Below are 55,575 nucleotides of genomic sequence, written 5' to 3'. Positions count from 1 at the left end.
CCATGGGTGGATCACCCCCACCATCAGCTACGTCCTGTCGGTTCTGGGCTCGATGCTGGGACTCACGTGTGCCATCCGGTTCCGGAGTGCCGCCGGGCGCGGTGAACGCGTCTGGTGGCTGGTGCTGGCGTCGGTCTCGATCGGCGGCACCGCGATCTGGAGCATGCACTTCGTCGCGATGATGGGCTTCAGCGTGACCGGCACGCCCATCCGCTACGACATCGGCCTCACCTTCGCCAGCGCGATCATCGCGGTCGCCGCGGTCGGGGTCGGCCTGGCCATCGCGCTGCTCGGCCAGGGCGGGCAGAACCTCCGCATCGTGGCCGGTGGAGTCATCGCCGGGCTGGGCGTCGCGGCGATGCACTACACCGGCATGGCGGCCATGGAGTTGCACGGCGACGTGTCGTACTCGATGACCCGGGTCGGCCTCTCGGTCGGCATCGCCGTGGTCGCGGCGGCGGTCGCGCTCTGGCTCGCCGTCACGGTTCGTCGCCCGCTGATCGTCTTCGCTGCGGCTCTCGTGATGGGTGTCGCCGTCAACGGCATGCACTTCACCGGCATGACCGCCATGTCGGTCGACGCCGACCCGTCGACGGCTCAGCTTCCGGGCGCGACCGCCGCCGGCATGATCGTGCCGATCGGAGTGGCCGTCGTCTTCGGCATCATCGGTCTCGCGTACGCCCTGATGTCGGCCCCGACCGAGGAGGACCGCGCGGCCACGGCCTACCTGGCCCAGCGCCGCGAGGAGGCCGCCGCCCGGGTCCCCCGGCAGGCCGCCCCGCCCACGCCGGGCAGCCTCGCCTCGGGCGCCTGGACCTACCGCGACCGGGACCGTTCGCCTCGTTGAGACGCATTTAACAAAGAGGGGTCGGCCACTACGGCCGGCCCCTCTTCGTTGTTGCGCGCCCTCGAAACGATTTCACTATCTGAAGAAGCCGAAACCGCGTTCCCGGGCCGGAAATACCCCACTACTGGTGACGCTGCGTATCTGTGTCTTCAACGCAGCGAACGACCGAGGTGTATTTGGTCTCCACTTGTTACCGACCCGTTTCCGGCGGCTTCACGGGTGGGCCGATCGGCCTATCGGCGAGGACCGCCCGGTCGTCCGATCTTGTCTGCCTGTCATAGCCTAAACCCGATAGCCTCTTTCCTCAGGGAGTGGGCGAGTTCGATCAAAAGTGGGGGCGAAATGAGCGTGGGCATCCTGGGTACCGGCTCGTACCTGCCGGCCGAGGTGGTCACCAACGACGACCTGGTGCGTCTCGTGCCGGATGCTGATCCCGAGTGGGTCAGCCGCAAGACGATGATCCAGGCCCGTCGTTTCGCGGCCCCCCACGAGGCCGCGTCCGACCTCGCCGCCGAGGCCGCCCGCGAGGCTCTGGCCAACGCCGGGCTCGAGGCCGTCGACATCGACTACCTCATCGTCTCGACCTCCACCGGTGACTCTCCGCAACCGCCGACCTCCACGCTGGTGCAGCACAAGATCGGCGCCAACGGGGCCGCCTGCTTCGACATCAACGTCGTCTGCGCCGGCTTCGTCTTCGGGGTCGCGCTGGCCAACAGCCTGGTGTCGATGAATCCGACGGCCAAGGTGCTGGTGATCGCGTCCGACATCTACTCGCGCATCCTCGACTTCGGCGACCGCCGCACGGCCGTTCTGTTCGGCGACGGCGCGGGCGCGGCGGTCGTGGGCAAGGTGGCCGACGGCTACGGCTTCCTCGACATGGAGCTGGTGTCGCGCGGTGAGGCGAGCGAGCTCATCCACGTGCCCGGTGGCGGCAGCCGGCTGCCGGCCTCGGCCGAGACCGTGGCCAACGGCGACCACTACTTCAAGATGAACGGCCGCGGCGTCCGCGACTTCGTCAACATCGGTGTCCCGCCCGCGCTCGAGGCCCTGCTCAAGCGGGCCGACGTCGCCGTCGAGGACGTCACCCACTTCGTGCCGCACCAGGCCAACGGCATCATGCTGGCCGAGCTGGTCGACAAGGCGGGGCTGTCCGAGGCCACCACCCACCTGACGCTCGACCGCTACGGCAACGTGGGCAGCGCCTCGGTGCCGGTCACGCTGGACGAGGCGGCCCGCAAGGGCGCGCTCAAGGACGGCGACATCGTGCTCATGGCCGGCTTCGGCGGGGGCATGTCGGTCGGCGCGTCCCTGATGCGCTGGGGCGGCACCCCGCGTCGCTGACGCAAGTTCATCTGGCGGCGCGCTGCTCCCTGAGCGGCGCGCCGCTGTTCCGTTCCGGGTCCGGCTTCTACCGCGGCCGGATCCTGGTCCGGCTTCCGTCGCGGCTGGATCCTGGTCCGGCTTCTATCGCGGCTGGATCCTGGTCCGGCTTCTATCGCGGCTGGATCAGCCAGTTCCAGGCCCGCTTGAGCTTGTCCTGCAGGCCGGCGTCGTCGGCGGCCTGGGCCGCCGGGTCCTCACTCGGCTCGGGCAGGGCGGCGCCCGGCACGGTCAGGATCACGCCGTGCTCGAACAGGCCGCTGACCTTGTCGGCCGGGGCGAACCGGTGTCCCTGCGGGGTCTTCACGATCAGCCCGTGGAAGACGTCCGACTGCTCGTCGTCCAGCACGTGCTCGACCTCGCCGGCCCGCGCGCCCGACTCGTCGTACACGGGTGTGCCGTCCTTCAGCACGAGATAGGCGACCGGCGCGCCGAGATCCTCGGGAGCTTCGTTCTGGGTCATGGCTCCCGCAGTACCCCCAGGTGGGGCCGCTTATGCTTCGCGGTCGGCGGGCAGCGTGGCGATCTCGCGGTAGAAGCGGTTGATCTGGCGTACGGTCGTCTCGAACTCGTCGAGGCCGAACGGCTTCGTCACGTACGCGTTGGCCCGGTGCTGATAGCTGGCCACGATGTCCGGCGCCGCGCCCGAGGTCGTCAGGATCACGACGGGGATGGCCTTGAGCCGGTCGTCGGTCTTGATGGCGGCCAGCGTCTCGCGCCCGTCCATCCGCGGCATGTTGAGGTCGAGCAGAATCAGATCGGGCCGGTTCGCCTGGGCGTACGCACCCTCGCGACGCAGATAGTCCAGGGCCTCGCGCCCATCGGCGACCCGGTCGACGCTCGCGTGCGTGTCCGCGTTCTCCAACGCCTCCGAAATCATGAGGGCATCGGCGTCATCGTCGTCGACGACGAGGATCTGCAGGCTGCGCACAAGGGCCCCTTTGGTTGCTGTGCCGCAAGCATAGGGGCATGGACGAGCCTCAACCACGCCCGGGCAGTTCCAATTCGGCATCCTCGGCCGGCTCGTCGGCGAACCACTGCCTCACCTGCGCCGGAGTCAGGTCGTAGCCGGTGGCACGGGTACCCGACCAGTTGACCCCGATCAGCATCCCGTCCTTCTCGAGCCGCGGCAGCCACCCCAGCAGCCATTCGTCGACGTCGACCGCGAGAACTTCGAAGCCGCCGTACGCCGGGACCTGGTCAACCACCCGGCCGGCACGCGTCGGCTTCGACCAGAACGGAACCGCCCGCCGCCCGTCGTCCCCCGCCGGAGCCGGCATCCCCTGAGGATCACGGATCGAGAAGACCCGCCCCTCCCGCGCGGCCTCCCGCCGGAAAGCGGCCCGGTGCGCCCCGCTGAGCGACATCACTGACTCCCATCCTGATCGAGCGTCTCTCATCGTCCTGCATACGAACGCCGGGGGAGGTCGAGTCGGCCCGAAACACCACTCCCGCAAGGGCTGGATCCACCCCAGGAGTTATCCACAATCTCCTCCCGTCCACAGCCGCGCCTTCGGCCACCAACAAAGATCAGCAAATCCCGTCACACTGACCCCAGGGCCGCCCCCAAGGGTGGGCGGGCCATGTTTTGTGGCTGTCGAGCGGCGCGTGCGGATCTGCTTCGACCTCGACCGGGCCTGCACGCGCAATCCCCGCACCGCCCCTGTGCACGCCGCGGAACATGTGGTGCCGGGCGGTGCGATCGCGCGGTGTTCCTGTTCGAGATGCTCGACAACTCGATCCTCAAGTCGCGCTGCCCGCGCCGCTGCGCTTCCTGGCCGCGCTGCGGTCGGCGTGGCGACACTCCGGTCGCGGTGACCCGGGGCAGTCGACGGTCATGTCGGGTCGATCGAGGCGAGCGGCTCGGTGGCGGTCCGGCCGGCCCGCCCGGCCGAGCTACTCGCGTGACACCTTCGCCTCCACCGCCGCTCAATATTCTTGGAATTGTCTATACGTACTGGTAAGCGCAATTTCGATCTTGTTAATGCGAAGAACCAGTACGTTTATTCGGATTGACGAACGGGGGATCGGCATCGGCTTTTCGGTCGATCCGGGCTAAACATTTAGTACAAGAAAGAGGAATTCCTCCGGAAAGGCGCAGCTAAGTCGGGTCAGGATCAGTTGGTCGACATAGTGTCCGTTTTGTCGGTTGGCCACTCCGCCGGGCAACCATCAGTTACTGGAGGAATTTCGATGAAGAACAATCGGCGCGTCGGAGCGCTCGTGGCCATGGCTACCGCGGCGGTCGGCATGGCCGGCATGGCAGCGGCGCCTGCTTCGGCCGCTCCCGTCCGTGGACCCCAGCCGGTCTCCAACTGGCTCGGCGCGGTCCGGGCCAACGCGGACAGCTGGGTAAAGATCAATTGGCGTACGGACCGGACCATCTGCGACGTCGAGGTGCGGGTCAGCGGCGGTCGCGACGTGGACGTCGACTACCCGGGCCGCAAGCGCTTCACGTCCTTCACCCGCGGCGACACGCTGCGTCCGGGCCGCACGGACTTCACCGCGTTCGAGGTGAACCCCGACTACGACCGGGCCGGCGTCGCCCGCCTGCGCGCCACGATCTCGTACGACCTGTGCGGACGCCGCGACCGCACCCAGTACAAGTCGTTCGCGCTCTCCCTGCCGGTCCTGCGCAACAACGGCCACCACACCGGCCCGGGCCGCCCGGGCGACGGCCGCCCCGGTGACGGCCGTCCCGGCGACGGTCGCCCGAATGGCGGCCACAGCAACGGCGGCAACAACGGTGGCCACAGCAACGGTGGCCACAGCAACGGTGGCCACAGCAACGGTGGCCACAGCAATGGTGGCAACAACAACGGTGGCCACAGCAATGGTGGCAACAACAACGGCGGCCACAACAACGGCGGCAACTGGGGCGACCACCGCACGCAGCCCTCGACCGTGAACCCGTCGCCGTCGACCAGCCCGTCGACGCGGTAAGCAACCCACATCCCCGTGCCGCGGGTCCCGGGGCCATCGATTGAGTCGGTGAGCCGGGATTCGTGCACGCGCGCCTCGACCCCGGACGAAGCACGCCGCGCTCACGAGAAGCGCACGTCGCCCCAGGAGCGGGCTGCCGAGGCGAGGACTGCTGGAAGGTCGGCGCCTCCCTGTTGCGGTGAGTGCGCTTCGCTCGCACAAAGCACGCCTCGCTGGCGCAAGCACGTTTCGTTCGCACGGAGCGCGCCTAACTCGTGTGGATCGCGTTTTGACCCAAGCGAAGCGTGCGCCGCTCGCAACGAAGCGCGCCTCGCTCGCACGAGACGCCGCCTCGCGCGTGTGGACCGCACCTCGCCCGAACGAAGCGCACCCTACCCGTACGAAATAGGCCCTTAATCCGAAATCAGCGCTATAGCATGATCGTCGCGCCGGTCACACGGGGAAACGGCCGGGCGACGGAGGGAAAGCGACATGAGAACGGGCCGCCGATTCGGATCTGCCGCCACCGCCTTGGCCGCGGCGATGACCATGGTGTCCGTAGCTTCGGCAACGCCGGCCCAGGCCGAAGTCGCGAGCACAAGCTCCGTGGGCGGAAGCACAAGCGCCGTGAGCGGAAGCAACAGCACCACCGCTGCCGAGGCCCGCAAGGCGCCGAAGGGCCCCCGCCCGGTCACCCGCATGCTCCAGCCGATCGACTCGGGGGAGTCGCAGTGGGTGCGGGTGCGCTGGAAGACCGACCGTCGCATCTGTGACGTCAAGGTCGTGGTCTGGGGCGACGACGAGGTCGAGATCAACTACCCGGGCGACCGTGAGTTCACCTCGTTCTCGCGCGGCGACTCGCTCGGTAAGGGCAAGACCGACTTCACCGCGTTCCGGGTCGAGGCCGATTACGACCGCAGCTCGTGGGCCCTGCTCGAGGCCCGGATCAGCTTCACCGATTGCGGGCGGAACGCGCCCGCGCGATCGAAAGACACCACCCTGATGCTCCCCGTGCGGAGCTGAGGCAAGCGGCGCTCAGCGTCGGAACATAGCGGGCGCCGTCGTTGGCGCCGGATGAACGGGGGCGGCTCAGGCCCGCCAGACACGAGCGGCGGTTCTCGCCGGACATAGATGCGCCCGGCCAGCGGAACTGGCCGGGCGCTCGTACTAGACCCGGGACAGGATCTGGGTCTGCTCCTCGGACTCTCGCCGCGCGTTCATGATCAGGGCCGACGGGTCGGTCAGGACCATTTCCATCGCCTTCGAGATCAGGTTGGGGTCGAAGGTCGACCCGTGGAACGTCGCCTCGAGGTGGAGCACGCCGTTCATCTCGCTGGTGGTCAGCGTGACGCCCTCGGGGCTGTTGAGCGTGGGCACGCTCAGGTTGACCCGCCATTCCGGGCCGACCGACCACGGCAGGTCGCCGAGCAGGTCGTGGCGGCCCTGGTTGCTGAAGGTCAGCCGGGGCCGGGGCGGGATGGCCAGCTCCGACGGGTAGGGGTCGGGCATGCCGGGCGCGCCGTCCAGAGCGATCTTGCCCTCGCGCAGCACCATCATGGTGAGGATGCGGCCGGTGGCCAGCTCGTTCTTGATCGTCGTGTTGATCGACGCCGGGTCCATCATGTTCTGCGGGGACAGGTAGGGCCCCATGCAGAAGTTGCTGTCGATACGGGTGTCCTTGTCGAGGAACCGCCGGCCGTCGGCCAGGAACGTCGCGCCGCCGGTGTCGGGCTTGAGGCCCAGCTGGTGCAGCGCCGCGGTGAAGGCCGCGAACGTGATGGCCGACGTGGTCACGCCGGGCGAGTACTCGTCGCGCCACTTGCGCATCAGCTTGAGCGTCGTCGCCGAGCGGGCCGAGCGGACCGTCAGGTTGGGCTGCCACTTGCGCATGCGGGTCTCTTCGGGCTCCGGCGGGCGGGCGAAGCTGATGCCCTCCTTCCAGCGCGCCGGCTTGGTGCCGAACTGCTTCCACCAGGCCTTGGGCAGCGCCATCCGGTTCCGCTCGAGCGGCGGGATCACCGCGGCCCGGCCCTGGCTGGCCGCGAGCACCAGCTCGTGCACCAGGGAATTAACCGGGCCGGCATCGCCGTACGCGTGGGAGACCTTGATCGCGATGTAGCCGGCGCCCACGAGGATGCGGATCGGGTGCACCCCACGCGGTTCGGACTGCAGCTTGCGGGTCATGCCGTCCATGTCGAGCGACCAGTCACCGGAGTCCTGCACGGCGCGATGCACGAACTGGGCGAACTCGGCCCCGTCCAGGTGTTCCCAGCGGGCGCCGACGCGGTCGAGCCTCGAGACGGCCCGGTGCTTGGGGTCGGCCGCGTGCAGACCGATCAGAGCCCGGCGTACGCCGTCCACGGTCACGCCGTACAGCGGGCCCACGGTCCGGATGTATTCGAGCGGCAGCCAGGCCCGCTCGTGCAGCGTCATGACAGTGGTGTTCGCGCTGTCGCCCCGGCGCTTGGCGCCACCGAAGACGACCCGCAGCACGACCGGCGCGACCAGCACGGCCTCGACGCCCATCACGATGACGACCCACATCACCAGGTCGTTCAGGCCGCCGGTGCTGCCGCCGTACCAGGCCGCGCCCAGCTCGGCCATGCCCGCGAAGAGGGCGAAGATGCCGGCCCCGCGCACCTTGTCCTGCACGCGGCTGATCGCCATGAAGAAGTGCAGGAAGACGAACGGCACATACGTCAGCGCGAGCAGGCGCAGCGCTTCGCCGGCCGTCTCGGCGTACTGGGCGCCGAAGACCGACATGATCGGGTTGGCCAGGAAGAAAACTGCCGCCGCGACCGGCAGGCCGCCGCCGAGGCAGATCATCAGGCCGACCCGCACCTTGGAGGTCAGCGCCCGCTTGTCGCCGCTGGCCACCGCGAACAGCGTGAGGGCCACGTTGCCGGGCACCATCGCGAGGAACGACAGCACCATGAAAGCGGTGTAGAACGAAGCATTGGCCTCGGCCGACAGCACCGCGGTGACGACCAGCGGCAGCGCCGCGCGCGGCAGGTAGGTCGCCAGGTTGAGCAGGTTGTGGTCGAAGGTCGACTTGCCGCGTCCCTTGAGCAGCGAGAAGTTGGGGCGGGCGGAGTCGATGATCCGGCGGCGGCGCAGCGCCCCGCTGAGGATGGCGGTCGACAGCACGATGCCGGCGACCCAGGTCAGCAGCAGCTCGTTGCCGGTCAGGGTGATCGGCGCGAGGGCGAGACCGCCCAGCAGCACCAGCTTGATCACCGAGAACCAGGCGTTGCGCATCAGCTGCAGCGGGCCCTTGAGCAGGCCGACCAGGGCTTCGTCGAGCACCAGGGTGACCGCGTTGAGCGCGATGCCGATGACCAGCAGGACGGTGCCGAAGGTGCCGCCGAGCGCCTCTTGCAGTCCCGGGATCCACAGCTGGGCGACGATCACATAGATGATGCCGCCGACCGTCGCGGCGCTGCCGGCCACGAGCAGACAGGTGGTGATCAGCTGCCACTTGGGCCCGCGCAGCTGCGACAGGTCGGAGATCAGCATGGTGCCCATGCCGAACATGCCGATGGTGCCGATCAGCGTCATCGCGGACACCGCGGCCGACGCCTGGCCCACCGCCTCGGGCGCGGCCGAGCGGGCCGCGACCCACCAGAACGCGAACCCGAACAGCGAGGTGATCGCCGTGGTGGCGATCAGCGAACCCGCGTTCAGGAACAGGTCGACGTGCCCTTTGAGGGCGGTAATGATGCTGCTACGGCGTTTGGCCGGTTTTGGCACCGAGTCTTGCGGTGCCCTGACCTCGGTCGCGGTCACACAGCCTCCCCACGGAACGACGATGAAAGGGTAGTTACTCGTCGGTTTCGGGTGCTACGGGAGAGCGGCCGACGCTTTGCGTACCGTCCGGTGTGGACGATCAATGAAGTGGCGGATCCAGGTGGCCGTTCGGTCGATTCTCGGTCACTCCAGGTGACGTGGATCATCACAACCAACCCGCTCGTTTGAAACGCCAGAAGAGGCCGCTACAGACGAGAACAACTATCACAATCGTGGCCGAGAACCCGTATCGGGAGTCGATACCGGGCATATTTGAGAAGTTCATCCCATAAATTCCGGCGCCCACGGTCGGGATGGCGGCGATGGCGGCCCAGGCGGCGATCATCCGCATGTCGTTGTTCTGTTCGAGCGTGACCTGCGTGAGCCGGGCCTGCAGGATCGAGTTGAGCAGGTCGTCGAAGCCGGTGACCCGGTCGACGGCCCGGGCCAGACGTCCGCGGACGTCCTCGAAGTAGGGATGCAGCGCCGGCGGCGCCCCGGCCAGCCGGGCCAGCGGCTCCTGCAGCGGCAGCACGGCCCGCTTGAGCTCGACCATCTCGCGCTTGAGCTGGTAGAAGTGCGCCACGTCGGCCGGGCGGCGAGTGGCGAACGTCTCTTCCTCCAGCCGCTCGAGGTCGTGCTCGACCCGGAGCGACACATCCAGGTAGTCGTCGACGAGATGGTCGGCCACGGCATAGGCGACCGCCCACGGTCCGGCCCGCAAGAGCTCCGGCCGCTTCTGCACGTCCTGCCGCACCTGCCACAGCGCGCCCGCCGGCCCATGACGTACGGTGATGACGAACCACGGTCCGATCAGCAGCGTCACGTCCCCGGTGTCGATCACCTCACTGGTCGCCGTCAGCTCGTCGTGCTCGACGTAGCGGGCGGTCCGCAGCACGAGCCGGGTCACGTCGCCGATGGTCTCGACCAGGGGCCGGTGCCCGCCGCCCTCGGTGGTCTGCTCCACGATCAGCTCGTGCAGGCCGAAGGTCTTGGCCACCGTGCGCATCGTGGCCACGTCGGGCTCGTGCAACCCCAGCCACAGGAACTCGCCCCGGCGCTTGTGCGCCGAGGCGTAGTGCACTGTGCCGGGTTTGCGCCGTCCACTCTGATAGACGGCGCAATCAACAACGGCGTCCGGATTGCGCCGCCGCGTCGCCGGTTCGAGGGGTGCCGGCCGTGGCAGGACGAGCCGGCCCAGAAGCTTGAACACGCGACGACGGTATCGGCCGCGGGCGACTCAGTCCGACCGGCGCATGGCGCGCACGCCGGCCCACAGCCCGAGGGCGGCCACGGCTGCTGCGGCGATCAAGCCCCCGAGGGTGGCCGAGGTGAAGATGTCACCGTTGAACAGCGACCGCTCGGCGTCCACCACGTAGCTCAGCGGGTTGCCTTTGGCCAGGGCCTGTAGCCAGCCCGGCCCGTTCTCGATCGGTAGCAGCACGCCGGCCAGCAGCAGCAACGGGAAGAGCAGCGTCTGCTGCACGGTCCAGAACAGCCACTCCTGGTTCTTCGAGGCCAGGGCCAGGGTGTACGAGAGAGCGCCGAGCCCGATGCAGAACGCGGCCAGGATGATCAGCCCGATCACCGCGCCCGCGAGCTCGAACCGGAACCCGAACGGCACGCACACGGCGATGATCAGCGCCGCCTGCGCGAACATGGGGACGATCTCTTTGAGCGCGCGCCCGATCAGCAGGGCCGGCCGCCGCAGCGGGGTCACCAGCATCCGCTCGTGCGACCCGGTCTGGATCTCGAACAGCAGGTTCGACCCGGTCATCGAGCACGCGAACAGGCACGACATGACAATGATGCCGGGCACGAACCACTGCAGCGAGTTGTCCGGCAGCAGCGGCGCGAACAGGGCCAGGAAGACGAGCGGCTGCACCATCGAGAAGATGATCGTGAACGGGTCGCGCAGCAGCGGGCGCAGCTCCCGGCTGAAGACGGTGCTCGTGTCGGTGATCAGGGTTGTCATGTCTCAGACCTCCACCAGTTCGCGGTCCTGGGCAGCGCCGCCTTCGCGCAGGCTGCGCCCGGTGAGCTTGAGAAAAACGTCGTCCAGGGTCGGGCGCTTCACCTCGACCTCGGCCGCGGGCGTGCCGCTGATCCGCAGGTCGTCGAGCACCCCGGTGACCCGCCTCGGGGCGTCCTGGGTCGAGATCAAGAGCCGATTTCCTTCCCGTACGGGAGAAAGCCCGGCCAACGTCGAGGCCGCGCTCGCGGCGTCCGCCTCATGGTCGAAGCCCAGCTTGATGTGATCCCCGACATGCTCGGCCTTGAGCCGGGCCGGGCTGTCATCGGCGATGATCCGGCCGTGGTCGACCACGATCACCCGCTCGGCCATCGAGTCCGCCTCGTCGAGGTAGTGCGTGGTCAGCACGATCGTCGTCTCGTGCCGGGACCGCAGGTCGACGATGTGCTCCTGCAGATTGGCCCGGTTCTGCGGGTCGAGGCCGGTCGACGGCTCGTCCAGGAAGAGCAGGTCGGGCGCATGGATCAGGCCCATCGCGATGTCCAGCCGGCGGCGCTGGCCCCCGGACAGGCTCGAGACGCGGCGGTCGGCCACCTCGCCCAGCCCCAGCGACTCGATCAGGGTGGCCGCGCGGGCCCGGGCGTCCTTGACCCCCAGCCCGTACGCTCGGCCCTGGCTGATCAGCTCGTCCCGGCCGCGCTGGCTGTGGCCCGCGCCGTTGCCCTGGCCGATGTAGCCGATGCGCAGACGCACCTCGCGCTGCTGCCGCACCACATCGAAGCCGGCCACCCGGGCCGTCCCCGAGGTCGGCGGGATCAGCGTCGTCAGCATGCGCAGCGTCGTGGACTTGCCGGCGCCGTTCGGCCCGAGCAGCGCGACCAGCTCGCCCGGGGCGACGGCGAGGTCGATGCCGTCGACGGCCCGCACGTCCTTGAAGTGCTTGGTCAGCCCCTGTGTCTCAATCATGAAACCCACGCTAGGGTCAGTTGCGGACACTTTCTGACCTCAATGCGGCGGAGTCTGGATTCATGGCGAACACGAGTGCCCGGATGCTGCGACTGCTCTCCCTGCTGCAGACTCACCGCTACTGGCCGGGGTCCGAACTCGCCGGCCGGCTCGAGGTCAGCCCCCGCACCCTGCGCCGCGACGTCGACCGGCTGCGCGACCTGGGCTACCCGGTCGACGCCAGTCGCGGCGTGGCCGGCGGCTACCAGCTGCAGGCCGGCGCGGCCGTGCCGCCCCTGCTGCTCGACGACGAAGAGGCGGTCGCGATCGCCATCGGGCTGCGGACGGCGGCGGCGGGCGCGGTGGCCGGGTTCGAGGAGACTTCCGTACGGGCCCTCGCCAAGGTCATCCAGCTGCTGCCGCCCCGCTTGCGGCGGCGCATCGACGCCCTGCGCGAGGTGACCGCGCCCGGCGTCCTGGGCGGTGGTCCCACCCTCGACGCGACCGTGCTGACGACGATCGCGATGGCCTGCCGGGGCGAGGAGCGGCTGCGCTTCGACTACACCCCACGCGACGGCGAGACGATGCCCCGCTTCGTCGAGCCGCACCGCCTGGTGCCGCTCGGCCGGCGCTGGTACCTGGTGGCGTGGGACCTCGACCGTGGTGACTGGCGCAGCTTCCGCGTCGACCGGCTCGTGGCGCCCGCCCTGACCGGCGCCCGCTTCCGCCCGCGCGAGATCCCCGGTGGCGACCCCGCGGCCTGGTTGCGCTCGCGCATGACGCGGATCCCGGCCCGGTACGACGTCTCGGTCGTCTTCGAGGCCGCCGCCCCCGCGGTGCAGGCCTTCATCGGCCACTACGGCACGACCGAGGTGCTGACCGCCGGCTCGTGCCGCATGCGGATGAACACCGACGACCTCGGCTGGCCGGTGATGGTGCTCGGCGTGCTGGCCGTCCCGTTCACCATCGAGTCGCCGCCCGAACTGCGCGAGCGCGTGCTCGAAACCGCCGACACCCTGCGCCGGGGCGCCGCTTGACCTTTATGGACGGATCGGCGCCCCCGTGGCGCCGATCCGCAAGAAGAAACCTATCGGCGCCCTCCGACAGTTTTCGCGCCCATCTAAGGAAGTACTTATATAAAACTCAACTGATGTCGGGGCGAACCGATTCGCCCCGAACGTCTAAAGTGCTCAGTGTCTCGAGGCAAGCCTCGGCCCTCCGGCCCGCGACCGATCGTGCGGCGCAGTTCGATGCGCTGCGGGCCGGCCCGCAGCCGGTGAAGATCGCGGGGCGGCCGGAAAATGTCGGGGGTGGCGGGCAGAATCGGGCCATGACCACGATCGGTGCGATCTTCCTGCCCTCGAACCCGCCCGAGTCCCTGCGCTCCGTCGCCCAGGCGGCCGATCAGGCCGGCCTCGAAGAGCTGTGGATCTGGGAAGACTGTTTTCTCAACGGCGGGCTCACCGCGGCCACCGCCGCCCTCGCCTGGACCGAGAACTTGCGCGTCGGCATCGGCATCATGCCGGTCCCGTTCCGCAACGTCGCCTCGCTGGCGATGGAACTCGCCACCCTCGGCCGCATGTTCGGCGACCGCGCTCTGCCCGGCATCGGCCACGGCGTCCAGGACTGGATGGGCCAGGTCGGGGCCCGGGCCGCGTCGCCCCTCACGCTGCTCCGCGAGTACGCGACGGCGCTGCAGTCCCTGCTCCGGGGCGAATCGGTCACGGTCGACGGCAAATACGTCAAACTCGACAACGTCCGGCTGGATTGGCCGCCCGCGGTGCCGCCGGTGCTCTCGGTCGCGGCCGGCGGGCCCAAGACGATCGCGCTGGCCGGCGAGGTCGGCGACCAGGTCGTGCTGGCCGGCGGCACCTCACCGGCCAAGGTGGCCGCGGCGGCCCAGGCGATCACCGACGCGGGGATCACCGTGTTCGTCCCGGCCATGACCGGCCCGGGGGCCGAGGCCAAGCTCGTGGCCGACATGGCGAAATACGGGGCCGACTGGCCCGGCCTGTGGGGCAGCCCGGCCGAGATCGCTGCCGGGCTCCAGGAGTTCGTCGCGGCCGGCGCCGGCAAGCTGATCCTGCAGACGGTCGCCGGTGAAGACCCCGAGGCCTACGTGCGCTGGGTGGCCGAAGAGATCAAGCCGCTGCTGGCCTGAGCGGGCGCCCGCCGGGTATGACGCTGGTCGCGGAACCGGGACTGCCTCGCGCGCCGTCGGTTAGCCTGCGCCGAGACCGGATTATGAGAAAGACGGGGGACGGATCACGGTGACAACGCGGTACGTGGCGATCGGGGACAGCTTCACCGAGGGCGTCGGCGACGAACTGCCCGACGGCTCGGTTCGCGGGTGGACAGACCTGGTCGCGGCCGGGCTGGCGGCCGGCGAGGGCGAGACGGTGCAGTACGCCAACCTGGCCATCCGGGGCCGGCTGCTCGACCCGATCGTCAATGAGCAGCTCCCGGCGGCCCTGGCCCTCACGCCACCGCCCACGATCCTCACGCTCAACGGTGGCGGCAACGACATGCTGCGTCCCGGCAGTGACATGCTGCGCCTGGCCGAGCTCACCGAGCGGGCCATCCAGCGCTGCACCGAGGCCGGCGTGCGCATGGTGCTGCTCAGCGGGGGCGACCCTTCCGACCGGCTGCCGCTGGGCGGCATGATGCGTCGCAAGGGCGAGGCACTCACCCAGTCGGCCATCGACCTGGCCAAGCGCTACGACATCACGTTCGTCGACGTCTTCCACGACGTCGAGATCCGCCGGGCCGGCTACTGGTCGCCCGACCGTCTGCACCTCAACGCGGCCGGTCACCGCCGGGTGGCCGGCCTGGTGCTGAGCGCGCTCGGCCACGAGGGCGCGGCCCACATGATCGACCCGGGGCCCCGCGAGAGCCGCCGGGTGCTGGCCGAGGCCCGCTACTACCGCGAACACGTGCTGCCGTGGCTCAACCGCCGGGTGCGGGGGCTCTCGTCGGGCGACAACCGCACCGGCAAGTTCGTCGACTGGGTCGCCATCAACCCGGCCTGACCCCACCGGCGCGTCCGCGTCTGCATTGCCGGCGTGACGCGGGTCGTGCCGGCGTCGGGCGGCAGGGCCGGCGTCACGCGAGGGCGCGCAGGCGGATGTGGTCGTCGTGCCACTCGGCGCCGACCCGGAACCGCTTCACGCCGATCACCTCGAAGCCGTGTTTGGCGTAGAACTTGGCCGCCCGTACGTTCTGCTGGTTGACCCCCAGCCAGCAGAACGCGGCCCCGGTCGCCGCAGCCGCGGCCAGCGTGCCGTCCATCAGCGTGGCCGCCGCCCCCGAGCCGTGCCTGTCCGGCGCCAGATAGAACTTGCTGAGCTCGACGCTGACCTCGCTGTCGACCACGGCCGCCACGTCCGGGTCCTTGATCGTGCCACTGACCAGCATCGAATAGCCCAGCGGCACCCCGTCGTCGTGCAGCAGCAACACCACCCGCTGCGGGTCGGCCAGATAGCCGCGGAAGCTCGCCTCGGACAGGTGGGTGGCGACGAAATCATCGATGTCGGCCTGGCTGGTGCCGGGCGGACAGGCCAGGCCGAAGGTCCGTTCGGCCAGATCGTGCAGCAGTTCGGTGTCGGCAAGCTCGGCGTGACGGGTCGTGATCGACATGGAAAGACAGTTTATTGTTTTCCGCGTGCACGCTCCCACAGTGAAACACCTCGGCGACGTCATTCCGCTGCCGGCTTCGGTCCGGCCCGACCCCGCCGCGGACTTCCGCGTCCCGGCCGACGTGTCGGTGAGCGCCACCGCGGCCGCCACCGCCGTGGCCGACGAACTGGCCGACCTTTTGCGCGAGGTGACCGGTTTCCCGGTCCCGCGGTCGGCCGGCGGGGCGATCCGCCTCGAGCTCGACGACCACCCGGACCGGTCGCCCGAGTCCTACCGGCTCGCCATCACCGCCGACGGCGTCACTCTGGGCGCGCCCACCGAGCAGGGGCTCTTCGCCGGCCTGCAGACGTTCCGGCAGCTGCTGCCGCTCAAGGGCGAGGTCGTGCTGCCCGGTGGCCGCATCGACGACGAGCCGCGGTTCGCCTACCGCGGCACGATGCTCGACCTGGCCCGGCACTTCTACCGGCCGGCCGACATCCGGTCCTACATCGACACGATCGCCCAATTCAAGATCAACCACCTGCACCTGCACCTCACCGACGACCAGGGCTGGCGCCTCGAGATCGACGGCTGGCCGCGGCTGACCGAGGTCAGCGGGGGCGAGGGCACCGGGATCGACGGCGCCGGGCCGGGCTTCCTCACCGCCCACGAATACTCCGAGCTGGTCGCCTATGCCGCCAGTCGGCACATCACGGTCGTGCCCGAGATCGACCTGCCCGGCCATGTCAACGCGGCCCAGGTCGCGTACCCGGAACTGACCTGTGACGGCGAGCCCGTGCAGCCGCGGACCGACCCCGAGGTCGGCTACAGCTCGCTGTGCGCGAGCAAAGAGGTGACGTACGAGTTCGTCGAGGACGTCATCCGTACGGTCGCCGCGCTCACCCCCGGGCCGTACCTGCACATCGGCGGCGACGAGGCGCTCAGCACCACCGCCGAGGACTACCGCACGTTCATGTCGCGGGTGCTGCCGATGCCCGGCAAGTACGGCAAGCGCGCGATCGGCTGGCACGAGATGGCCGCCGTCGACCTGCCGGCCACCGCGATCCCGCAGTACTGGCGGATCGAGCCCACCGACGACGGCGTGGCCCGGGCCGCCGCGGCCGGCCACCAGGTGATCATGTCACCGGCCGACCGCAGCTACCTCGACATGAAGTACGACGAGTCGACCCCGCTCGGCCTCGACTGGGCCGGCCTGGTCAGCGTGGAGCGGTCGTACGACTGGGAGCCCGCCGACCGCCTGCCCGGCGTGGGGGAGGAGTCGCTGCTCGGCGTCGAGGCCCCGCTGTGGTCCGAGACCCTGCGCAGCCTGGCCGACGTCGAGTTCATGGTGTTCCCGCGGCTGCTCGCCATCGCCGAGATCGGCTGGACGCCCCGGGCCGCCCGCGACTGGACGTCGTTCCGCGAGCGGCTGGCCGCGTTCGGCCCACGCTTCGAGGCCCAGGGCATCAACTACCACCGCTCGGCCGAGATCGACTGGAGTTAGGGCACCACGATCCGGGGCCCGCTGCGGACGCGGGCGGGCACCCGGCTCAGGTCGATCGTGGTGTTCTGCGGCGGCACGTAGTAGTCGAGCTGGGCCAGCCGCTGCACCAGGGTGCCGAGGACGGCGACGGTGATCTTCTCGCCGGGGCAGCGATGACCGGTGCGAGGATCGCCGCCGCCCTGCGGGATCAACTCGAACGCTCCGGCCGGGCGGCCCAGGAAGCGTTCCGGCCGGAACTCGTACGGCTCGGGCCAGACCCGCTCGTCGTGGTGCTGGCCGTGGACGTCGAGCAGCACCAGGGTGCCCCGCGGGATGCTCGTGCGCTGGAAGGTCAGGTCGCGGCGGGCCCGGGCGCCCAGGAACGGCACGAACGGATAGAAGCGGCGCAGTTCGTGGACGAAGGCCAGGGTGTAGTCGTCGTCGCCGGCCCGCAACCGGGCGCGGGTGCCGGGCCGGCGGTCGAGCGCGTGCCCGGCGAAGGCGACGTACCAGGCGACGGCCGTCGTGGGCCGGAGGATGTTGATCAGTTCGACCGCGGCGGTGCGCGCGTCGAGCAGGTAACCGTCCTCGAGGTGGTGGGCGAGGCGGGACACCGGCGTGTCGGTGGGCTCCTGCCGCCGTACGGCTTCGATGATCTGCTCGAACTTGCGCTCGAGACGCCGTCGCGCGACCCGGGCCCGCACGTGCCGCGGCCCCAGCGTCGCGAAGCCGTCGACCATCGCCACCAGGTCGACGGTCAGCGCGGTCAGGTCGAAATCGTTCTCCGGTACGCCGGTCCAGCGCGACACCGCGTCCGCGAGCACGCGGGCCGTCCCGTCGAACAGCGACACCGGGTCGTCACCGCGCCAGCCACCGGCCGCCTCGTCGAACACCTTGCCGGTCAGCGTGGCCAGCGTGTCCACGCCGTCCTCATGCATCAGCAGCGACACGAACAGGGCCTTGCGGACCAGATGAGCCTGGTCGTCGAGCGTGTGCACGCCCCGGCCGAACAGAGTGTCGATCACCGGGGCGGGCAGGGCGTCGTGCCGCTCGAGGTCACCGTCGTAGAAGAACCGGGCGGCGTCGGGACCGGTGATCGCCACCGCGCGCTGCCCGCCGAACCGCATCGGGATCGGGCGCCGGTGACTTCGGCGGCGGAGGTCGGGGAGCCAGGCGTACCCCTTGGTCGCGAACGGCAAGGTCTGGTCAGCGAACGCCATGGCAGTCCGTATCCCCTTCGGTGACGGCGCGAAACCGGCTCGAAAATCTTCCTTATTTTTCCCTCCGGCGGACTGACCGTCTGGGGTTTCTGTCGGAGGGCCGACCTAGTCTGGGCGCATTCCAGTGGTACGCGAGAGACCGGAGGTTCAGGTGCGGCCGAGTGCGGGGGCGTCAGGTTCCCAGGCGTACGACGATGCGAGCGCGCCCGATCCCGCCGCGCCGCCCGGTTCACCCGCGGCCTGCGCCGGGTCCGCCGGGCGGTCGGCGGCGATGCTGCTCGGCTTCCTGGGTCTGGCCTGGCTCCAGGTGGTCGTCGTCCTGCTGGTCGTGCTGCTGATCGTCGAGCCGCTGCCCGGTTCGCTGGCCCTCGGCGTCGCCGTGCCGCTGGTCATCGCCGTGGCCGGCCTGCTCTGGTGGGCCACCGTGCGCGCGCTGCGCCTGCGTCGTTCCGCTCCGGCCGGTGTGCCAGTGCTGCGCCAGCACGCCCCCGCCCTGTGGACGATGCTCGACGACGCGTCCGCCGCGGCCGGGGTCAAGCCGCCCGACGGCGTCACCGTCGTGGCCGGCGCCACCGTCACCGTCGTCCAGCCCCTGCGTCTGGGCGGTCTGCTGGGCGGCCGCCGCGAGCTTTACCTCGGCCTGCCCCTGCTGCAGGCGTGGGACGAGTCGCGCCTGCGCGCCGCTGTCGCCCACGAACTCGCCCACGGTTCCCCCGCGCTCGGCGGCCGGTTCGCCCCGCTGGCTCACCGCGGCCGGTTCGCCCTGGGCCGCATCGTGCCGCGCATCCCGGCCCGCAGCCCCGCCGGCCCCCTGCTACGCGCGTTCGCCCGGTTCTACCTGCGCGCCGACACGCCGTACAGCCACGCCCAAGAGCTGGCCGCCGACCGCGTGGCCGCCACGTTCGCCGGCCCCCGGGCCGCGGCCGCGGTGCTGCGCGACCGCCCCGCCCTGGAAGGCATGCAACAGCTCTTCCACGCCGAATACCTCAGCCCCGGCTGGCAGACCGGCTTGATTCCGGATGACGTCTTCGGCGGCCTGTTGCGCGTCCTGGCCGCCCGCAGCGAAGACATGACCGCCCTGCGCTCCCGGGAGCCCGAGCCACCCGGCCCGTGGGATCCGCATCCCCCTTCGGCCACCCGCCTGGCCGCCCTGGCCACGCTCACCCCCGAGGGCCCCGAGCCCGCCGGGAAACCGGCCGGCGACCTGGTGCCCGACCTGCCCGGCCTGGGCCGCGCGTTGCAGGCGGTCGCCTTCCCGGTCGGCGGTCGCGCGGTCGTCAGCTGGGACGAGTTCTTCGGCGTGGCCCGCCTGGCCGAGATGGAACGCGAGGCCGACGCCTCCCTGCGCGCCCTGTCCCGAGCCGCCGGCACCCCTGTGACCGGCGCCGCCGACGTCCTGGAGCTCTCGGCCCAGGGCAACCTGCGCCCGCTGGCCGAAAAGGTCTTCGCCGACCTGCCACCCGACGACGTGGCCGCCCGCATCACCGACCTGATCGCCCTGCTGCTGGCGTTGGCCGCCCTGCACAGCGGCGTGGCCCGCTGGCGCCACAGCTGGACCGGAACGGCCGAGCTGGTCGCCATGGACGGCTCCTACCTCGAGCTGCAGGCCCCCGCCGAAATGGCCGGCGACCCCACCACAGTCGCTGAGGTCCGGAACTGGCTGACCGCCATCGGCGTGGACCTGACGGCCGCCGCCGACACCTCCCGCCACCACTCCACCCGAGTCCCCGTCCTGGGCGGCGTGGTCGGCGTCCAGGTCGACGGCGCCCGCACCGACCTGCTGGTCCTGGAAACGGGCTTGTTCCTGGTCCCCGGCCTGCCCCGCTCCCGCCACCACGAGGCCAAACGCCGCCTGACCCGCCTCGCCGCCGACGGCATCCTCCCCACCGCCCAGCCCGCCCCGGCCGCTCCTTCCACCGCGCCCCCACCCGCCGCAGCCACTCCCGACCTGGTCCCCGCAGCCGCCACCAACCTCGGCTCATCCGGCCTTGCCTCGCCCGTCTCCGGTTCGCCTGCCGCCGGCCTGCCTGCCGCCGGCCCGCCCGTCTCGGGCCCGCCCGTCTCGGGTTCGCCTGCCTCTGGCTCCCCCGGCTCTCCTTCATCCGGCTCGGCGGCTGCCGACCCAGCCGGCATCAGTTCGGATCCCGCTGCCGCCGATCGGTCCCGCACTTTCGCCGCAACCGCACCCACTGCCCCCAACCCACCCGATCCCACAACCGCGGGCAGCCGCTTCGTCCCCTTCGCCGACGTGGCCACAGCCTCGGCCACCCGCAACGGCCGCCGCTCCTGGGCGATCAACCTCCACGACGGCGCCACCCTGAACGTCCGCACCACCCTCGACAGCGAAGAACTCCCCGGCGGCTGGGCCGCCCTCGACGACGCCGTGGCCTTCCTGACCCGCACCCGCTGAAAGCAAGCGCAGAGCGACCCGCGCCCGCCAGCGTGCCGACCCACGGCCGTGCGTGCCCGCCCGCGCCCACCCACGACCGTGTGTGACGGGCCCACAGCCGTGTGTGCGGCCCGCAGCCGTGTGTGCGGCCCACGGCCGTGCGTGCCGGCCCGTGCCCGCCCACGGCCGTGTGTGCCGGCCCGTGCCCGCCCACGGCCGTGCGTGCCGGGCTCACGGCCGTGTGTGCCGGCCCGCGCCTGCCCACGGCCGTGCGTGCCGGCCTGCGCCCGCTGGCGTGCCTGCCCACGGCCGTCCGTGCCCGCTGCCGTGCCCGGCCACAGTCGTGCGTGCCCGCCCACAGTCGTGCGTGCCCGCCCACCAGTCGTGCGTGCCCGCCCACCAGTCGTGCGTGCCCGCCCACCAGTCGTGCGTGCCCGCCCACAGTCGTGCGTGCCCGCCCACGGCCGTCGGGCCCGCCACCGCGCCCGTTCGCGGCGCCTCCCCTCGCCCGTTCGGGCTAGGCCGCACTCGTGCGGCCGCTCCGCCGTGACGTAACCGTCTATGTGAGACGGACGTGCCTCTCGAGGGCGCGCAGTGGCGCGGAAGGTGGAGGTGTCGGGTGACGGCGGGCATTCTTCCGCTGGTTCGTTCGACCGTGTTGTTGCTCACCCGGTGGGGGTGCTGAGCTGGGTGAAGGCCTTGCCGGGGCATCGGGTGCCGCCTTTCAATTTGGTTACAAGGTGATGGGCGTTCTGTCTTTTCGGTGGGTCCGGCCGGGGTTGCCGGTGTCCGCGCGATGGAGCGGTTATCGCAGGTCACGGTGCTGATTCCGGGGTCGGGGCCGGATGAGGGGTGGATCTTGCGTGACGGCGCGGTTGCAGATTGCGCGGAAAGCGGCAACACGCTGGGTGAACTTCCTATGAGGACGACCCGTGCTACCAGGCAGGACGGGTCGCATGAACGACTAACGAGTGAACGCACTGTTACGCCAAGTCACAATGGGCTTGCGGAACGTTCGCTTTATCGCTTCCGATAACGGGTAGGGAAGTTCCTGGAAGCGACGGGACGATCCCATCGAGGCGGGGGAGGCCAGTTATGGAGCGGGGGCCGTTGGCGCTCTTCGGAGCGATCATCGCGGTCGGGCTCGGGCCTGCACTGTGGATCGGGGTTCAGATCGGGCCGACTTCGCCGTCGAATCCGGTGCGGCCGCCCGCTGTGGTCGGCGAGCAGGGGGCCGAGAAGGCCGGGCAGCTGCTGGGTGGATCCGGCGCCGGCGAGGAGTCGAGCGGCGACCCCGCCCCGCGCGGCAACGTTCTGCCGCTGACCACCTCACCGAAGGTCAAGACCTCGCCCAGCCCCGTCCCGGAGCCGTCCGAGTCCACCACCTCGCCCCAACCCGACCCGACCCGGACCACCACCGACCCGACCGACCCGGCCACTCCGGCCGACCCCGGCACTACCGCCCCGCCCGAGTCGACCACCCTCCCGGACCCCGATCCGACCGACGTCACCACGCCGCCGGTCGACGACGAGTCCGGCGATCCGACCGACGACCCGTCGGACAACGACTGGTCCGACGACGACCCCTCGCCGTCCGACGCCACGACCGGCGACCTGATCTCGTCACACGCCGGCTGAGCACGTCGGCTGAGCACGTCGGCTGAGCACGCCGGCTGAGCACGCCGAGCGAGCGCCAACTGTGCGGGCCGGGTGACCGCGCCCGGGCGACCGCGCCGAGCCGGGCCTACGGCGTGTTGTAGGTGGCGGCCATGGCCCGGGCCGTCTCGGTGAAGACGGCCCGCAGCTCGGGCGGCTCCAGGACCTCGGCCTCGGCGCCCAGTTTGAGCAGCTCGATGTGCCCGTGCCGGACGGACTCGATCGGCACTCGAGTGATCAGGTGGCCGGTCTCGTCGGGTTCGCCGGCCTCGGCCCGCGCGACCCGGGACATCTCCGGCGGGAAGATGAAGGCCATCCGGTCGAGCGCCGCCACCGTCATCCGCACCGTGGCTGAGGCGGTGTAGACGCTCTGCTCGTACCGTTCGGTCCACTCGGCCCAGAAGGCGGCCAGCTCGAAACCCTCGGGCCGCTCGGCCGTTTCGTCCAGCAGTTCGGCGTCCAGGATGTTGGCCACCCGGTAGGCCGTCGTGCGGGTCTCCGTCGCCGCCACGAGATACCAGCGGCCCGCCTTCAGCACCACGCCCAGCGGGTGCAGAGTGCGGGTCACCTCGCGCGGAGCCTTCCAGCGCCGGTACCGCACCTCGATCCGGCGCCCGCTCCACACCGCGTCGGCCACTGTCGAGAGGTACGGCACCGGCTCGTCGGCCCGGAACCAGCCGGGCGCGTCCAGATGAAATCTTTCCCGTACGCGGTCGGCCCGGTCGGCCAGTTCACCCGGGAGCGACGCCCGCAGTTTGAGCTGCGCCGCCGCCAGCACCGAGCCCAGGCCGAGCTCGGTCGCCGGCCCGGGCATCCCGGCCAGGAAGATCGTGCCCGCCTCGTCCGTGGTCAGGCCGGTGAGCCGGGTCCGATAGCCGTCGAGCAGCTGGTAGCCGCCGGCCGGCCCGCGGTCCGCGTACACCGGCACCCCGGCTGCGCCCAGCGACTCGATGTCCCGGTACACCGTGCGGACCGAGACCTCCAGCTCGTCGGCGAGTCCCTGCGCCGTCATCCGCCCGCGGGTCTGCAAGAGCAGCAGCAGGGAGAGCAGACGGTCGGCGCGCATGACCGAACGCTAACGCCGAAGGGGAGCCCGATGGGCTCCCCTTCGTGTGGTCCGGTGGTTCAGAGCGCGAGCAGCCGGTTCAGAATCTCCCGGTACGCCCGCAGTTCGACCCGCAGCTTCTCGGTGTCGTCGGAGTTGCCGGCCAGGCCGTCCCGCTGGGCCTTGAGGGCGCTGGTCAGCTTGTCGACCGCGTCGCCGACGAGCGTGGCCGCCTCGGCGGTGGCCTCCTTGGGCTCGTCCACGAAGCGCAGCTGGATGTCGCGGAACCGCTCGGCGAACGAGTCCCCGTCCGGCAGCAATTTGTCCCCGGTGCTCTTGGTCCCCGCAGCCGGGGCGGGAGTGGCCGGAGCAGCGGCGGCCACCGGCACCGCGGCCGTCTCGGCGACCGGCGACGCCGGCGTGTCCGAGGCCCGCTGGAAGTCCTCGCTGTCGAGCCGGTCGGCCCGGTCGGCCCGGTCCGCTCGGTCGGTGGCTTCGGAAAGGTCAGTGTTGTTGACCTTGTCAGAGCTGTCGGCGGCGGATGAGTCAGATTTATCCGTCTCGTCGAGCTTGTCGCCAGTGGCCGGGTCGACCGCCTTGGGGCTGTCGAACGTCCCGTCGTCCTTGATCGCCTGCTCCTCGGCCGGCCGCGTGTCGGAGTCGGTGAGCGGCAGGTCGACCGGCGAGTCGTCCCGCGGCTTGTCCGAGTTCGTGACCCGGTAGTTGTCGTCCTCGACGACCGACCCGTCCGGCCCGTACGTCGTCGACGTGACGGTCTTGTCCTCGACGACATCGGGGTCGGAAGAGGACGAGGAGGGTGAGGAGGCGTCGCGCGGCGCGTCGCTCCACGGCGACCCCGCCCGTTGCGGCGGCACGGCCACGGGCTGCGTACGGTCCGGGTCGGCCTGGGGCTCGGTCTCGGTCTCGGTCTCTTTCTCGTTCGAGAAGAACTTCATGAGCGGTGGCTCCTAGCGGCTGGTGTCGCGGGCAGGGGACTCGTCGTCGGCGGCGGCGCGCGGAGCGGGCGCCGTGCCCTCCGATGTGGACTCGGGTGTAGCAGTAGTAGTACCAGTTGAAGGCACCGGATCGGTGCCGAGCAGGTCCGCGAAAAGCGCCCGGTAGTGCACCAGCGCCTGCCGCAGATCCTCGGTGTTGGCCTCGCCCGCTGTGTTGCGCTGCGAGATCTCGTGCGCCTGGCGGTAGTGCTCGAGCGTGCGGGCGTGCTCGACGGAGAGGTTGGCCAGCCGCTCGTCGTACTCGCCGGTCGGGTAGCCACGGTCGGCGATCAGCCGGGTGACCAGCTCGTCGGCCGCGGTGACGGCGCGCTCGGGGTCGTCCACGAACTGGATCTGGACTTCCTCCCAGTTCGCCGAGTAGGTGGCCTGGGCCTCGGCCGACAGCGGCTTCAGCTCGAGTGAGGCGTGGCGCTTCTCACGTTCGCGAAGTTCCTTCTCGGCCTCGGTGCGGCTGCCGGAGTCGGCGACCACCCGGTCGTACTCGGGCCCGAAGGTGTTCTGCAGTTGCTTGCGACGCATGACTTGGATGCCGTACACGACGGCGGCGATGACGATGAGGACGACGACGATCAGGACGACCGTGGCAGTGGGGGACATGGGGCCTCCTCCTATCAACGTCCGCTATTCCCATCCGGGGTGTCCCGTCAATCCCGTTCGCGCGTGCTGGTTTCGCTCCTTCGAGTAATCGCCTGGTCACAGTGTCATAAGGCCGACGCGACAAGCCGTGCCAATCTGAACCGCCAAAAAGGACTTAACCGAATCTTTAGGTACGCCCCGGCGGTGGCTCACCCGGCCGGTGTTCCGTATTCTCCCGAAGGCGTACGCCGGAAGAGCGGAGCCTGATGAAGAAGCGTTACTGGTCGATCCGTTCGAAGATCATCGTCCTCGCGGCCGTCCCCTTGACGGCGGTGCTGGCTCTGTGGCTCTTCGCGACGACGCTCACCGCCGGCCCGGCGTTCAACCTGCTGTCCGCCCGCACGGTGCTGGACAACGTCGGCAACCCCGGCATCGAGCTGGTCGGCCAGCTGCAGCGCGAGCGCCTGTTCAGCGTGGAGTACCTGTCCGCGACCGGCCCGCCCTCGCAGGCCCTGCTGGCCCAGCGCACCGCCACCGACCGGTCGATCGCGAACTTCCGCCGGCTGGCCGAGGGTGGCGAGGCCCGGGGCGCGACGAGCGACGAGCTGCGCGCCCGCATCAACCTGTTCCTGACCCAGCTGGCCAGCCTGACCGGCAACCGCGGCCACATCGACCGCCGGGCGATGGACACGATCGGCGCCCAGGGCCTGTTCAACAGCGTGATCGGCGCCGGCTTCCAGACGTTCGCGGCCACCGCCACCTTCAACGACCAGCGGATCGACGGCGAGCTGCGCGCGCTGACCACGGTCGGGCACGGCCAGGAATACCTGAGCCGGGTCGACGCCCTGGTCGGCGCGTCCACCGCCGCCGGCCGCTTCACGCCCGAGGTCCGCGGCCAGCTCATCCAGGACGTGGGCACGGCCCGCTTCCTGCTCGAGCGCGGCGTCGAGGACATGGCCGAGAACGACCGCACCGCGTTCGCTCAGCTGCGCAGCGGCACCGCCTACGACCGGCTCGACAGCCTGCTCGATCAGCTCGTGCAGCAGAGCCGCGACGGCGTGGCCACCCCGGTCAGCAGCGCGCAGTTCCGGCCGTCCTACGTCGCCGTGGCCCAGGAGCTGCGCACGTTCGAGGTCGAGGCCACCGACTCGCTCACCGACCGGGCCCGGCCCGTGGCCGAGCGGGTGCTGGTCCGGCTCGGCCTGGCCGGCATCCTCGGGCTGGCGGCCCTGGCCGCTTCGCTCTATCTCTCCGTACGGGTGGGGCGTTCCCTCGTCGGCCGTCTGCGCCGCCTGCACGGTGAGGCCCGCGAGATGGCGGCCGAACGGCTGCCCACCGTGGTCCGCCGGCTGCAGCGCGGCGAACAGGTGGACGTCGACGTCGAGACCCCGCCGCTCGAGTACGGACGCGACGAGATCGGCCAGCTCGGTCAGGCCTTCAACGAGGTGCAGCGCACGGCCCTGCAGTCGGCGGTCGAAGAGGCGAACGTCCGCCGCGGTCTCAACGAGGTGTTCCTCAACATCGCCCGGCGCAGCCAGACCCTGCTGCACCGCCAGCTGGCCCTGCTCGACCGCATGGAGCGCCGCGAGACCGAGCCGCAGGAGCTCGAGGATCTCTACCGCGTCGACCACCTCGCCACCCGCATGCGCCGCCACGCGGAGGACCTCGTCATCCTGGCCGGCGCCGCGCCCGGCCGGGGCTGGCGCAACCCGGTCCCGGTGATCGACGTCGTCCGCGGCGCGATCAGCGAGGTCGAGGACTACAAGCGGGTCGACATCCGTTCGGTCGAGTCGGCCTCGGTGCTGGGCCGCGCGGTCGGCGACGTCATCCACCTGCTGGCCGAGCTGCTCGAGAACGCGGCGTCGTTCTCGCCGCCGCAGACCCGGGTCGAGGTCTCCGGGCAGGCGTTGCCCCACGGGTACGGCATCGAGATCGAGGACCGCGGCCTGGGCATGACCCCCGAGGCGATCGACGAGGCGAACCGCCGCCTGGCCGAGCCGCCCGACTTCGACCCGGCCGACAGCGCCCGCCTGGGCCTGTTCGTGGTGGCCCAGCTGGCCCACCGGCACGGCATCCGGGTGTCGTTGCGGGCTTCCGCGTACGCCGGGGTCACCGCGATCGTGCTGGTGCCGGGCGAGCTGATCGCGGCCGCCCCGGTGGCCGCGCTGCCGTCCGGTTCGTCCACCGGCGAGCGCCCGCTGGTCGGGTCGGGTTCGGACGACCCGTCCCGGCCCTCGCTGGCCGCGTTGCAGTGGCAGGGCACCGAGGAGCTCCAGCAGGTCACGGCGTCGGGTCGCCCGATCGTCGACGGCGCCGCGGCGTCCGAGGAACCGCACCCGGTGCGCGGCGCGGTCACCAGCGGCCAGCACCGGGCGCCGCTCGGCGTCAGCGGCCCGTCGCCGAGCTCGGTCGCCGCCGGCCTCAGCGACGAGGGCCTGGTGCAGCGCCGGCGCGTACGGCGGGAACCGGAGCCGGACCCGACGGAAGAGCTGCCCCTGCCGCCGATCCCGGCTCAACGCGCCGTGCCCCGCAATTCGGCGCCGGCGCCGGCACTGTCGCCCGGGCCGACCGGGATGCCGGTCGCCGACCCGGCCACTGAGGACGGTCTGCCCCGCCGGGTACGTCAGGCCAGCCTGGTCCCGCAGCTGCGCCGCCCGGCCGGCGAGCCCCGCGAGGAGCAGCCGGCCCAGCTCCGCTCGCCCGAACAGGTCCGCAGCATCATGAGCGCGCTGCAGAGCGGCACCACCCGCGGACGCATTGACGCGGCTCGCTACCTTGCGGAGGGGGAGCCGACAGCGCAGAGTAATGTCCCCAGCGCGACCGGCGACGGAAAGCGCAGTGAGAACGTTAGCCAACTCACGCATTCCGCATCTGAAGATAGGTCCAATGCGGATGACACGGACATTGATGTTCGACCGAGCCGCGGAAACTTTGCCGATACGGCTACCGTCAGTTTCCCGGCGATCGTCACTGAGACGCTCGCGCGGGACGAGGCATCAACCGGGGGCGGGCACGATGCGAGGGGGCACCGTGCCATCGACTCCGGGGGCGAAAACGTCACCAGGCCGGAAGAGGACGCATAAGTGACACAGACGACGAACCAGCGCGCGCACCTCACCTGGCTCCTCGACGATCTGGTGGAGCGGGTGCCCACGGCGCAGCAGGCGGTCGTGCTTTCCGCCGACGGGCTCCTGATGGGATCGTCGGCCGGGCTGAACCGGGAGGACGCCGAGCACCTGTCGGCGATGGCGGCCGGTTTCCAGAGCCTGGCCAAGGGGGCGAGCCGGCACTTCCGGGCCGGCCCGGTGCGCCAGACCGTGGTCGAGATGGAGTCGGCCTTCCTCTTCGTCACGGCGGCCGGCCAGGGCGCCTGCCTGGCCGTGGTCGCCTCGAGCGACGCCGATCTGGGGCTCATCGCGTACGAGATGGCGATGCTCGTCACCCGGGTCGGCCAGAACATGAGCGCACCCGGGCGCTCCGCGGTGATGCCCTCCGATGCCGGCTGACCCGCAGCGCGTGGCGCACGACTGGCTCGACCACGACGCGGGCCCGGTGGTCCGGCCGTACGCGATGACCCAGGGCCGGGTGGCGGCCGACGGCAACGAGTTCGATCTCGTCGCCTTCGTCGTGGCCACGCCGGCCGAGGATTCCGGCCCCGAGACGCTGCAACCGGAGCACCACGCCATCGTGGCCGCGTCCTGGGAACCGATCTCGGTGGTCGAGCTGGCGTCCGCGCTCGACCTGTCGATCGGTGTCGTCCGCGTTCTGCTCGGTGATCTACGCTCGGCGGGACTCATCTCGCTGTACGAACCCCCGGCGGCGTCCCAGCCGCACGATGTCGACGTACTCAAGGCGGTTGTCAATGGACTCCGTGCGCTCTGACCGCAACGGCGCGTCGTCGCGCATCCCGGTCGCGCTCAAGATCCTGATCGCGGGCGGCTTCGGCGCCGGCAAGACCACGATGGTCGGCTCGGTCAGCGAGATCCGGCCGCTGCAGACCGAAGAGGTGCTCACCGGCGTCGAGGGCGCCGACGACACCGGCGGCGTCGAGGGCAAGACCACGACGACCGTGACCATGGACTTCGGCCGCATCACGATCACCGAGGACCTGCAGCTCTACCTGTTCGGCACGCCCGGGCAGGACAGGTTCTGGTTCCTCTGGGACGAGCTGTCCGAGGGCGCGCTGGGCGCGGTCGTGCTGGCCGACACCCGTCGCCTGGCCGACTGCTTCCCGTCGATCGACTACTTCGAACAGCGCGGCACCCCGTTCGTCGTCGCGGTCAACTGCTTCGACCCCGATCAGCGCTTCGGCGCCGACGCGGTGGGCCGGGCCCTCGACCTCGACCCGGGCGTCCCGGTGGTGCTGTTCGACGCCCGCGAGCCTCTCGGCGCCCGCAACGTCCTGATCGAACTGGTCGAGTACGTGGCTCGCCGCCAGCTAGCGACCGCGGCCTCGCGCTGAGGCAGCAGCCAGGGCGGCCACGCCGGCCTGGTGCGTGGCCACGACCGCGCCGTGGATCGCGGCCAGCAGCGCGCTGGCCAGGAAGATCGAGATGCCGGCGGCCTCGGCCCCGCTGACGTCGTCGCCGTCGTCGAGCGGCGACGGGTCGACGACCATGAAGACGAAGCCGGTCACCACCAGGCCGGCGTAGACCGCGGCGGCTACGAAGAGCCGGCGGTCGCGGTGGTGCGCCGCGGCGTAGACGAAGTAGATCCGCGCCCCGGTGGCGAAGGTGACGAGCGGAGTCAGCACGGCGAACAACACTTCGACGTACGGGATGCGCAGGCGCACCGGCGGCGGGTCCGCATACGGCAACGCCGGCGCCGCCGGCGGAGGAAGTGGCGCCTGATCGCCCCGGAGGATCCGCCGGTGCGTGGCCTGCAGCAGCTCACCCGGCTCGGTGCCGAACTGCTCGACCAGATAGTCCCGCGCGCTGCGGAAGGCGGCCAGGGCCTCGGCCTGCCGCCCGCTGCGGGCGAGCGCGATCATCAGATGCGCCCGCAGACCCTCCCGCAGCGGGAACTGCTCGACCAGCCGGGCCAGCTCGGGCACCAGCGCGGCGTCCCGCCCACGCCCGAGCTCGAGCTCGGCCCAGCGCTCCCACGCGGTCGCGTGTCCCTCGGCCAGGCGGGCCCGCGCCGAGTCGAAGAACGGCCCGGTGAGCCCGGCCAGCGCCTCACCCCGCCACAGGGCCAGTCCGGCCCGCACGAGCTCGGCCGTCGGGGCCCGGGTGGCCGCCTCGGTGAACTCGTGGGCGTCCACGGTGTGTCCCTCGAGGCGCAGCACGTAGCCGGCCGGGGTGAGCGCGACGAGTTCGCCCGGCGTGCGCGGCGCCCGGTCGGGGTCGAGCACCCGGCGCAGCCCGGCGATGTGCTTCTGCACGACGTTCGCCCCGTTCCCGGGCGGCTCGTCACCCCAGACCGCGTCGACGATCTGATGCGTCGGCACCGCTCGGCCGGCGTTGACCAGCAGCACGGCGAGCACCGCGCGCTGCTTGGCCGGGCCGAGGTCGACCGGCGCCCCGTCGCGCAGAACACGCACCTCGCCGAGCATCTCGAACCGCACGAAAAATCCTTCCAGGACGCCGACCTGCGCAAACAGAGAAACGGAAGCGCGGCGGCAGCGGCAGCAGCATAGCCGCAGAGCGATGGCAGCGAGGCCCGGCAGCGTGCTCTCCGACGCCCCATCACGGGAGGAAGAGAGAACCATCATGAAGCGCCTGGCCGGAATCACTGTCCTTCTTGTCCTCACCACCACGGCGGGCTGCGGCCTCGTCGACAAGGCCACCGCCCCCGCCGGAAAGACCGAGCCGGTGATCACGCCGCGCGAACAACTGCTCCGGGCCGTGCCGGACGAGAAGACGCCGGCCTTCGCCTTCGACATCAAGGGCGGCGTCACGCCGATCTCCGGCGTGCTCGACGCCCCGCGCGAGACGTTCCGGGTGCAGGTCAAGCAGTCCGAGCCGGACGCCGGCTTCTCGATGACCATGTATGCGCTCACCGTGCGGGACAAGGCCTGGATGAAGATCCTGTTCGAGCCGGCCGACGTGCCGGGACTCCCCCGCGTTCCGCGCAAGTGGCTGGTCGTCGACCCGGCCCGGGTCACGGACCCGGAGGTCGCGCCGTCCGGCTACGACGGCGACACCGATCCCGGTTACGCGGGGCTGGTGCTGAAGGGCGCGGCGGCCGTGGCCGGCACCGGCCACGGCCACTACACCGGCACCACCGACCTCACCGCCTCGACCGAGGCCGAGATCGTGACCGACGCCCGGTTGAAGGCCCTGGGGCCGAAGGCCAAGGCGGTGCCGTTCGAGGCCGACGTCGACGGGGACGGGCGCCTGACCTCGTTGCTCGTCCGGATTCCGGCCGCCGGGAAGGCGAAGGCGGCGACCTACCACGTCCGCTACACCGGCTTCGGCACGACGGAGACACCGGTCGCGCCGGCCGCGGCCGAGCAGCAGAAGGCCACCCCGGTCGTCTACGACCTGCTGAACAGCTGACCACCGGCGGCGGGGCCGGGGCGCGGGACCGACGGGGGTCCGCGCCCCGGCCACCGGTGTGATGGGATCTCCCCATGGGCGCGAGCGAGGAATTCGTTTTTGTCGGTGGCTACACGGTGGACAAGGGCGGTGACGGCGAGGGCATCGTCCGGCTGACCCGCGACGCGTCGACCGGGGTCCTCTCCCGGTCCGGGGTCGTCGCGCGCACGCCCAGCCCCTCGTTCCTCGCCCGCCATCCGGAACTTCCCGTTCTGTACGCGGTGAACGAGCTCGACCCCGACGGCACGGTCACCGCCTTCGCGGTCGCCGCCGACGGTTCCCTCACCTCGCTGTCGAGCCGCCCGACCGGTGGCAGCGACCCGGCCCACCTGGCGGTCACGCCCGACGGCCGGCACCTGCTGGTGGCCAACTACGGCACCGGTTCGGTCGCCGTCTTCCCGCTCGACGCCGAGGGCGCCCCGGGCGAGCGCTCCGACCGCCTCGACCTGCGGGGCAGCGGCCCGGTGACCGACCGCCAGGCCGGCCCCCACGCCCACATGGTCTTTCCCGTACGCGACGAGGTGCTGATCGCCGACCTCGGCTCGGACAAGGTGTGGCGGGCCCGCCTCGACCCCACCTCGAGCCGCCTGACGCTGCTCGGGGCGGCGGTGACGGCCGAGCCCGGCACCGGCCCGCGGCACGTGCGGTTCGCGCCCGACGGCACCCTGTTCGTCGTCGGCGAGCTGAGCGGAGACCTCTCGTGGTGGCGCCCGGCGGCCGACGGCGCCCTGACCCCGGGCGGCCGGGCCGCGACCACGACGACGGCCGGCGAGAACTACCCGTCCGAGATCGTGGTGGGCCCCGGCGGCCGGTTCGTCTACGTCGCCAACCGGGGCCCGAACTCGGTCGCGACCTTCGGCTGGGACGGCGAGAAAGCGACCCTGCTGGCCGAGACGCCCACCGAAGGTGACTGGCCACGCCACATGATCCTCATTGACGATCACCTCTACGTAACCAATCAGCGATCACAGAGCGTGACGACCATGCGGGTGGACCCGGAAACCGGAGTGCCCGCGCTGCTGGGTGGGCCCGCGTCGGAGCCGACTCCGACAAGTCTGCTGCGCTGGAACGTCAGCGGCCTCAGCTGAGGCACGGAACGGCATTGATGACCGTCTGGGCACGGTGGGCCGCAAAACGGGCAGCGGTCGCCACTGATCGAGATGGCGTCACTACGGTTGGTCACGCAAGATGCCAAGAATCCCAATCCGAGTAACTTTCGACCGAACGTATATGGCATTCAGGTTCGAGGATGCGCACTATAGAGCGCGTGTCTGGCCGCCATCGTAGAAACTTCAATCTCAGGGGAGCGGGCGTCGTCGGAGCTGCGATGGCGATCGTCGTCGTCATGGGTGGGTCCTATTACGGATACCAACAGCTCGCCGACGACGGTTGCACCGGTTCCATCCGGCTGACCCTCGCCGCGACCAGTGAGGTCGCCCCGTCCATCGACCAGGTCGCCCAGCGGTGGGTGCAGGAGGGCGCGAACGTCGACGGCACCTGTGTCGCCGTCACGGTCTCGACCGTCAACTCCTCCACCATGGCCGCGGCCGTGGCCGGTGAGCATCAGGTGACCCTGGCCGGTCTGGGCAAAGCCCCCGAGGCCGTCAAGGTGCCGGACATCTGGGTTCCGGACTCGTCGGCCTGGTTGCTGCGGCTGAAGTCCGAGGCGCCCGGCTTCGTGCCCTCCGACAACAAGCCGATCGCGCAGAGCCCGGTCGTGCTCGCCATGCCCAAGCCGGTCGCCGAGCAGGTGGGCTGGCCCAACAAGAAGCTCAGCTGGGCCCAGTTGCTGCAGCTCATGCAGACCAGCACGACCCTGAACACCAGCATCGCCAGCCCGACGCGCGACGCGACCGGTCTGGCCAGCCTGCTGGCGATCGGTCAGGCGGCCGGCGCCGGTGAGAAGGCGCAGGGCACCAAGGTCAAGGCGATCACGGCCCTGGCCGAGAGCGCCTCCTCCCTGCGGCAGGAACTGCTCGAGCGGTTCCCGCGGTCGAACGACCCCAACGACATCGGTCAGAGTCTCAGCGCGGCGCCGGTCTCCGAGGAGAACGTCGTCTCGTACAACGCGGCCAAGCCGCCGGTGCCGCTGGTCGCGCTCTACCTCGACCCGAGCCCGATGCCGCTCGACTACCCGTACGCGGTCATGCCCGAGGTCGACCTGCAGAAGCAGAAGGCGGCCGCAGGTCTGCGGGCCCAGCTCGCCAGCGCCACGTTCAAGAACGCCCTGGGCGCGGCCGGCCTGCGTTCGCCCGACGGCTCGTTCGGCGCCGGCTTCGCCCGTCCGCTGGGCGCGCCCGACGCGTCCCCGCCGGCCAGCAACACGGTCGGCGGCGCCGGTGACAACGGTGGCACGGCCGCGGCCGGTATCGATGCCAGCTCGCTCAGCCAGGTCATCGGCAGCTGGACCGCCATCACCCAGCCCGGCCGGGTGCTTGCCGTGTTCGACGTCTCGGGCTCGATGAACATCAAGGTGCCGACGGCCAACAACCAGACCCGGGCCGAGGTGACCCGCAAGGCGGCCGCGGCCGGCCTGGCCATGTTCAGCGACAAGTGGGCCGTCGGCGTGCGGCTGTTCTCCACCGAGATGGTGGGCAAGCAGCCGTGGAAGCAGATCGTGCCGATCAGCCCGCTGGCCACCAGCCGTCCCACGCTGCAAGAGTCGATCAGTCAGATCGTGCCCAAGGAGGACGGCAACACCGGCCTCTACGACACGGTCCTCGACGCGTACAAAGAGGTGAAGAGGACCTGGCAGCCCGGCAAGGTCAACTCCGTCATCCTCTTCACCGACGGCAAGAACGAGAACGACGACGGCATCAAGATCGAGAAGCTGCTCAGTGAGCTGAAGCGGCTGAACGACGCCCGCAAGCCGGTCCGCCTGGTCATCATCGGCATCGGCGACACGGTCAGCGAGACCGAGCTCCAGACGATCGTGAAGGCGACCCCCGCGGGTGGCGTCTTCATCACCAAGGACCCGGCGAAGATGAGCTCGATCTTCGTCGAGGCGATCGGCCGGCGCACCGGCGCCAGCGGCGGCTGACCCACCGCGTACGCGGGAAAGGCCGTCACCCCGGATCGGGGGTGGCGGCCTTTTCCATGCCGTGGAAGTCGAGGCACACCGCGACGGCGTCGTCGTCGAGGTCGGCGTCGCCCACGAACGCGCGCAGGTCGCCCAGCAACGACCGCACCGCCTGCAACGGGGCCAGGGCCTTCGTCCGCCGCACGAAACGGGCCAGCGCCGCGTCCCCGTACCGTCCGGACGCCGCCAGCGCCTCGTAGACGCCGTCGCTGGCCAGCATGAGCCGGTCGCCGGGCTGCAGACGGAAGCTCTGCACCTGGTAGTCGGTCTCGTCGAACATGCCGAGCGGGAACTCCTTGCGCAGCTTCAGTTCCTGCACCGTGCCGTCGCGCAGCAGCAACAGCCGGGGCGAGCCCGCGTCCACCACCAGCACCTCGCCGCTGGTCAGGTCGAGTTCGAGCAGCAGGGCCGACACGTGGGCGTGCCCCCGGTGCTCGGCATAGACCGCCTGGTCGGCCAGCGCCGCCTGATCGGCCAGCGGGATGCCGGCCCGGCGCGCGTTGCGCAGCGCGAAGGTGGCGAGCGAGGAGAGCAGGGCGGCCGACACGCCCTCACCCATCCCGTTGAGCACGCTCAGCGTGAGTCTGCCCTCCTGGTCGGCCCAGTCGAAGCTGTCGCCACGGACGTTGTACGACGGTTCGAGCTGCCCGGCCAGGCCGAACGCGGGCCGGATGCGGCTGCGCCCGGGCAGCAGCTCCCACTGCATCTCGGCGGCCAGGGTGAGCCGGCGGGTGCGGGCCGCCCCCTGATAGCGGTCGGTGCCGGCCGCCGCGGCCTGCAGCTCGTGGGCCAGGGCCACGGCGACCTCGGCCAGTTCGGCTGCCGCCTCGGGGCTGTCGGGGGCCGGTTCGCAGGCCAGCACGCCCAGCCGGTCGCCCCGCGACGAGACCGGCACGAACATCACACCTTTTTCGTTCACCGGGTTCTGGTGGTCGAAGCAGCGCCAGGCCGGATCACCCGGATGAGTGCGCGCGACCTCGCCGAAGAGCGGCACGAGGGCGGCCAGACGGTAATCGACCAGGTACAACTCGGTGCGGGTGAGCCCGAACGGTGCGGCCAGGGCCTCGGCCAGACGATCCGGAACGGCATCGGCGGCGGCATCAGTGAGAATCCGCCGGAGCACCAGTAGCCTGTCGATCAATGGCGACCTCCTCGAACAGATCCGGCCGTACGAGTAGTCTCTCCTGCACCATGGCCATTCACCATGGGCCGGACGGGCCGGACCCCATGCAGACCGCGGCGATCGACGACGCCGCGAAATCCTTGCTGCTCGCGTGGGACACGGCCCGCGAGCAGGTGACGCCGCGCATCTCCTCGGTCCAGTTGAACGCATTGCTGGCCGTCGAGCGCAGCGAAGGCATAAATCTGGGCGGTCTCGCGGCCGAACTGGGCATGCTGCTCTCGTCGGCCAGCCGCTTGTGCGACCGGCTGGTCGCCTCGGGCATGGTCGAACGGGTGCCCGGCCGGGCCGACCGGCGCGAGATCGCGCTCTATCTCACCCCGGCCTCGCGCACCCTGCTGGGCGAGCTGCGCCGCATCCGGCGCCGCGCGCTCACCGGCGTACTCGAAAAAATGTCGTCCGGCGGCCGGGCCGCCCTGCTGCGGGGGCTCAGCGAGTTCGCGGCCGCGGCCGGCGAGAACGGCGAATCCGCCTCGTCGGCTCAGACCGCCTGAGGGCGAGCCAGCCAACTGGCCGGATCGTCCCGCACGCCGCTGATCACCACGTCGGCCGCGCCGCGCATGGCCGCGTCGGCGCCGAGCGTGGCTGCCCGCAGCGTCACCGGGGCCAGGCCGGCCGTGAGCACCCGGCGGCTCAGCTCGGCGTCGATGCCGTCGCGCAGCCGGTCGAACTCGGGCGCGTAACCGCCACCGAGCACGATCACGCCCAGGTCGAGCAGGTTGACCACGGCCGACAGCGCGATGCCGAGGGCGGCCGCGGCCAGGTCGGGATCGGCCGCGACCGCCTCCTGACCCGCGTACTGCTCGAGACAGCCGTTGGCGCCGCAGCGGCACGGGCGGCCGTCGGGATACACGGTGACGTGCCCGATCTCGCCGCTCCAGCCCCGGCCGCCGCGGTACAGCTCGCCGTCGAGCACGATGCCGGCGCCGATGCCGATCTCACCCGAGACGTACAAGAAGGTCGGCGGGCCGCCGTCGGTCCGCAGCTCGCCCAGGGCGGCCAGGTTGGCCTCGTTGTCGACGGTCAGCGGCAGGCCCAGGTTGAGCAGGGCCGGCACGTCGACGTCGGACCAGCCCAGGTTGGGCGCGACCCGCACCAGACCGTCCGCCGCGACCAGGCCCGGCACGGCCAGCGCGGCCCCGGCCAGCTCGATTCCGTCGGCGCCGGCCGCCGCCTGTGCCTGCGCGGCCAGCGCGCCCAACTCGGCCAGGGCGGCCGCGGGCGGCAGCAGGCGCTGGTCGGCCCGGGTGACGAAGCGGTGCCGGACCGCGCCGGTCAGGTCGACCACGCACGCGGCCAGGTAGTCGACGTTGATCTCGAGGCCGAGCCCGCCCGGGCCGTCGGGGGTGAGGGCCAGGCCGGCGGCGGGACGGCCGGCCCCCGTCCGCGGCGCCGGGTCGAGCTCGGTGAGCAGATGCCCCGCGATGAGATCGTCGACCAGGGCCGACACGGTGGCCCGGGTGAGCCCGGTCGAGGCCGAGATGGCCGCCCGGGATGGGCGATCTGCGCTGTTCGCCACTGTCTGCAACACGAGCGCGAGATTGTGGGCACGCACGCTCGATTGCCGGACGGGGCTGCGGGAAGCATTCATCAAGCGGCCGTTCACGGCCTTGACAATGCCACACGGCGGCCAAATAATTCAACCAATAAACAAATCCCAGCTGTTACGTGGAGGTAACCGTGGCGGTCCAACCCACCCGCGAAGACAAGTTCTCGTTCGGCCTGTGGACCATCGGGTGGCAGGCCCAGGACGCGTTCGGCTCGGCCACCCGTCCGGTGCTCGACCCGATCGAGGCGGTGCACAAGCTGGCCGAGCTCGGCGCCTACGGCCTCACGTTCCACGACGACGACCTGGTGCCCTTCGGCTCCGACGCGCAGACCCGTGACGGCATCCTCAGCGGCTTCAAGAAGGCGCTGGACGAGACCGGCATCAAGATCCCGATGGTCACCACCAACACCTTCAGCCACCCGGTGTTCAAGGACGGCGCGTTCACCAGCAACGACCGCTCGGTCCGCCGCTACGCGCTGCGCAAGGTGCTGCGCCAGGTCGACCTCGCGGCCGAGCTCGGCGCCGAGACGTTCGTGCTCTGGGGCGGCCGTGAGGGCGCCGAGTACGACGCGGCCAAGGACATCAACGCCGCCCTCGACCGCTACCGCGAGGGCCTCAACCTGGTCGCGCAGTACAGCGAGGACAAGAACTACGGCCTGCGTTTCGCGATCGAGCCCAAGCCCAACGAGCCCCGCGGCGACATCCTGCTGCCGACCCTGGGTCACGCCATCGCGTTCACCTACGAGCTCGAGCGCCCCGAGCTGTTCGGCATCAACCCCGAGGTCGGGCACGAGCAGATGTCCAACCTCAACTTCACCCAGGGCATCGCCCAGGCGCTGTGGCAGAAGAAGCTCTTCCACATCGACCTCAACGGCCAGCACAGCGTGAAGTTCGACCAGGACCTGGTGTTCGGCCACGGCGACCTGCTCAACGCGTTCTCGCTGGTCGACCTGCTCGAGAACGGCCCGATCGGCGGCGGCCCCAAGTACGACGGCCCGCGCCACTTCGACTACAAGCCGTCCCGCACCGAGAACATCGACGGCGTGTGGGAGTCGGCCAAGGCCAACATGCGCATGTACCTGCTGCTCAAGGAGCGCGCGCAGGCGTTCCGGGCCGACCCGGTGGTGCAGGAGGCGCTGCGGGCCAGCAAGGTGCTCGACCTGGAGACCCCGACCCTCAACCCGGGCGAGACCTACCAGGACCTGCTCAACGACAAGAGCGCGTGGGAAGACTTCGATGTCGACGCGGCCGGGGCCCAGGGCTACGGTTTCGTGAAGCTCCACCAGCTGATGATCGACCACGTTCTCCGAGCCAACTGAGGACTCACTGACATGACGCTTGTCGCCGGGATCGACAGCTCCACCCAATCCTGCAAGGTGGTCATCCGCGACGCGGAGACCGGTGAACTGGTCCGGCAGGGCCGGGCCGGTCACCCGGACGGCACCGAGGTGCATCCGGATGCCTGGTGGGCCGCGCTGCAACAGGCGATCGACGAGGCCGGCGGTCTCGACGACGTGGCCGCCGCCTCGGTGGCCGGCCAGCAGCACGGCATGGTGGTGCTCGACGAGAACGGCGAAGTGGTCCGCCCGGCGCTGTTGTGGAACGACACCCGCAGCGCCGGCGCGGCCGCCGACCTCATCCAGGAGCTCGGCGGCGGCGACAAGTGGGCCGACGCGGTCGGCATCGTGCCGGTCGCCAGCTTCACCCTGACCAAGCTGCGCTGGCTGGCCCGCAACGAGCCGCAGAACGCGGCGCGAGTGGCGGCCGTCTGCCTGCCGCACGACTGGCTGACCTGGAAGCTCTCCGGGTCGACCGACATCAGCACGATCAAGACCGACCGCAGCGACGCCAGCGGCACGCTCTACTGGTCGGCCAAGACCAACGAATACCGCCCCGACCTGCTCGAGCTGGGCTTCGGCCGCCTGATCGGCACCCCCGAGGTGCTCGGCCCGAAGGGGATCGCCGGGCGCCTGCCCAACGGCGCCCCGCTCGGCCCGGGCGCGGGCGACAACGCCTCGGCCGCATTCGGCACCGGGGCCGGCACGGGCGACGTGATCGTCTCGATCGGCACCTCGGGCACGGTCTTCGTCTCGTCCGACGTCTCGCCCAACGACCCGACCGGCACGGTGGCCGGGTTCGCCGACACCACCGGCCGGTTCCTGCCCATCGTGGTCACGCTGAACGCGGCCCGGGTGCTCGACGCGGCCGGCAAGCTGCTGGGCGTCGACCACGAGGAGCTGTCCCGGCTCGCCCTGAGCGCGCCGGCCGGGGCCGACGGTCTCGTCCTCGTCCCGTACCTGGAGGGCGAGCGCACCCCGAACCGCCCGGATGCCACCGGCGCCGTCCACGGCCTCACGCTCAAGACCTCCGACCCGGCCCACCTGGCCCGGGCCGCCGTCGAGGGCATGCTGTGCGCGCTCGCCGACGGGCTCGACGCGCTGGTCACCAACGGCGCCACGGCCAACCGCATCGTGCTGGTCGGCGGGGGCGCCCGCAGCGAGGCCGTCCGCCGGATCGCGCCCGAGCTGTTCGGCCTGCCGGTGCTGGTGCCGCCGCCCGGCGAGTACGTGGCCGACGGCGCCGCCCGCCAGGCCGCGTGGGTCGCCACCGGCAGCGAGCAGCCTCCGGTGTGGTCGGCCGCGGCCCCCGAGACGTACGAGGCCGAGAGCGCGCCGATCATTCGCGAGCAGTACGCGGCGGCGCAAAGTCTCGTCGTCGATAAGCCCCGCTAACCTTTCGGGGTGAGAAGGGGAGGATCCGCCCACCGCGCGTACAGCGTCGTGGTGTTCGTGGTCCTCGCCTCGCTCGACAACGTCGCGATCGGCCTGGTGCCACCGCTCTACAGCAGCATCGGCGACTCCCTCGGGGTCGGCTCGGGCCACATCGCGCTCTCCACCACGATCATGTTCCTGATCAGCGCGGTGGCGGCGATCGGGTTCGCGTACGCCGGCGACCGCACCGACCGCAAGCCGGTGCTCATCGCGGGCACGCTGATCTGGATCGCCGGCACCGCCTGGTCCGGCTTCTCGGGCAGCTACCCGAGCTTCCTGATCAGCCAGATCGTCGCCGCGTTCGGCCTGGGCGCCGTCGCCTCGGTCAGCTTCGCCGTGGTCAGCGATCTCATCTCACCCCGGCGCCGGGGCCTGGTGATGAGCTTCTGGGGCCTGTCCCAGGGCGTCGGCACGCTGGCCGGCACCCTGGTCGGGGGCCTGCTCGGCCACGCCGACTGGCGCCGGCCGTTCCTGATCACGGCCGTTATCGGCGCCGTCGCCACCGTGGCCTACCTGTTCACCTACAACGTGCCGCGTGGCGACAGCCAGCCCGAACTGGCCGGGGTCGAGTACGACGAGCGCATCCACCACGACCATCTGCCGCTGATCCTGCGCCGGCGCACCAACATCTGGCTGATCCTGCAGGGCAGCACGGCCCAGATCGCGCTGGGCTCGCTGGTCTGGCTGCCCGTGCTGTTCCAGGCCCGGGCCGAGGACCAGGGCTATTCGGCCGGCACCGCGATCGTGATCGGCAGCGTGTTCGCCACGCTGTTCCAGGCCGGCGGCGCGCTGTCCATCCTGGGCGGCCTGGTCGGCGACCGCCTGCAACGCCGCACACCCCGGGGCCGGTCCCTGGTCGCGGCCGTCGGCGTGCTCGCCGCTGTGCCGTTCTACGTGGTGCTCTTCTTCGTGCCGATGCGCATCGACGTGCCCGACGGGGCGAGCACGGGCGGGATCATCCAGGCCGTGCTGGCCGACGTCTTCACCGAGCCCACCGTCGGCCTGTGCCTGGCCGTCGCCGTGTTCGCGCTGATGCTGACCTCGGCCAACTCGCCCAACTGGTTCGCCCTGATCGCCGACGTCAACCCGCCCGAGCACCGCGGCACCGTCTACAGCCTGGGCAACCTGGTCAACGGTTTCGGCCGGGCCGGCGGCAACATCATGGTCGCGGCAGCCTTCCGCGGCCTGGCCGGGGCCTTCCCGCCGCCGCTCAACTACGCGGTCGGCCTGGCCGCCTTCCAGCTCTTCTGGGTGCCCACCGGCGTCATGTTCTGGCTGGCCAGCAAGACGGTCGCGCGTGACATGGAGGACACGCACGCCGCCCTGCTGGCCCGGGCCGCTCGGCTAGAGGGCGGCCCACACGGTGACGTCGGTGGGGACCCGCCCGTCGCCGTCGAGGGGCTCGCTGCTCAGCAGGACCCGGGCGCCGGCCGGTAGCGCCACCGCGTCCGGGCCGAAGTTGGTCAGCACCAGCACGTCGCCGTTGCGGAAGGCGAACCCGCCGTCCTGCCACACCACGGAACCGCTACCCAGACCGTGCTCACGACGCAGCTCCAGCGCGGAGCGGTAGAGCTCCCAGGTCGAGCCGGGCACACCCTGCTGGCGGTCGAGCGCGTACTCGGCCCAGGTGGCCGGCTGCGGCAGCCAGGACGCGTCGGCCGGGCCGAAGCCGTACGACGGCGCGTCGGCCTCCCACGGCAGCGGCACCCGGCAGCCGTCCCGCCCGCGCTCCGCGTGCCCCGAGCGCTCCCAGGCCGGGTCCTCCCGGAACTCGTCGGGCATCGTGGTGTGCTCGGGCAGGCCCAGCTCCTCGCCCTGGTACAGGTAGGCCGAACCCGGCAGCCCGAGCATCAGGAGCGTGGCCGCCCGGGCCCGGCGCAGACCGAGCGCGGAGTCGGGTTGCGGGTCCTCGGCCCCGATGCCGGGCATCCGCGGTGTGCCGGCCGGGAAGCCCAGCCGTGAGGCGTGCCGCACCACGTCGTGGTTCGACAGCACCCAGGTGGTGGTCGCGCCCACCTCGTTGTTGGCCGCGAGCGTCTCGTCGATCACGGCCCGCAGCTCGGCGGGCTTCCACGGCGCGTCCAGGTAGGGGAAGTTGAACGCCTGGTGCATCTCGTCCGGGCGCACGTAGCGGGCCAGCCGCGACGCCGGCGCCACCCACGCCTCGGCGACCAGGATCCGCCCGCCCGGGTACTCGTCGAGCACCTTGCGCCACGACCGGTAGATCTCGTGCACGCCCTCCTGGTCCCACATGGGCGGCGGCGGGCCGGCCGGGTCGAGACCGCCCAGGATCGTGCTGGCCGTCGTCCAGTCGGTCAGGTTGGCCTCCTTGACCAGCCCGTGGGCGACGTCGACGCGGAAACCGTCGACCCCGCGGTCGAGCCAGAACCGCAGCACGTCGAGGAACTCGGCCCGCACCTCGGGGTTGTCCCAGTTGAGGTCGGGCTGGCTCACGTCGAACAGGTGCAGGTACCAGTCCCCGTCGGGCAGCCGCTCCCAGGCGCTGCCCCCGAAGACGCTCTTCCACGAGTTCGGCGGCTGGTCACCGGAACGGAAGATGTACCGCTCGCGCTCCGGGCTGCCCGGCCCGGCGGCCAGCGCGGCCCGGAACCACTCGTGCTCGTTCGAGGTGTGGTTGGGCACCAGGTCGACGATGACCTTGATGCCCAGGCCGTGCGCCTCGGCGATCAGCTTGTCGGCGTCGCCGAGCGCGCCGAAGCGCGGGTCGACCCCGCGGTAGTCGGCCACGTCGTAGCCGGCGTCGTGCTGCGGCGAGGGATAGAACGGGGAGAGCCACACGGCGTCGATGCCGAGCTCTTTCAGGTGGTGCAGGCGCCCGGTGATGCCGGGCAGGTCACCCATCCCGTCGCCGTCACTGTCGGCGAACGAGCGGGGATAGACCTGGTAGATGACGGCGTCGCGCCACCAAGCGTCGGTGTGGACCATGACCCCCAGGCTAACCGTCGAGGATGCAGGCGAAACGTTCCTCGGCCAGGTCGAGCTGGTCGAGGATGTGGTCCTTGGCGGCGATCGACAACGGCGTGTCCGGGCGGCCGACCAGCTCGCGCAGTTTCGGCACGAGCGGGCGGTACTTGCGGGCGGCCGAGAGCGCCTTCTCCGGGGTCGTGTGGACCACCCCGACCCCGTTGTCGGTGAAGTCCGAGACCTTGATCACCCGGGCCCACGGGTCGCGGTCGAGGCTGGCCGCCACGTGCGCGCGGTACTGCTCGTGGCGGTCGCGCTCGGGGTCGTACTCGGGATTGGTGACCGACCGCACCAGCTCGGCCACCCGGGGCCCGAAGCGGGCGGCCAGCTCGGCCACGGCCAGCTCGGTCAGCTCGGTGTACGAGCCCTGGCTGGTGCCGGCCAGCTCGTCCGGATGGTCCTCGACCGCATCGTGCAGCAGGGCCGCGGTGAGCACGTCGACATCGCGTACGCCGTAGTACTTGATGATCCGGATGGCCACCCGCAACAGGTGGTTGAGGTAGGGCTCACGCACCCGGCGGTCCCCGGCGTGCAGCCGCGCGGCCAGGTCGAGCGCCTCGATCAACTGCTTGCGCTCGGCCTCGGGGAAGGTCTCGAGCTCGAGCAGGAACCGCTCCCGCAGCCCCGCCTCGCCGTACACCTCGGTGATCGCGTGCAACGGCATCGACAGCAGCATCCGTGGCGCCATGCCGAGAACGTACCGGAGCCTCAGCCGTTGGTGGGTGAGCGCATCGGAACCGGGCGGGGCGAGGGCCGCCGGCCGGCCGTCGCGATCGTCGCCTGCTTGAGCGACCACGGGTTGCCCGCCTCGGCGTGCGCACCCCGGCGCGGGGTGCCGGCACCGTCGGTGAACTCCTCCTCGGTCATGGCCTGGAGCGCGCTCAGGGCCACCCCGATGATGGTCGCGGCGGTGATCAGCGTGATCGGCAGGATCAGCGTGAGCGGCCGGAACCCGACCACCCGGTCGAGCGCGCCCGCCTCGAGATGCACCGACAGGGCGGCCATCCCGGTGTAGTGCATGCCGCAGACCGCGATGGCCATGATGGCCGCGGCCCCGCTGATCGGCGCCCAGCCGCGCACCGAGACGGTGAACCACAGGGCGATCGTGGACGCCACCACCGCGATGACGGCCGAGGCGACGACCAGGGCCAGGTTGTACTGGATGTCGCCGGCCACGTGCATGGCCAGCATGCCGGTGTAGTGCATGGCCAGCACCCCGCCGCCGGTGAGCCCGCCGGCCACCAGGGTCTTGGGCAGGCTGCGCCGGCCGTGACCGACGATCAGCAGGCCGGCCCCCACGGCGAACACCGCGAAGGCGAGGCTGGCCAACGTCATCGGGACGTCGAAGCGTACGGGGCTGGCCGGCACCTCGAAGCCGAGCATCGCGGCGAAGTGCATGAGCCAGATGGCGCCGCCGCCGATGGCGAAGGCGCCGATCAGCAGCCAGCGGTTGCGCCGGCCCTTGGTGCGGGCGCCGCGGGCCCGGGCCGTGCTGAGCAGGCCGAAGAACGACCCCAGAAAGGCGAGCAGGAAGGCGGCGATCGGGTTGAACGCGCCGTACGTGAAGTGATGAACCTCGGCCACCGGGACCCCTCGCGGAGAAAGATCGAAGAATTTCCGCGAGTGATTCAGTCACTTCACGTCACGTGTCCGTCGCACCGCGAGTGCGGCAACCCGGACAAACAGAACCGGGCCACCCTTTAGGGGTGGCCCGGTTTTCGGACGTGGGGGATGGAGTCGTGGAGAGCCTCGTTACCGATCAGGTGAAGATGCTGACGCCGCCGGGGCCGACCAGGAGGCCGACGACGATCAGCACGATGCCCCAGAGCAACTGCCGCCGGAAGAGCGCGAGGATGCCGGCGACCACCAGGATTACTGCGATGATCCAAAGAATTAGGTCCATGAACATCGGATACCCGAGGGCCCCGAATCGAAAACCTGCCTATCGAGCACCGATCAAAGTGGTGTCGACCTCTTCGGACAGCAGCTGGTACACGTTGTACGCCTGCTTGATCACCGGGTGCGCGACGTTGCGCACGGGGACCCCGCCCGGGGTCCGCCCGCGCTCCGACCCGTGGTGGGCGTGGCCGTGCAGGGCCAGCGCCGCCCCGGCCGCGTCGATCGAGCGTCCGAGCTGGTAGCAGCCCAGGAAGGCGTAGATCTCGAGCGGCTCGCCGACCAGCGTCTCGGGCACCGGGGCGTAGTGGGTGAGCGCCACCAGGGCGTCGCACTCCACCGATTTCAGCGCCCGTTCCAGGTCGGCCGCGTAACGCTCGGCGGTGCCCACGAAGTCCTTCATCTCGCGCTCGCCGAAGTTGCTGGCGCAGGCCCCGGCGAACCCGCCGCCGAAGCCCTTGGTGCCGGCGACGCCGAGCCGGTGCCCGCGGATCTCGAGGACGGTCGCCGCGCCCTCGAGCACGGTGATCCCGGCGTCCTCGATCGTCTTGGTCACCTCGTCCTGCTGGTCGCTCTGGTGGTCGTGGTTGCCCAGCACCACCACGACCGGCACGCCCAGCCCGCCGAACTCCTGGGCGAAGCACTTGGCCTCGTCGACGGTGCCGTGCCGGGTCAGGTCGCCGGCGATCAGCAGGGCGTCGGCCCGGTCCGGCAGCTCCTCGAGGGCGGGCCGGTAGCGGCCCACCACGTCCTTGTCCACGTGGACGTCGCCCACGGCGGCGATCCGGATCATGAAATCTCCTCCACCTCGCTGGGCGCCTGGGCCCGGGTGATCCCGATGTCACAAGTGATCTCGAGCTCCGGGAAGTGCGACGAGATCTGCCGGCAGATCTCGTCGCGGCGCTGCGCGCTCTCCACCTCGCCGCCCAGCACGACCAGGTGGTCGCGGCGCTGCACGGTGATGCCCTGCTCGGCTATCCGGTCGTGCTCGGTGAGCAGCCGCTGGATCTCGGCCTCGAGATCGGTGTCGTTCGTCATCCCAACCCCCTACTAGTTCTGGGCCAGTTCCACCTCGGCCGGCACGACGTCCAGCCGGTCCAGGAGGATGAGGAAGGCTTCCGCGTACGGCGATTTCTCAGTCTCGCGACGCACCCGGGCCCAGTCGATCTGCTCGCGCAGCGAACGGGCCACCGGCAGTCCGGTCGCGAAGTCGCAATAGTGCTGGCTGTAGCTGAGCAGCTTGTGCACCATCAGCTGGGTCGCCGAGAGCACCGGCATATAGATGGCCTCGACCGAGATCTGCTCGGTGTCGGCCAGCGTCTCCATCGTCACCGGCGTCTCCACCGGCCGATAGATCAGATCGACCATCCGGTCCTCGTCATAGACCTTGACCAGCCAGTCCTCGGGCGGCATCTCCGTGCGGAAACCGACCTCGGCCAGCTCGGCGAGCGCCTGATCGCGGTCCTCCTCGCGCAGCAGGAAGTCCACGTCGTGGTCGCTGGAGTGCCCGCCGTGCGCGTAGACCGCGAAGCTCCCGCCGAGCGCGAACGGTATGCCGGCGGACTTCAGAGTCGAGGCGACCTTCTTGAGCGTGGTGGCCAGGCCTTCGTCCACGCGGTGCGGCATGACGTTCCCCCTGTCGACGTCGGTTCGATGTGTCGGATACGACTACCCGTGACGCCTGTCATTGAATCGCCGCACGGACGAGACACCGGGCAAACCCACTGCAAAACCCATTTTGGTACGCGGCGCGATCCGCCGCCGGAAAACGCGGTGCCGACCGGTCGACCCCGTCCCCGCCTCTCCGAACCCCGGCCCCGCCCCCGACCGACCCCGCCCCGTACCCGGAATCGCGCGCAACGCCCCCGGAGTCCCAGCGCACCCATCGCAAGACGGCACGTCTCGTTTCGCGACGCTGCCCGCGGAGTTCCAGCGCCCCTATCGTGAGACGGCACGTCTCGTTTCGCGACGCTGCCCGCGGAGTTCCAGCGCCCCTATCGTGAGACGGCCCGTCTCGTTTCGCGACGCTGCCCGCGGAGTTCCAGCGCCCCTATCGTGAGACGGCCCGTCTCGTCTCGCGGCGCCGCCCGCGGAGTGACACGCGCAGCCCTCAAATCACGTGCTGCACCCCGGGGAGTCACGCGCACCGACCTCGGAATGACGCGACGTTCGGCGGAGCCCTTGCGTGCACCCGGCGGTTACCGTTGGTTGGTATGACCCTTCGCACGATCGCGCTCGTCGGCATGGACGGCTCGGGCAAAACGACACAGGCCCACCGCCTGGCCGATGAGCTCAGCGCGGCGGGTCTGCGCGTGTCCTACCGCCGCAACGCCGGCGGCCGCCACTGGTTCGGCAAGCTGGCCGTCCGGCTCGGCAAACGCGACGCCGAAGACCTGCTGGGCCGCCGCGGCACGCTGTTCGTCGAGTCGGTGCTGCGCTGGCTGGCGATCCTGCGCACCCTGGTCCGCCGTCGCTTCACCGGTGGCACCGTGGTCATGGACCGCTACGCCTTCTGTCAGTACGCCAGCCTGCGGGCCCGCCACGCCGCTCCGGCCGCCGAGCGTCGCGCCCGCTGGGCCTACCACTTCTTCCCGAAGCCCGACCTCACGTTCCTGCTCGACGTCGACCCCAAGGTCGCCCACGAGCGGATCGAGGCCCGCGGCTACGACAGCGAATCGATGGACTACCTCGAATCGGCCCGGGCCGCCTACCTCTCGCTGCCCGAGTTCGCCGACTTCGTGGTGATCGACGCCAACGGCACCCCCGACGAGGTCTCGGCCGCCCTGCACGCCGAGCTCCGCCGCCGCGCCGACCTGCCCGAGCCGGTACGCAGCGCCCTGGGCCGCAGCCTGATCCTGGCCGGCGGCCCCGTCGTGGCCGCCCTGGCCACCGCCGGCTACCAACTCGCCGAGACGCTGTAACCCCGACCAGCGCCCGCCCCGCAGCGCCTGACCGCTCCCGCCGACCAGCGCCCCGCCGGGCAGCGCACGCTGCGCAGCGGGCGCCCATGTCGTGAAGCCACCCGCGACCGAGCGGCGCTCCACGGCGGCCGGCGGGCCCGTCGGTACCCGGCCCCCGGCGTGCTAAGCCCGCCCGTACACCGGGATCTGCGCGCCGCTCGTGGGGGCCGACGCGTCCGAGGCCAGGAACAGGATCGTCGGAGCGATCCGCTCGGGCCGCACCCAGCGGCTGAAGTCCGCGTCCGGCATGGCCACCCGATTGGCCGGTGTGTCGATCACGCTCGGCACGACCGTGTTGGAGCGCACATTCTGCTTCCGGTAGTCCACCGCCACGGAATTGGCGAACGCGATCACCGCCGCCTTCGAGGTCGAGTAGCCGGCCGACCCCGGGAACGGCGACAACGCCGTACGGGAAGAAACCGAGACCACGCTGCCGCCACCCGCCGCGACCAGATGGGGCAACGCCGCCGCCGTGACCAGATAGGTCGGCCGCAGATTGGTCAGCAGCTGCGCCTCGAAATCGCTCCACGGCGTCTCGCCGACCAGCGGCCCGCTCGCGAACCCCCCGATCAGGTTGACCACCGCCCGCAGCGGCGCCTCGGAATCACCCGCCGCCACCGCCACCGCCGCCGTGACGTCGCTCTCATTCGACATGTCCCCGTCAACCGGCACCGCCCCCTTGGGCAGCCCGTCGGCCCGCCCCGGCCGCACCGGAGCCACCACCCGCCACCCGTCCGCGACGAAAGCCGCCACCGTGGCGGCGCCGAGGCCACCCGTTCCACCCGTGATCAGAGCCGTGCGCCCACCAGACATGCCGACCATCGTGCCCCGGCCCACCCGGTCGCCACTGTGGGATTCGTCACCTCGCCAACCGGATGGCGGGCCGGCTCCGAACCGTTGTCAGAGGGGACGTCATCCCCAGGGATGTCACCCGGACGGGCTAGTGAACTGCACGGCCGCGTGCCGCATTGTGGCAGGTGGTCCCGTTCGGTGAAGTGCGGGATCTTTTTGGTGGTGCTTTTGTTTCAACCCTGTTCCGCATCTGCCGATCCAGCACGGTGAACCTGGCGCGCCCCGGGAACGTACTGGGTGGTGACGGACGTCCCAAGGTCTTTGGTGATGGGCGTCGCTGTGAGGGACGAGGGGCCGATGGTGTCATGAAGCGAACGACGGGTATGAGTCTGTCTGCGCGACGCACCTGTCGCGGGGCCGAATGCCGACCCGCAGGAGCCCTGTTCAGCAACTACGCACTCGGCTCTCAGCTGTCACCCAGGCATTCGTGACACTTTCGACCCACCAGCCGGAATCAGTGCAGCCAGCCATTTGTTGTGTAGATGCCAGTAACCGCAATGTGCGAACTGCGGACGTTACGGGGAGGAACTGATGGATACAGGGATCACCCGTAACGGGGTTAGTAGTGACAGCAATGAGGGGACCGTGGGCAACGTGGAGAAGAACACCGTGATGCGTACTGACCAGGTCGCCGAGGAGCGCGATCTCGTCGGCGTCTACCTGCACGAGATCTCCCGGACGCCGTTGCTGGACGCCGCACGCGAGGTCGAGCTCTCCAAGGCAATCGAGGCGGGCCTCTATGCCGAGCACCTGCTCGAGACGGGCGAGGTCCGGCGCGGTGTGAGCCGGGAGGAGCTGGAGCGCCTCGTGTCCGAGGGGCGCAAGGCGAAAGACCTGTTCATCCGGGCCAACCTGCGGCTGGTCGTGTCGATCGCCCGGCGCTACGTGCGCTCCGGCATGCCGATGCTCGACCTGATCCAGGAGGGCAACACCGGCCTGGTCCGCGCCGTCGAGAAGTTCGACTACGAGCGCGGCTACAAGTTCTCGACGTACGCCACGTGGTGGGTGCGCCAGGCCATCAGCCGGGCCATCGCCCAGCAGGAGCGCACCGTGCGCCTCCCGGTCCACCTGGTCGAAGACGTGAACAGGATGCGCAACGTCACCCGCCAGCTCGTCCGCGAGCTCGGCAGTGACCCCGAGCCCGAGCAGGTCGCGGCCGCTCTCGGCGTGACCGTCGAGCGGGTCAACGAGCTCACCCGCTGGGCTCAGGACACGGTTTCCCTCGACACCCCGGTCGGCGACGACGGCGACACCAACCTCGGCGACCTGGTCGCCGACAGCGACGCCCCCTCGCCGGAAGAGATCGTGCTGACCGCGCTCGAGCGCCAGCGCATCGAGGGTCTGCTCAACCACCTCGACGACCGGTCGGCCGGCATCATGCGGGCCCGATACGGTCTCGAGGACGGTCGCGAGCACTCGCTCACCGAGGTCGCGTCACGCTTCTCGCTGAGCCGTGAGCGCATCCGTCAGCTCGAGATCCAGGCGCTCGGCCGGCTCCGTGAGCTGGCCCGGGCCGAGGGCCTCCAGGCCGCCTGACCCCTCCCGCTGCTTCCCCCCGTTACCGAACAAAAAAGGCCGGTACCCGATTCGGGTACCGGCCTTCTGTGTTGCCTGCCTACGAGACGCGCCCGTAGCCGTACGGCGTCATGATGTCCATGGTCCGTTTCTTGACCACCGTGCCCGAGTGCGGGGCGTCGATGATCTGGCCGTCGCCCACGTAGAGCGCGACGTGCCCGAGACTTCGATAGAACACCAGGTCACCCGGCTGCAGCTGACTCCGGCTGATCCGGGTCGTCTCGGCCCACTGCGACTTGGTCTGGTGGGTCAGCGACTTGCCCGCCTTGCCCCACGCGGCCGAGGTCAGACCGGAGCAGTCGAAGCTGCCCGGACCGTCCGCGCCGAACAGGTACGGCTTGCCGATCTGGTTGTACGCGTACGTGACCGCCACGCCGGCACTGCCGGAGATCTGCGGAATCTTGCCCGTGTACTTGCCGCCGGTCTCCTGGCCCTGGCCGAATGCCGCCTCGCGCATCGCGATCAGCTTCTTGAGGTCCTTCTGGATCGACGCCTTCTGCGCGTTGAGCGCGTTGGCCTGGGCCGTCTGCTTGGCCTGGGTCGTCTTGAGCGCGGCCTGACGGTCGGCGAAGCCCTTCGTGGCCTCGGTGAACGTGTCGATGTCGCGCTGGTTGGACTTGGTGATCAGGTCCAGGTAGGCCATCCGGTCCATCATGCTGTCCTGGCCGCCGCCGGTGAGCAGCGCGCTCATCGGCCCGACCCGGCCCTGCTTGTAGGACGTGCTGGCCAGGTTGCCGACCTGGGCGCTGGCGGCCTTCAGCTTCGCCTGAGCGGGCTTGAGGGACGCCTGGAGCTTGACCTGGTCGGTCTGGGTCTTCTTCAGGTTGACCCGCATCGCGTTGTACGCCTCGGTGACGTCCTCGAGCTTGTTGGACGCCGTCTCGATCTGCTTCTTCAGCTCGGTGGCGGACGGAGCCGCGTGCGCGACTGTCCCCAGCGAGCCGGTGATCGCGACGGTTAGGGCCGCGACGACGAGGACCCGAAGCCTCGTACGGGGGTGGGGCACCGGTCAGTGGCCTTTCTTCCGCTCGGCCGCCTACCGGGTTAGCTGACGGGCTCGGGTGGGAAGAACACCCTTCCGCTCGCGCGGATTCGCCCCGGTAACGCGGTTCCCCGGTTCTTCGCGACGCTCGTGGCGCCACGAAAATTCGGCGGCGTTGGCCGGCGCCACGGGAGGGGGAGTGGCTGCGGACCGAACCAACCGCATTAACTTATCGGCGGGATCATCAAAAGCAAGGGCTCACAGAGTGATTTAAGACAATAGCCCGATACGCGTTAATGATCCCGATAACAGCAAGTGATTCGGTGACCGCGATGCGTGCGGCCGGGCTGTCAAACGGGACTTTTCGCCAACTCGGCGACGGGCACCCATTCCTTGGTCACCTTACGCTCGGCCCAGAACGACAGGAACGGGATCGTGCCGCTCAACATCACCAGGATCATGCGGCCGAACGACCACTGGGCCCGGCGCGACAGATCGAACGTGGCCACCAGATAGAGCATGAAGAGGAAGCCGTGCGCGGGCCCGACGGCCGCGACCACGACCGGGTTGTCCGCGAGATATTTCAGCGGCATGCCCACCACGACGAGCGCGAGCAGGCAGACGCCGACGATCCACGCGATGATCCGGTAGCGGGTCAGGGCACCCTGCACTTTGCTTCTGTCCTATCCGGGATAGTCGCCGGGGCGGGCGCCCGGGTGGGCGTTGAGCCAGGCGAGATAGTCGTTGTAGGCGACCAGTTCGGGGTCGTCGGCCTCCGGCGCGGAGCGGACGGCCACACGGACCGGCCGGCCGACGGTAACAGCCGTACCTGGGAGCTCTTTCTCTTCCTGCTTTTCCTGCTTTTCCGGCGGCGGCGCTTCCTTTTGCGGCTTGCGGCGCGCCAGTTGGACCTCGCGGTACCAGAGAAAGACGACGAAGGCCGCGAACACCGGCCACTCGAACATGTAGCCCCAGCTGATCGCGTTGCCCTCCTGGGCCCGGCTGAACTGCCACCAGCCCAGAACCAGGCAGCCCACGGTCAGCACGACCGCCAGGACATGCCGGACGATCCACGCCGGTGTCCACAGGCCCTTCATGGCCACCAAGCGTACCGGCGGGTGTTTGGCGGCGGCCCGCACGGGCAACCGTCCTGACGTTCGGCTCGCCCCGCGGTTGGCCGGCCCGGCCGTTCTGGCCTGAAATGACTGGAGGTGCACGATGACCGACGCCCGTGGTGACTCACCGCTGATGGAAACCGGGATCGACCCCGGCACGCTGAGCGACGAGGACCTCTTCCGCGAACTCAGCAGCCTCTACCGCACCCGGCTCGAGACCCTCCGCCACGGCCCCGACGCCGCACTGTCCAACCACTTCAAGCGGACGGCCGAGCTCGAGACGGAGTACATCACCCGCTACCCCAGCCGCGAGGTCGACCCCGACCGGCTCACCCAGGCGTTCTGAGGAGAATCTTGATCGAGTCGCTGCGCGCGCGTCTGACGCGCGTCGGGCAGTCGTACGCCCCCCACGATCATCGCCCCCTGGGCGGCTACCTGGCGGCGATGGGCGGATTCACCGCGCTGGCCGCAGCCCTGGCCGCCACGGCCAAGATCACCGGAAAGCCGGCCCCCGAACGCCCCTCGGCGGCCGACGTGGTTCTGTTGTCGCTGGCCACGCACAAGCTGAGCCGGTTGATCGCGAAAGACTCGGTGACGAGCCCACTGCGAGCCCCGTTCATGCGCTATGCGGAACCGGCCGGAGCGGCCGAACTCAACGAAGAGGTCCGCGATCACGACAACACGTTCAAGCACGGCGCCGGCGAACTCATCAGCTGCCCGTTCTGCCTGGCCGTGTGGGTCGCGACGGCCCTGACCGGCGGTCTCGTGCTGGCCCCGCGCCTGACCCGCCTGGCCGCGGTCGCCCTGACCGCCACCGCCGTCTCGGACTTCCTCCAGCTCGGCTATGACGCCGCCAAGAAGGCCGCCGAGGGCGACTAAAAACCCTTCCCCCGTACGCAATGAGGCCCGCCCCGCTCACCGCCGGGCGGGCCTCGTTCTCGTCGTCAGAGCGGCGTCGTCCGACGGGCTGTCGCGATGTCGTCAGGGTGGGCCGTCGCGGTCGAGCCCCGACCAGCCCTCCGGCGCCTCGGGCTCGGAGTCATCGTCGCGTCCCGCGGTGATGTCCTCGTCCACAGCCGTGCCCTCGTGCTCGCCGGCGAAGTCTTCCTGCTCGTCCGGATCACCGATCGGTTCCATGAGTGCAGCTCTCCTTCCAGTGGTCAGACTTCGAGCGCCCGCACGGCCTCAGCCGCCTCGTCCTGCGCGTACTCACCCTCAGGCAGTGCGTCGACCCGGGTCAGCGCCAGCGCCGACAATCCGGAAGCGACGGCCCGCCGCTGCAGATCCGCGCTGCTGAGCCGCTCCTGCCCATCGAACGCGTCCTCGAGAAAGCCGTCCAGCTCTCGCATCTCATCGCTCACGGCCTCCGGGCTACCCGACCCACCCTCGCCCAAACTATGTGACCCCCGTCACATGTTCTGCCGGAATCCCGGCCCCCGTCCGACCGTTGAGAACAGATGTCAGCGTGCCCAGTGTCCCCGGGCCTCACCCTTTGCCTTCACGGAATACCGTCCGGCTGGAGCCGTGTTGAGCCTTTCGCCGCGAGGCGACCTGCACGCCGACACCCGCGCCGCCCCCGGCCCAGCCGAGGGCGGCGCACCCTTTTCGCCCGCAGTCCGCACACCCTGATGCGCCCCTGCGCGACGTCTCAGCGCTTCAGCCGCGCCTCCGGTATCGCGCCACCGCGTCTGATCCAGATTCCTCGCCCGAGCCTTACGCAGCAGCCCCGATCGCGTCCGCGCTTCGATTTCAGCTCCGTCTCGCGCACGCCCTGCGCGGCGGCCCGCCCCGCCTGTGCGTCTCGTCTTGAGGGCTGTGCCCTGCCGGGCTGCGTCCGCTCCTCGGAGTCGCCCGCGCTACTTCGTGCAGAACCGGGGTGAGGGCAGCGCTCATGAAGGCGATCACGAAGATGAACAGCTACCGGCGTTGGAGACGTATGCGCCGGCTGGGGGCCGCGCGTTGTGCCCTACCGCTTGTTTCGGTGGTGCGGCGGCTTGAGGAGGTGGGTTTCCCGAGGCGGCGGATGGGTAGTTGATCTCTTATGAGTGATGACCGGGTCGGGCATCGGGCGGCGGATCTGCTTCCGGAGGAGCGGGTGGCCGGCAGCGCGGATCCGCGGGCCCAGGCCGAGGCGATCCTGGCCGAGTCGGACGAACGTGAGGCCGACCCCGAGGCCGCGCCGGACTCGTTCCTGGAGCGGCGGCGCTCGGATCAGACGGCCGACCCCGATGAAACCACTCGGTAGAGGCACAAGACTTACGTGATCGTCGATGGTCATGACAGGATGCGCGGCGTGCCTGTCCCTTATCGCCGGGTTTCCTCCCCGGAACGTGGCCCTGCCCGAGTCGTGACCCGGCCTCGGCGTACCCGCTCCGTGACCCGGACGGCGGAGCCGCTCGGCCCGCATCCCGTCGAACTGGCCGGCTTGCTGCACGAACTCACGGCCCGCCTGCTGTCGGCCGACTCGTTCGCCCAGGCGCTGGAACGTCTGGCCGTCTTCGCCACGGGCGCGGTCCCCGGCGTAGTGCGCTGCTCGATCGTCCTGATCGGCGAGGGCGGCCCGCTGACCCATGCCGGCCATGGCCTCCCCGGCGCCGCCGTCGACCAGATTCAGTACGCCAACGGCACCACCGGCCCCGGCCTTGAATCAGCCCGTACCCACTCCATGGTCACCGCCCCCGACCTGGCCACCGACGCCCGCTGGCCCGAACTGACCGAAGCCGCGGCCGCCGAGGGCATCCACGCCGTGGCCGCCATCCCGCTCGACCTGCCCCGAGCCGACGTGGGCGCGCTGAGCCTCTACTTCGACACCCCGAACGCCCCCGGCGCCGACCACCTGCTCACCGCGATGGCCCTGGCCAACCAGTCCGAGATCCTGCTCGACGAACTACGCCGCCGCGACACCCAGAGCGCCGACGCCGCCGTGGACCGAGCCATCGGCGTGATCATCGCCCAACGCGGCTGCGGCGTCCAAGAGGCCTACGACGTCCTCCGCGACACCGCCCAGCGCCTCGGCCTCGACCGCCACGCCGTAGCCGACCGCCTGATCGCTGTGGCCGCCCGCAACGCCTGATTGCGGGGTGGGTGCGGGGCTTGGCTCAGGCGATGGAGTCGAGGCCGGCACCGCCCAGCGGCTTGGTCTCGATCGTGACGCTGTGGCTGGCCGCCTGATCGCTGTGGCCGCCCGCAACGCCTGATTGCGGGGTGGGTGCGGGGCTTGGCTCAGGCGATGGAGTCGAG

At 70.6% G+C, this 55,575-nt stretch carries 55 protein-coding genes and 1 riboswitch (1 of these 56 only partly in view); of the genes, 27 read left to right on the top strand and 28 right to left on the bottom strand.

The genetic code is table 11. The features are described from left to right. Together M1L60_RS19390 and M1L60_RS19385 are read left to right on the top strand one after the other, a co-directional pair. A protein-coding gene (locus tag M1L60_RS19390) for an MHYT domain-containing protein (RefSeq protein ID WP_253238855.1) crosses the window boundary here: on the top strand, nucleotides 1–847 show its 3' portion. It extends 23 nt beyond the left edge of the window; only the last 847 of its 870 coding nucleotides appear in the window; its start codon lies off the left edge, out of view; its stop codon occupies nucleotides 845–847. 342 nt (nucleotides 848–1,189) lie between these two features. Continuing rightward, nucleotides 1,190–2,188, top strand: coding sequence for a 3-oxoacyl-ACP synthase III family protein (locus tag M1L60_RS19385; protein ID WP_253238854.1), 999 nt, complete (start codon nucleotides 1,190–1,192; stop codon nucleotides 2,186–2,188). Between the two features lie 151 nt (nucleotides 2,189–2,339). Here the strand turns inward: M1L60_RS19385 and M1L60_RS19380 are convergent, their stop codons facing one another. From M1L60_RS19380 to M1L60_RS19370, 3 genes are read right to left on the bottom strand one after another with little or no spacing between them, the layout of a single operon-like run. After that, a complete protein-coding gene (locus tag M1L60_RS19380; protein ID WP_253238853.1) occupies nucleotides 2,340–2,690 on the bottom strand; it encodes a PRC-barrel domain-containing protein in 351 nt (116 codons plus the stop codon). Nucleotides 2,691–2,720: 30 nt separating this feature from the next. Then, on the bottom strand, nucleotides 2,721–3,158 hold the full coding sequence (locus tag M1L60_RS19375; protein ID WP_253238852.1) for a response regulator: 438 nt from the start codon (nucleotides 3,156–3,158) through the stop codon (nucleotides 2,721–2,723). Between the two features lie 49 nt (nucleotides 3,159–3,207). Next, nucleotides 3,208–3,594, bottom strand: coding sequence for a DUF2750 domain-containing protein (locus tag M1L60_RS19370; protein WP_253238851.1), 387 nt, complete (start codon nucleotides 3,592–3,594; stop codon nucleotides 3,208–3,210). Nucleotides 3,595–4,420: 826 nt separating this feature from the next. Between M1L60_RS19370 and M1L60_RS19365 the strand changes: the two genes are divergently transcribed. Next, nucleotides 4,421–5,170: a hypothetical protein gene (locus M1L60_RS19365; protein ID WP_253238850.1), complete on the top strand. Its 750-nt coding sequence runs from the start codon at nucleotides 4,421–4,423 to the stop codon at nucleotides 5,168–5,170. A gap of 606 nt (nucleotides 5,171–5,776) precedes the next feature. Further along, on the top strand, nucleotides 5,777–6,172 hold the full coding sequence (locus M1L60_RS19360; protein WP_253238849.1) for a hypothetical protein: 396 nt from the start codon (nucleotides 5,777–5,779) through the stop codon (nucleotides 6,170–6,172). A 144-nt stretch (nucleotides 6,173–6,316) separates the two neighbouring features. On the opposite strand, the gene M1L60_RS19355 is transcribed toward M1L60_RS19360, so the two are convergent. From M1L60_RS19355 to M1L60_RS19340, 4 genes are all read right to left on the bottom strand, one after another. Beyond that, nucleotides 6,317–8,935: a lipopolysaccharide biosynthesis protein gene (locus M1L60_RS19355; protein ID WP_253238848.1), complete on the bottom strand. Its 2,619-nt coding sequence runs from the start codon at nucleotides 8,933–8,935 to the stop codon at nucleotides 6,317–6,319. Nucleotides 8,936–9,101: 166 nt separating this feature from the next. Then, on the bottom strand, nucleotides 9,102–10,148 hold the full coding sequence (locus M1L60_RS19350; protein WP_253238847.1) for a magnesium and cobalt transport protein CorA: 1,047 nt from the start codon (nucleotides 10,146–10,148) through the stop codon (nucleotides 9,102–9,104). 27 nt (nucleotides 10,149–10,175) lie between these two features. Then, nucleotides 10,176–10,910 carry an ABC transporter permease gene (locus tag M1L60_RS19345; RefSeq protein WP_253238846.1) on the bottom strand — a complete coding sequence of 245 codons (735 nt, stop codon included), beginning with the start codon at nucleotides 10,908–10,910 and terminating at the stop codon, nucleotides 10,176–10,178. Between the two features lie 3 nt (nucleotides 10,911–10,913). Next, on the bottom strand, nucleotides 10,914–11,873 hold the full coding sequence (locus M1L60_RS19340; protein ID WP_253238845.1) for an ABC transporter ATP-binding protein: 960 nt from the start codon (nucleotides 11,871–11,873) through the stop codon (nucleotides 10,914–10,916). Between the two features lie 62 nt (nucleotides 11,874–11,935). On the opposite strand from M1L60_RS19340, the gene M1L60_RS19335 reads away from it, so the two are divergent. The 3 genes from M1L60_RS19335 to M1L60_RS19325 all read left to right on the top strand — a co-directional run bounded on the left by M1L60_RS19335 (nucleotide 11,936) and on the right by M1L60_RS19325 (nucleotide 14,881). After that, nucleotides 11,936–12,889, top strand: a complete 954-nt coding sequence (locus M1L60_RS19335) for a helix-turn-helix transcriptional regulator (protein ID WP_253238844.1) — start codon at nucleotides 11,936–11,938, stop codon at nucleotides 12,887–12,889. 293 nt (nucleotides 12,890–13,182) lie between these two features. Next, entirely contained in the window at nucleotides 13,183–14,013 is an 831-nt protein-coding gene (locus M1L60_RS19330) for an LLM class flavin-dependent oxidoreductase (RefSeq protein WP_253238843.1), read from the top strand. A gap of 109 nt (nucleotides 14,014–14,122) precedes the next feature. Next, on the top strand, nucleotides 14,123–14,881 hold the full coding sequence (locus M1L60_RS19325; RefSeq protein WP_253238842.1) for an SGNH/GDSL hydrolase family protein: 759 nt from the start codon (nucleotides 14,123–14,125) through the stop codon (nucleotides 14,879–14,881). Between the two features lie 73 nt (nucleotides 14,882–14,954). On the opposite strand, the gene M1L60_RS19320 is transcribed toward M1L60_RS19325, so the two are convergent. Beyond that, a complete protein-coding gene (locus tag M1L60_RS19320) occupies nucleotides 14,955–15,488 on the bottom strand; it encodes a GNAT family N-acetyltransferase (protein ID WP_253238841.1) in 534 nt (177 codons plus the stop codon). A 25-nt stretch (nucleotides 15,489–15,513) separates the two neighbouring features. Between M1L60_RS19320 and M1L60_RS19315 the strand changes: the two genes are divergently transcribed. After that, a complete protein-coding gene (locus M1L60_RS19315; protein ID WP_253238840.1) occupies nucleotides 15,514–16,971 on the top strand; it encodes a beta-N-acetylhexosaminidase in 1,458 nt (485 codons plus the stop codon). On the opposite strand, the gene M1L60_RS19310 is transcribed toward M1L60_RS19315, so the two are convergent. Then, the gene (locus M1L60_RS19310; protein WP_253238839.1) at nucleotides 16,968–18,170 is read right to left on the bottom strand and encodes a cytochrome P450; all 1,203 of its coding nucleotides are present in this window, start codon (nucleotides 18,168–18,170) and stop codon (nucleotides 16,968–16,970) included. The genes M1L60_RS19315 and M1L60_RS19310 overlap by 4 nt on opposite strands. Before the next feature lie 151 nt (nucleotides 18,171–18,321). Between M1L60_RS19310 and M1L60_RS19305 the strand changes: the two genes are divergently transcribed. Continuing rightward, complete coding sequence (locus M1L60_RS19305) at nucleotides 18,322–20,580, top strand: M48 family metallopeptidase (protein WP_253238838.1); 2,259 nt, start codon at nucleotides 18,322–18,324, stop codon at nucleotides 20,578–20,580. 1,089 nt (nucleotides 20,581–21,669) lie between these two features. Beyond that, complete coding sequence (locus M1L60_RS19300) at nucleotides 21,670–22,197, top strand: hypothetical protein (protein WP_253238837.1); 528 nt, start codon at nucleotides 21,670–21,672, stop codon at nucleotides 22,195–22,197. A gap of 106 nt (nucleotides 22,198–22,303) precedes the next feature. Here the strand turns inward: M1L60_RS19300 and M1L60_RS19295 are convergent, their stop codons facing one another. From M1L60_RS19295 to M1L60_RS19285, 3 genes are read right to left on the bottom strand one after another with little or no spacing between them, the layout of a single operon-like run. Further along, a complete protein-coding gene (locus M1L60_RS19295; RefSeq protein WP_253238836.1) occupies nucleotides 22,304–23,281 on the bottom strand; it encodes a helix-turn-helix transcriptional regulator in 978 nt (325 codons plus the stop codon). Between the two features lie 59 nt (nucleotides 23,282–23,340). Next, a complete protein-coding gene (locus M1L60_RS19290) occupies nucleotides 23,341–24,216 on the bottom strand; it encodes a hypothetical protein (protein WP_253238835.1) in 876 nt (291 codons plus the stop codon). 12 nt (nucleotides 24,217–24,228) lie between these two features. Then, nucleotides 24,229–24,873 carry a hypothetical protein gene (locus M1L60_RS19285; RefSeq protein WP_253238834.1) on the bottom strand — a complete coding sequence of 215 codons (645 nt, stop codon included), beginning with the start codon at nucleotides 24,871–24,873 and terminating at the stop codon, nucleotides 24,229–24,231. A gap of 245 nt (nucleotides 24,874–25,118) precedes the next feature. Here M1L60_RS19285 and M1L60_RS19280 point away from each other — a divergent pair, with 245 nt between their 5' ends. The 4 genes from M1L60_RS19280 to M1L60_RS19265 are packed head-to-tail and all read left to right on the top strand — an operon-like array spanning nucleotide 25,119 to nucleotide 29,314. Next, the gene (locus tag M1L60_RS19280; protein ID WP_253238833.1) at nucleotides 25,119–27,935 is read left to right on the top strand and encodes a sensor histidine kinase; all 2,817 of its coding nucleotides are present in this window, start codon (nucleotides 25,119–25,121) and stop codon (nucleotides 27,933–27,935) included. Beyond that, complete coding sequence (locus M1L60_RS19275; RefSeq protein ID WP_253238832.1) at nucleotides 27,936–28,358, top strand: roadblock/LC7 domain-containing protein; 423 nt, start codon at nucleotides 27,936–27,938, stop codon at nucleotides 28,356–28,358. Beyond that, the gene (locus M1L60_RS19270; RefSeq protein ID WP_253238831.1) at nucleotides 28,348–28,734 is read left to right on the top strand and encodes a DUF742 domain-containing protein; all 387 of its coding nucleotides are present in this window, start codon (nucleotides 28,348–28,350) and stop codon (nucleotides 28,732–28,734) included. Before M1L60_RS19275 ends, M1L60_RS19270 begins: the two co-directional genes overlap by 11 nt. Further along, on the top strand, nucleotides 28,715–29,314 hold the full coding sequence (locus M1L60_RS19265; RefSeq protein ID WP_253238830.1) for a GTP-binding protein: 600 nt from the start codon (nucleotides 28,715–28,717) through the stop codon (nucleotides 29,312–29,314). Before M1L60_RS19270 ends, M1L60_RS19265 begins: the two co-directional genes overlap by 20 nt. Here M1L60_RS19265 and M1L60_RS19260 read toward each other — a convergent pair. Further along, nucleotides 29,291–30,418 (bottom strand): AfsR/SARP family transcriptional regulator, encoded by a 1,128-nt coding sequence (locus M1L60_RS19260; protein ID WP_253238829.1) that lies wholly within the window; start codon nucleotides 30,416–30,418, stop codon nucleotides 29,291–29,293. The two genes, M1L60_RS19265 and M1L60_RS19260, sit on opposite strands and share 24 nt — an antisense overlap. Nucleotides 30,419–30,563: 145 nt before the next feature. Here M1L60_RS19260 and M1L60_RS19255 point away from each other — a divergent pair, with 145 nt between their 5' ends. From M1L60_RS19255 to M1L60_RS19245, 3 genes are all read left to right on the top strand, one after another. Next, nucleotides 30,564–31,352: a hypothetical protein gene (locus tag M1L60_RS19255; RefSeq protein ID WP_253238828.1), complete on the top strand. Its 789-nt coding sequence runs from the start codon at nucleotides 30,564–30,566 to the stop codon at nucleotides 31,350–31,352. A 74-nt stretch (nucleotides 31,353–31,426) separates the two neighbouring features. Continuing rightward, nucleotides 31,427–32,479: a lactonase family protein gene (locus M1L60_RS19250; RefSeq protein ID WP_253238827.1), complete on the top strand. Its 1,053-nt coding sequence runs from the start codon at nucleotides 31,427–31,429 to the stop codon at nucleotides 32,477–32,479. Between the two features lie 239 nt (nucleotides 32,480–32,718). Next, nucleotides 32,719–34,431 carry a substrate-binding and VWA domain-containing protein gene (locus tag M1L60_RS19245; protein ID WP_253238826.1) on the top strand — a complete coding sequence of 571 codons (1,713 nt, stop codon included), beginning with the start codon at nucleotides 32,719–32,721 and terminating at the stop codon, nucleotides 34,429–34,431. A 25-nt stretch (nucleotides 34,432–34,456) separates the two neighbouring features. On the opposite strand, the gene M1L60_RS19240 is transcribed toward M1L60_RS19245, so the two are convergent. Continuing rightward, nucleotides 34,457–35,611 carry a PP2C family protein-serine/threonine phosphatase gene (locus tag M1L60_RS19240; protein WP_253238825.1) on the bottom strand — a complete coding sequence of 385 codons (1,155 nt, stop codon included), beginning with the start codon at nucleotides 35,609–35,611 and terminating at the stop codon, nucleotides 34,457–34,459. A gap of 50 nt (nucleotides 35,612–35,661) precedes the next feature. Between M1L60_RS19240 and M1L60_RS19235 the strand changes: the two genes are divergently transcribed. After that, nucleotides 35,662–36,144 (top strand): MarR family winged helix-turn-helix transcriptional regulator, encoded by a 483-nt coding sequence (locus tag M1L60_RS19235; protein ID WP_253238824.1) that lies wholly within the window; start codon nucleotides 35,662–35,664, stop codon nucleotides 36,142–36,144. Here M1L60_RS19235 and M1L60_RS19230 read toward each other — a convergent pair. Next, a complete protein-coding gene (locus tag M1L60_RS19230) occupies nucleotides 36,132–37,241 on the bottom strand; it encodes an ROK family protein (protein ID WP_253239074.1) in 1,110 nt (369 codons plus the stop codon). The genes M1L60_RS19235 and M1L60_RS19230 overlap by 13 nt on opposite strands. Before the next feature lie 89 nt (nucleotides 37,242–37,330). On the opposite strand from M1L60_RS19230, the gene xylA reads away from it, so the two are divergent. From xylA to M1L60_RS19215, 3 genes are read left to right on the top strand one after another with little or no spacing between them, the layout of a single operon-like run. Then, a complete protein-coding gene (gene xylA, locus M1L60_RS19225) occupies nucleotides 37,331–38,518 on the top strand; it encodes a xylose isomerase (RefSeq protein WP_253238823.1) in 1,188 nt (395 codons plus the stop codon). Nucleotides 38,519–38,530: 12 nt separating this feature from the next. Further along, nucleotides 38,531–39,931, top strand: coding sequence for a xylulokinase (gene xylB, locus M1L60_RS19220; RefSeq protein WP_253238822.1), 1,401 nt, complete (start codon nucleotides 38,531–38,533; stop codon nucleotides 39,929–39,931). Nucleotides 39,932–39,940: 9 nt separating this feature from the next. Then, a complete protein-coding gene (locus M1L60_RS19215) occupies nucleotides 39,941–41,407 on the top strand; it encodes an MFS transporter (protein ID WP_253238821.1) in 1,467 nt (488 codons plus the stop codon). Here the strand turns inward: M1L60_RS19215 and M1L60_RS19210 are convergent. The 7 genes from M1L60_RS19210 to M1L60_RS19180 all read right to left on the bottom strand — a co-directional run bounded on the left by M1L60_RS19210 (nucleotide 41,315) and on the right by M1L60_RS19180 (nucleotide 46,477). After that, a complete protein-coding gene (locus tag M1L60_RS19210; protein ID WP_253238820.1) occupies nucleotides 41,315–42,916 on the bottom strand; it encodes a glycoside hydrolase family 13 protein in 1,602 nt (533 codons plus the stop codon). The two genes, M1L60_RS19215 and M1L60_RS19210, sit on opposite strands and share 93 nt — an antisense overlap. A gap of 10 nt (nucleotides 42,917–42,926) precedes the next feature. Further along, nucleotides 42,927–43,643: an HD domain-containing protein gene (locus M1L60_RS19205; RefSeq protein ID WP_253238819.1), complete on the bottom strand. Its 717-nt coding sequence runs from the start codon at nucleotides 43,641–43,643 to the stop codon at nucleotides 42,927–42,929. A 20-nt stretch (nucleotides 43,644–43,663) separates the two neighbouring features. Beyond that, complete coding sequence (locus tag M1L60_RS19200) at nucleotides 43,664–44,539, bottom strand: MHYT domain-containing protein (RefSeq protein WP_253238818.1); 876 nt, start codon at nucleotides 44,537–44,539, stop codon at nucleotides 43,664–43,666. 175 nt (nucleotides 44,540–44,714) lie between these two features. Further along, on the bottom strand, nucleotides 44,715–44,858 hold the full coding sequence (locus M1L60_RS19195; RefSeq protein ID WP_164842551.1) for a GPGG-motif small membrane protein: 144 nt from the start codon (nucleotides 44,856–44,858) through the stop codon (nucleotides 44,715–44,717). A 39-nt stretch (nucleotides 44,859–44,897) separates the two neighbouring features. Then, nucleotides 44,898–45,644 (bottom strand): metallophosphoesterase family protein, encoded by a 747-nt coding sequence (locus tag M1L60_RS19190; RefSeq protein ID WP_253238817.1) that lies wholly within the window; start codon nucleotides 45,642–45,644, stop codon nucleotides 44,898–44,900. Continuing rightward, nucleotides 45,641–45,889, bottom strand: coding sequence for a BON domain-containing protein (locus M1L60_RS19185; RefSeq protein WP_253238816.1), 249 nt, complete (start codon nucleotides 45,887–45,889; stop codon nucleotides 45,641–45,643). The genes M1L60_RS19190 and M1L60_RS19185 overlap by 4 nt, the downstream gene beginning before the upstream one ends. Nucleotides 45,890–45,901: 12 nt before the next feature. Further along, nucleotides 45,902–46,477, bottom strand: coding sequence for a nucleotidyltransferase (locus M1L60_RS19180; RefSeq protein WP_253238815.1), 576 nt, complete (start codon nucleotides 46,475–46,477; stop codon nucleotides 45,902–45,904). A gap of 587 nt (nucleotides 46,478–47,064) precedes the next feature. Here M1L60_RS19180 and M1L60_RS19175 point away from each other — a divergent pair. Beyond that, a complete protein-coding gene (locus tag M1L60_RS19175) occupies nucleotides 47,065–47,772 on the top strand; it encodes a dTMP kinase (protein WP_253238814.1) in 708 nt (235 codons plus the stop codon). A gap of 162 nt (nucleotides 47,773–47,934) precedes the next feature. On the opposite strand, the gene M1L60_RS19170 is transcribed toward M1L60_RS19175, so the two are convergent. After that, nucleotides 47,935–48,624 (bottom strand): SDR family NAD(P)-dependent oxidoreductase, encoded by a 690-nt coding sequence (locus M1L60_RS19170; protein ID WP_253238813.1) that lies wholly within the window; start codon nucleotides 48,622–48,624, stop codon nucleotides 47,935–47,937. 570 nt (nucleotides 48,625–49,194) lie between these two features. Between M1L60_RS19170 and M1L60_RS19165 the strand changes: the two genes are divergently transcribed. Next, on the top strand, nucleotides 49,195–50,199 hold the full coding sequence (locus M1L60_RS19165) for a sigma-70 family RNA polymerase sigma factor (protein WP_253238812.1): 1,005 nt from the start codon (nucleotides 49,195–49,197) through the stop codon (nucleotides 50,197–50,199). Between the two features lie 79 nt (nucleotides 50,200–50,278). On the opposite strand, the gene M1L60_RS19160 is transcribed toward M1L60_RS19165, so the two are convergent. The 3 genes from M1L60_RS19160 to M1L60_RS19150 all read right to left on the bottom strand — a co-directional run bounded on the left by M1L60_RS19160 (nucleotide 50,279) and on the right by M1L60_RS19150 (nucleotide 52,317). Further along, nucleotides 50,279–51,244, bottom strand: coding sequence for a C40 family peptidase (locus M1L60_RS19160; protein ID WP_253238811.1), 966 nt, complete (start codon nucleotides 51,242–51,244; stop codon nucleotides 50,279–50,281). Between the two features lie 12 nt (nucleotides 51,245–51,256). Next, nucleotides 51,257–51,402, bottom strand: a riboswitch (cyclic di-AMP (ydaO/yuaA leader). Nucleotides 51,403–51,570: 168 nt separating this feature from the next. Next, nucleotides 51,571–51,891 carry a DUF3817 domain-containing protein gene (locus tag M1L60_RS19155; protein ID WP_253238810.1) on the bottom strand — a complete coding sequence of 107 codons (321 nt, stop codon included), beginning with the start codon at nucleotides 51,889–51,891 and terminating at the stop codon, nucleotides 51,571–51,573. Nucleotides 51,892–51,903: 12 nt separating this feature from the next. Then, entirely contained in the window at nucleotides 51,904–52,317 is a 414-nt protein-coding gene (locus M1L60_RS19150) for a hypothetical protein (RefSeq protein WP_253238809.1), read from the bottom strand. Between the two features lie 121 nt (nucleotides 52,318–52,438). Here M1L60_RS19150 and M1L60_RS19145 point away from each other — a divergent pair, with 121 nt between their 5' ends. After that, on the top strand, nucleotides 52,439–52,681 hold the full coding sequence (locus M1L60_RS19145; RefSeq protein ID WP_253238808.1) for a DUF6158 family protein: 243 nt from the start codon (nucleotides 52,439–52,441) through the stop codon (nucleotides 52,679–52,681). Between the two features lie 11 nt (nucleotides 52,682–52,692). Continuing rightward, nucleotides 52,693–53,214, top strand: a complete 522-nt coding sequence (locus M1L60_RS19140; RefSeq protein WP_253239073.1) for a DUF1360 domain-containing protein — start codon at nucleotides 52,693–52,695, stop codon at nucleotides 53,212–53,214. Between the two features lie 102 nt (nucleotides 53,215–53,316). Here the strand turns inward: M1L60_RS19140 and M1L60_RS19135 are convergent, their stop codons facing one another. After that, entirely contained in the window at nucleotides 53,317–53,472 is a 156-nt protein-coding gene (locus M1L60_RS19135) for a hypothetical protein (protein WP_253238807.1), read from the bottom strand. 23 nt (nucleotides 53,473–53,495) lie between these two features. Continuing rightward, complete coding sequence (locus tag M1L60_RS19130; RefSeq protein ID WP_438862134.1) at nucleotides 53,496–53,696, bottom strand: hypothetical protein; 201 nt, start codon at nucleotides 53,694–53,696, stop codon at nucleotides 53,496–53,498. 680 nt (nucleotides 53,697–54,376) lie between these two features. On the opposite strand from M1L60_RS19130, the gene M1L60_RS19125 reads away from it, so the two are divergent. After that, nucleotides 54,377–54,580, top strand: coding sequence for a hypothetical protein (locus M1L60_RS19125; RefSeq protein WP_253238806.1), 204 nt, complete (start codon nucleotides 54,377–54,379; stop codon nucleotides 54,578–54,580). Between the two features lie 129 nt (nucleotides 54,581–54,709). Then, complete coding sequence (locus M1L60_RS19120) at nucleotides 54,710–55,408, top strand: ANTAR domain-containing protein (protein WP_253238805.1); 699 nt, start codon at nucleotides 54,710–54,712, stop codon at nucleotides 55,406–55,408. The last annotated feature ends 167 nt before the right edge of the window (nucleotides 55,409–55,575 follow it).

Origin of the sequence: Paractinoplanes aksuensis, from assembly GCF_024137025.1 — a bacterium.
Lineage (GTDB): Bacteria > Actinomycetota > Actinomycetes > Mycobacteriales > Micromonosporaceae > Actinoplanes > Actinoplanes aksuensis.
Note: the sequence above shows the minus strand (reverse complement) of the source record. Positions and strands in the feature narration are given on the sequence as shown.

Excerpts from the sequence above, each read along its gene's own strand:
- M1L60_RS19135 (WP_253238807.1), bottom strand. The coding sequence starts at position 53,472 with ATGGAACCGATCGGTGATCCGGACGAGCAGGAAGACTTCGCCGGCGAG.
- M1L60_RS19190 (WP_253238817.1), bottom strand. The coding sequence starts at position 45,644 with ATGATCCGGATCGCCGCCGTGGGCGACGTCCACGTGGACAAGGACGTG.
- M1L60_RS19230 (WP_253239074.1), bottom strand. The coding sequence starts at position 37,241 with ATGAATGCTTCCCGCAGCCCCGTCCGGCAATCGAGCGTGCGTGCCCAC.
- M1L60_RS19370 (WP_253238851.1), bottom strand. The coding sequence starts at position 3,594 with ATGTCGCTCAGCGGGGCGCACCGGGCCGCTTTCCGGCGGGAGGCCGCG.
- M1L60_RS19380 (WP_253238853.1), bottom strand. The coding sequence starts at position 2,690 with ATGACCCAGAACGAAGCTCCCGAGGATCTCGGCGCGCCGGTCGCCTAT.
- M1L60_RS19330 (WP_253238843.1), top strand. The coding sequence starts at position 13,183 with ATGACCACGATCGGTGCGATCTTCCTGCCCTCGAACCCGCCCGAGTCC.
- M1L60_RS19245 (WP_253238826.1), top strand. The coding sequence starts at position 32,719 with ATGGCGATCGTCGTCGTCATGGGTGGGTCCTATTACGGATACCAACAG.
- M1L60_RS19205 (WP_253238819.1), bottom strand. The coding sequence starts at position 43,643 with ATGGCGCCACGGATGCTGCTGTCGATGCCGTTGCACGCGATCACCGAG.
- M1L60_RS19295 (WP_253238836.1), bottom strand. The coding sequence starts at position 23,281 with ATGCGCGCCGACCGTCTGCTCTCCCTGCTGCTGCTCTTGCAGACCCGC.
- M1L60_RS19165 (WP_253238812.1), top strand. The coding sequence starts at position 49,195 with ATGGATACAGGGATCACCCGTAACGGGGTTAGTAGTGACAGCAATGAG.
- M1L60_RS19175 (WP_253238814.1), top strand. The coding sequence starts at position 47,065 with ATGACCCTTCGCACGATCGCGCTCGTCGGCATGGACGGCTCGGGCAAA.
- M1L60_RS19180 (WP_253238815.1), bottom strand. The coding sequence starts at position 46,477 with ATGCCGCACCGCGTGGACGAAGGCCTGGCCACCACGCTCAAGAAGGTC.
- M1L60_RS19255 (WP_253238828.1), top strand. The coding sequence starts at position 30,564 with ATGAAGCGCCTGGCCGGAATCACTGTCCTTCTTGTCCTCACCACCACG.
- M1L60_RS19195 (WP_164842551.1), bottom strand. The coding sequence starts at position 44,858 with ATGGACCTAATTCTTTGGATCATCGCAGTAATCCTGGTGGTCGCCGGC.
- M1L60_RS19145 (WP_253238808.1), top strand. The coding sequence starts at position 52,439 with ATGACCGACGCCCGTGGTGACTCACCGCTGATGGAAACCGGGATCGAC.
- M1L60_RS19310 (WP_253238839.1), bottom strand. The coding sequence starts at position 18,170 with ATGGCGTTCGCTGACCAGACCTTGCCGTTCGCGACCAAGGGGTACGCC.
- M1L60_RS19170 (WP_253238813.1), bottom strand. The coding sequence starts at position 48,624 with ATGTCTGGTGGGCGCACGGCTCTGATCACGGGTGGAACGGGTGGCCTC.
- M1L60_RS19210 (WP_253238820.1), bottom strand. The coding sequence starts at position 42,916 with ATGGTCCACACCGACGCTTGGTGGCGCGACGCCGTCATCTACCAGGTC.
- M1L60_RS19365 (WP_253238850.1), top strand. The coding sequence starts at position 4,421 with ATGAAGAACAATCGGCGCGTCGGAGCGCTCGTGGCCATGGCTACCGCG.
- M1L60_RS19150 (WP_253238809.1), bottom strand. The coding sequence starts at position 52,317 with ATGAAGGGCCTGTGGACACCGGCGTGGATCGTCCGGCATGTCCTGGCG.
- M1L60_RS19280 (WP_253238833.1), top strand. The coding sequence starts at position 25,119 with ATGAAGAAGCGTTACTGGTCGATCCGTTCGAAGATCATCGTCCTCGCG.
- M1L60_RS19265 (WP_253238830.1), top strand. The coding sequence starts at position 28,715 with ATGGACTCCGTGCGCTCTGACCGCAACGGCGCGTCGTCGCGCATCCCG.
- M1L60_RS19345 (WP_253238846.1), bottom strand. The coding sequence starts at position 10,910 with ATGACAACCCTGATCACCGACACGAGCACCGTCTTCAGCCGGGAGCTG.
- M1L60_RS19385 (WP_253238854.1), top strand. The coding sequence starts at position 1,190 with ATGAGCGTGGGCATCCTGGGTACCGGCTCGTACCTGCCGGCCGAGGTG.
- M1L60_RS19270 (WP_253238831.1), top strand. The coding sequence starts at position 28,348 with ATGCCGGCTGACCCGCAGCGCGTGGCGCACGACTGGCTCGACCACGAC.
- M1L60_RS19335 (WP_253238844.1), top strand. The coding sequence starts at position 11,936 with ATGGCGAACACGAGTGCCCGGATGCTGCGACTGCTCTCCCTGCTGCAG.
- M1L60_RS19125 (WP_253238806.1), top strand. The coding sequence starts at position 54,377 with ATGAGTGATGACCGGGTCGGGCATCGGGCGGCGGATCTGCTTCCGGAG.
- xylB (WP_253238822.1), top strand. The coding sequence starts at position 38,531 with ATGACGCTTGTCGCCGGGATCGACAGCTCCACCCAATCCTGCAAGGTG.
- M1L60_RS19340 (WP_253238845.1), bottom strand. The coding sequence starts at position 11,873 with ATGATTGAGACACAGGGGCTGACCAAGCACTTCAAGGACGTGCGGGCC.
- M1L60_RS19320 (WP_253238841.1), bottom strand. The coding sequence starts at position 15,488 with ATGTCGATCACGACCCGTCACGCCGAGCTTGCCGACACCGAACTGCTG.
- M1L60_RS19185 (WP_253238816.1), bottom strand. The coding sequence starts at position 45,889 with ATGACGAACGACACCGATCTCGAGGCCGAGATCCAGCGGCTGCTCACC.
- M1L60_RS19250 (WP_253238827.1), top strand. The coding sequence starts at position 31,427 with ATGGGCGCGAGCGAGGAATTCGTTTTTGTCGGTGGCTACACGGTGGAC.
- M1L60_RS19290 (WP_253238835.1), bottom strand. The coding sequence starts at position 24,216 with ATGAAGTTCTTCTCGAACGAGAAAGAGACCGAGACCGAGACCGAGCCC.
- M1L60_RS19285 (WP_253238834.1), bottom strand. The coding sequence starts at position 24,873 with ATGTCCCCCACTGCCACGGTCGTCCTGATCGTCGTCGTCCTCATCGTC.
- M1L60_RS19235 (WP_253238824.1), top strand. The coding sequence starts at position 35,662 with ATGGCCATTCACCATGGGCCGGACGGGCCGGACCCCATGCAGACCGCG.